The sequence below is a fragment of the Pseudodonghicola flavimaris genome, from assembly GCF_030164425.1.
In the GTDB taxonomy this organism is placed as follows: domain Bacteria; phylum Pseudomonadota; class Alphaproteobacteria; order Rhodobacterales; family Rhodobacteraceae; genus Pseudodonghicola; species Pseudodonghicola flavimaris.
Genome location: NZ_JASNJD010000006.1, coordinates 1 through 56720, shown reverse-complemented (window position 1 = coordinate 56720; position 56720 = coordinate 1). Strand labels below are relative to the sequence as shown.

The 56720-nt window shown below is 65.6% G+C and carries 52 protein-coding genes and 1 tRNA gene (1 of these 53 running past the window's edge); 27 read left to right on the top strand and 26 right to left on the bottom strand.

Annotation, left to right across the window (positions count from 1 at the left end):
* Positions 1-329, top strand: partial view of a DNA repair protein RecN gene (gene recN / locus QO033_RS09795; RefSeq protein WP_284480786.1) — the end only. It extends 1315 nt beyond the left edge of the window; 329 of the gene's 1644 nt are visible here — the last part of the coding sequence; the start codon falls outside the window, past its left edge; the stop codon is at positions 327-329.
* 178 nt (positions 330-507) lie between these two features.
* On the opposite strand, the gene QO033_RS09790 is transcribed toward recN, so the two are convergent.
* Positions 508-1068: a hypothetical protein gene (locus QO033_RS09790; RefSeq protein ID WP_284480785.1), complete on the bottom strand. Its 561-nt coding sequence runs from the start codon at positions 1066-1068 to the stop codon at positions 508-510.
* A gap of 175 nt (positions 1069-1243) precedes the next feature.
* On the opposite strand from QO033_RS09790, the gene QO033_RS09785 reads away from it, so the two are divergent.
* The 3 genes from QO033_RS09785 (at position 1244) to QO033_RS09775 (ending at position 6224) form a co-directional block, all read left to right on the top strand.
* Positions 1244-3019 carry a chloride channel protein gene (locus QO033_RS09785; RefSeq protein ID WP_284480784.1) on the top strand — a complete coding sequence of 592 codons (1776 nt, stop codon included), beginning with the start codon at positions 1244-1246 and terminating at the stop codon, positions 3017-3019.
* 323 nt (positions 3020-3342) lie between these two features.
* The gene (locus tag QO033_RS09780; protein ID WP_284480990.1) at positions 3343-4878 is read left to right on the top strand and encodes a chloride channel protein; all 1536 of its coding nucleotides are present in this window, start codon (positions 3343-3345) and stop codon (positions 4876-4878) included.
* A gap of 176 nt (positions 4879-5054) precedes the next feature.
* Positions 5055-6224, top strand: a complete 1170-nt coding sequence (locus QO033_RS09775; protein WP_284480783.1) for a calcium-binding protein — start codon at positions 5055-5057, stop codon at positions 6222-6224.
* A gap of 85 nt (positions 6225-6309) precedes the next feature.
* Here QO033_RS09775 and QO033_RS09770 read toward each other — a convergent pair whose 3' ends face one another.
* Both QO033_RS09770 and QO033_RS09765 read right to left on the bottom strand, forming a co-directional pair.
* Entirely contained in the window at positions 6310-6654 is a 345-nt protein-coding gene (locus tag QO033_RS09770; protein WP_284480782.1) for a DUF427 domain-containing protein, read from the bottom strand.
* Positions 6655-6784: 130 nt separating this feature from the next.
* On the bottom strand, positions 6785-8578 hold the full coding sequence (locus QO033_RS09765; protein WP_284480781.1) for an aminopeptidase P family protein: 1794 nt from the start codon (positions 8576-8578) through the stop codon (positions 6785-6787).
* Positions 8579-8741: 163 nt separating this feature from the next.
* On the opposite strand from QO033_RS09765, the gene QO033_RS09760 reads away from it, so the two are divergent.
* Positions 8742-9533 carry a class I SAM-dependent methyltransferase gene (locus QO033_RS09760; RefSeq protein ID WP_284480780.1) on the top strand — a complete coding sequence of 264 codons (792 nt, stop codon included), beginning with the start codon at positions 8742-8744 and terminating at the stop codon, positions 9531-9533.
* Positions 9534-9560: 27 nt separating this feature from the next.
* Here the strand turns inward: QO033_RS09760 and cobT are convergent, their stop codons facing one another.
* From cobT to QO033_RS09740, 4 genes are all read right to left on the bottom strand, one after another.
* The gene (gene cobT, locus QO033_RS09755) at positions 9561-11438 is read right to left on the bottom strand and encodes a cobaltochelatase subunit CobT (protein WP_284480779.1); all 1878 of its coding nucleotides are present in this window, start codon (positions 11436-11438) and stop codon (positions 9561-9563) included.
* 104 nt (positions 11439-11542) lie between these two features.
* Positions 11543-12211, bottom strand: a complete 669-nt coding sequence (locus QO033_RS09750) for an aspartate/glutamate racemase family protein (protein ID WP_284480778.1) — start codon at positions 12209-12211, stop codon at positions 11543-11545.
* Positions 12212-12414: 203 nt separating this feature from the next.
* Complete coding sequence (gene cobS / locus QO033_RS09745; protein ID WP_284480777.1) at positions 12415-13401, bottom strand: cobaltochelatase subunit CobS; 987 nt, start codon at positions 13399-13401, stop codon at positions 12415-12417.
* A 563-nt stretch (positions 13402-13964) separates the two neighbouring features.
* Positions 13965-14597, bottom strand: a complete 633-nt coding sequence (locus tag QO033_RS09740; protein WP_284480776.1) for a DnaJ domain-containing protein — start codon at positions 14595-14597, stop codon at positions 13965-13967.
* 108 nt (positions 14598-14705) lie between these two features.
* Here QO033_RS09740 and QO033_RS09735 point away from each other — a divergent pair, with 108 nt between their 5' ends.
* Positions 14706-14972 carry a BolA family protein gene (locus tag QO033_RS09735; protein WP_284480775.1) on the top strand — a complete coding sequence of 89 codons (267 nt, stop codon included), beginning with the start codon at positions 14706-14708 and terminating at the stop codon, positions 14970-14972.
* A 13-nt stretch (positions 14973-14985) separates the two neighbouring features.
* On the opposite strand, the gene QO033_RS09730 is transcribed toward QO033_RS09735, so the two are convergent.
* Positions 14986-15483, bottom strand: a complete 498-nt coding sequence (locus tag QO033_RS09730; protein WP_284480774.1) for a DUF4177 domain-containing protein — start codon at positions 15481-15483, stop codon at positions 14986-14988.
* 171 nt (positions 15484-15654) lie between these two features.
* Entirely contained in the window at positions 15655-17415 is a 1761-nt protein-coding gene (locus QO033_RS09725) for a serine protease (RefSeq protein ID WP_284480773.1), read from the bottom strand.
* A gap of 169 nt (positions 17416-17584) precedes the next feature.
* On the opposite strand from QO033_RS09725, the gene QO033_RS09720 reads away from it, so the two are divergent.
* Entirely contained in the window at positions 17585-18517 is a 933-nt protein-coding gene (locus QO033_RS09720) for a glycine--tRNA ligase subunit alpha (protein WP_284480772.1), read from the top strand.
* 17 nt (positions 18518-18534) lie between these two features.
* Here the strand turns inward: QO033_RS09720 and QO033_RS09715 are convergent, their stop codons facing one another.
* Positions 18535-19167, bottom strand: a complete 633-nt coding sequence (locus QO033_RS09715) for a MarC family protein (RefSeq protein WP_284480771.1) — start codon at positions 19165-19167, stop codon at positions 18535-18537.
* Positions 19168-19250: 83 nt separating this feature from the next.
* On the opposite strand from QO033_RS09715, the gene QO033_RS09710 reads away from it, so the two are divergent.
* From QO033_RS09710 to glmM, 7 genes are all read left to right on the top strand, one after another.
* Entirely contained in the window at positions 19251-19784 is a 534-nt protein-coding gene (locus tag QO033_RS09710) for a DUF6446 family protein (protein WP_284480770.1), read from the top strand.
* Entirely contained in the window at positions 19726-21963 is a 2238-nt protein-coding gene (gene glyS / locus QO033_RS09705; protein ID WP_407682107.1) for a glycine--tRNA ligase subunit beta, read from the top strand. Before QO033_RS09710 ends, glyS begins: the two co-directional genes overlap by 59 nt.
* Positions 21964-22152: 189 nt before the next feature.
* On the top strand, positions 22153-24711 hold the full coding sequence (locus QO033_RS09700; RefSeq protein ID WP_321170044.1) for a putative PEP-binding protein: 2559 nt from the start codon (positions 22153-22155) through the stop codon (positions 24709-24711).
* Positions 24712-24887: 176 nt separating this feature from the next.
* Positions 24888-25535, top strand: a complete 648-nt coding sequence (locus tag QO033_RS09695) for a cell wall hydrolase (RefSeq protein ID WP_284480768.1) — start codon at positions 24888-24890, stop codon at positions 25533-25535.
* Positions 25536-25641: 106 nt separating this feature from the next.
* Positions 25642-26568: a dihydroneopterin aldolase gene (locus QO033_RS09690; RefSeq protein ID WP_284480767.1), complete on the top strand. Its 927-nt coding sequence runs from the start codon at positions 25642-25644 to the stop codon at positions 26566-26568.
* Positions 26565-27566, top strand: a complete 1002-nt coding sequence (folP, locus tag QO033_RS09685; RefSeq protein WP_284480766.1) for a dihydropteroate synthase — start codon at positions 26565-26567, stop codon at positions 27564-27566. The genes QO033_RS09690 and folP overlap by 4 nt, the downstream gene beginning before the upstream one ends.
* Before the next feature lie 23 nt (positions 27567-27589).
* Positions 27590-28936: a phosphoglucosamine mutase gene (gene glmM, locus QO033_RS09680; protein WP_284480765.1), complete on the top strand. Its 1347-nt coding sequence runs from the start codon at positions 27590-27592 to the stop codon at positions 28934-28936.
* A gap of 106 nt (positions 28937-29042) precedes the next feature.
* On the opposite strand, the gene QO033_RS09675 is transcribed toward glmM, so the two are convergent.
* Positions 29043-29564, bottom strand: coding sequence for a hemerythrin domain-containing protein (locus QO033_RS09675; protein WP_284480764.1), 522 nt, complete (start codon positions 29562-29564; stop codon positions 29043-29045).
* A 169-nt stretch (positions 29565-29733) separates the two neighbouring features.
* On the bottom strand, positions 29734-31035 hold the full coding sequence (locus tag QO033_RS09670; protein ID WP_284480763.1) for an MFS transporter: 1302 nt from the start codon (positions 31033-31035) through the stop codon (positions 29734-29736).
* A 287-nt stretch (positions 31036-31322) separates the two neighbouring features.
* Between QO033_RS09670 and QO033_RS09665 the strand changes: the two genes are divergently transcribed.
* A complete protein-coding gene (locus QO033_RS09665) occupies positions 31323-31817 on the top strand; it encodes a YbhB/YbcL family Raf kinase inhibitor-like protein (protein ID WP_284480762.1) in 495 nt (164 codons plus the stop codon).
* A 75-nt stretch (positions 31818-31892) separates the two neighbouring features.
* Here QO033_RS09665 and QO033_RS09660 read toward each other — a convergent pair whose 3' ends face one another.
* Positions 31893-32816 carry an NADP-dependent oxidoreductase gene (locus QO033_RS09660; RefSeq protein ID WP_284480761.1) on the bottom strand — a complete coding sequence of 308 codons (924 nt, stop codon included), beginning with the start codon at positions 32814-32816 and terminating at the stop codon, positions 31893-31895.
* A 127-nt stretch (positions 32817-32943) separates the two neighbouring features.
* On the opposite strand from QO033_RS09660, the gene QO033_RS09655 reads away from it, so the two are divergent.
* Positions 32944-33321: a winged helix-turn-helix transcriptional regulator gene (locus tag QO033_RS09655; protein WP_284480760.1), complete on the top strand. Its 378-nt coding sequence runs from the start codon at positions 32944-32946 to the stop codon at positions 33319-33321.
* A gap of 57 nt (positions 33322-33378) precedes the next feature.
* Here the strand turns inward: QO033_RS09655 and ilvC are convergent, their stop codons facing one another.
* A complete protein-coding gene (gene ilvC, locus QO033_RS09650) occupies positions 33379-34401 on the bottom strand; it encodes a ketol-acid reductoisomerase (protein ID WP_284480759.1) in 1023 nt (340 codons plus the stop codon).
* Between the two features lie 132 nt (positions 34402-34533).
* Here ilvC and QO033_RS09645 point away from each other — a divergent pair, with 132 nt between their 5' ends.
* Positions 34534-34989: an Lrp/AsnC family transcriptional regulator gene (locus tag QO033_RS09645; RefSeq protein ID WP_284480758.1), complete on the top strand. Its 456-nt coding sequence runs from the start codon at positions 34534-34536 to the stop codon at positions 34987-34989.
* Positions 34986-35444, top strand: coding sequence for an Lrp/AsnC family transcriptional regulator (locus QO033_RS09640; protein ID WP_284480757.1), 459 nt, complete (start codon positions 34986-34988; stop codon positions 35442-35444). The genes QO033_RS09645 and QO033_RS09640 overlap by 4 nt, the downstream gene beginning before the upstream one ends.
* Before the next feature lie 10 nt (positions 35445-35454).
* Here QO033_RS09640 and QO033_RS09635 read toward each other — a convergent pair whose 3' ends face one another.
* The 3 genes from QO033_RS09635 to QO033_RS09625 form a co-directional block, all read right to left on the bottom strand.
* Positions 35455-36651 carry a UbiH/UbiF family hydroxylase gene (locus tag QO033_RS09635; RefSeq protein ID WP_284480756.1) on the bottom strand — a complete coding sequence of 399 codons (1197 nt, stop codon included), beginning with the start codon at positions 36649-36651 and terminating at the stop codon, positions 35455-35457.
* A 104-nt stretch (positions 36652-36755) separates the two neighbouring features.
* Complete coding sequence (locus QO033_RS09630; RefSeq protein WP_284480755.1) at positions 36756-36950, bottom strand: hypothetical protein; 195 nt, start codon at positions 36948-36950, stop codon at positions 36756-36758.
* 107 nt (positions 36951-37057) lie between these two features.
* Positions 37058-37702: a pyrimidine 5'-nucleotidase gene (locus tag QO033_RS09625; protein WP_284480754.1), complete on the bottom strand. Its 645-nt coding sequence runs from the start codon at positions 37700-37702 to the stop codon at positions 37058-37060.
* 127 nt (positions 37703-37829) lie between these two features.
* Between QO033_RS09625 and QO033_RS09620 the strand changes: the two genes are divergently transcribed.
* Positions 37830-38489 carry a GntR family transcriptional regulator gene (locus QO033_RS09620; protein WP_284480753.1) on the top strand — a complete coding sequence of 220 codons (660 nt, stop codon included), beginning with the start codon at positions 37830-37832 and terminating at the stop codon, positions 38487-38489.
* Here QO033_RS09620 and QO033_RS09615 read toward each other — a convergent pair.
* On the bottom strand, positions 38434-40377 hold the full coding sequence (locus tag QO033_RS09615; protein WP_284480752.1) for a glycosyltransferase: 1944 nt from the start codon (positions 40375-40377) through the stop codon (positions 38434-38436). The genes QO033_RS09620 and QO033_RS09615 overlap by 56 nt on opposite strands.
* Positions 40378-40525: 148 nt before the next feature.
* Complete coding sequence (gene carA, locus QO033_RS09610; RefSeq protein WP_284480751.1) at positions 40526-41692, bottom strand: glutamine-hydrolyzing carbamoyl-phosphate synthase small subunit; 1167 nt, start codon at positions 41690-41692, stop codon at positions 40526-40528.
* A 192-nt stretch (positions 41693-41884) separates the two neighbouring features.
* Here carA and QO033_RS09605 point away from each other — a divergent pair, with 192 nt between their 5' ends.
* A complete protein-coding gene (locus QO033_RS09605) occupies positions 41885-42364 on the top strand; it encodes a GatB/YqeY domain-containing protein (protein WP_284480988.1) in 480 nt (159 codons plus the stop codon).
* A gap of 42 nt (positions 42365-42406) precedes the next feature.
* Here the strand turns inward: QO033_RS09605 and QO033_RS09600 are convergent, their stop codons facing one another.
* The 3 genes from QO033_RS09600 to ctaD form a co-directional block, all read right to left on the bottom strand.
* The gene (locus tag QO033_RS09600) at positions 42407-42886 is read right to left on the bottom strand and encodes a DUF2244 domain-containing protein (RefSeq protein WP_284480750.1); all 480 of its coding nucleotides are present in this window, start codon (positions 42884-42886) and stop codon (positions 42407-42409) included.
* 133 nt (positions 42887-43019) lie between these two features.
* Positions 43020-44942, bottom strand: a complete 1923-nt coding sequence (locus tag QO033_RS09595) for a choice-of-anchor I family protein (protein ID WP_284480749.1) — start codon at positions 44940-44942, stop codon at positions 43020-43022.
* Between the two features lie 223 nt (positions 44943-45165).
* Positions 45166-46836, bottom strand: a complete 1671-nt coding sequence (gene ctaD / locus QO033_RS09590) for a cytochrome c oxidase subunit I (RefSeq protein ID WP_284480748.1) — start codon at positions 46834-46836, stop codon at positions 45166-45168.
* A 594-nt stretch (positions 46837-47430) separates the two neighbouring features.
* Between ctaD and QO033_RS09585 the strand changes: the two genes are divergently transcribed.
* On the top strand, positions 47431-47853 hold the full coding sequence (locus tag QO033_RS09585; RefSeq protein WP_284480747.1) for an HIT family protein: 423 nt from the start codon (positions 47431-47433) through the stop codon (positions 47851-47853).
* A gap of 96 nt (positions 47854-47949) precedes the next feature.
* Here the strand turns inward: QO033_RS09585 and QO033_RS09580 are convergent, their stop codons facing one another.
* Entirely contained in the window at positions 47950-48363 is a 414-nt protein-coding gene (locus tag QO033_RS09580) for a MerR family transcriptional regulator (RefSeq protein ID WP_284480746.1), read from the bottom strand.
* 72 nt (positions 48364-48435) lie between these two features.
* On the opposite strand from QO033_RS09580, the gene QO033_RS09575 reads away from it, so the two are divergent.
* Positions 48436-49371 carry a cation diffusion facilitator family transporter gene (locus QO033_RS09575; RefSeq protein WP_284480745.1) on the top strand — a complete coding sequence of 312 codons (936 nt, stop codon included), beginning with the start codon at positions 48436-48438 and terminating at the stop codon, positions 49369-49371.
* A 10-nt stretch (positions 49372-49381) separates the two neighbouring features.
* Here the strand turns inward: QO033_RS09575 and QO033_RS09570 are convergent, their stop codons facing one another.
* From QO033_RS09570 to lipB, 3 genes are all read right to left on the bottom strand, one after another.
* Positions 49382-50725 carry a TrkH family potassium uptake protein gene (locus QO033_RS09570; protein WP_284480744.1) on the bottom strand — a complete coding sequence of 448 codons (1344 nt, stop codon included), beginning with the start codon at positions 50723-50725 and terminating at the stop codon, positions 49382-49384.
* Between the two features lie 12 nt (positions 50726-50737).
* On the bottom strand, positions 50738-51400 hold the full coding sequence (locus tag QO033_RS09565) for a potassium channel family protein (RefSeq protein ID WP_284480743.1): 663 nt from the start codon (positions 51398-51400) through the stop codon (positions 50738-50740).
* 207 nt (positions 51401-51607) lie between these two features.
* The gene (gene lipB / locus QO033_RS09560; RefSeq protein ID WP_284480742.1) at positions 51608-52261 is read right to left on the bottom strand and encodes a lipoyl(octanoyl) transferase LipB; all 654 of its coding nucleotides are present in this window, start codon (positions 52259-52261) and stop codon (positions 51608-51610) included.
* A gap of 329 nt (positions 52262-52590) precedes the next feature.
* Between lipB and QO033_RS09555 the strand changes: the two genes are divergently transcribed.
* From QO033_RS09555 to QO033_RS09535, 5 genes are all read left to right on the top strand, one after another.
* Positions 52591-52677: transfer RNA gene (locus tag QO033_RS09555), tRNA-Leu, on the top strand.
* 56 nt (positions 52678-52733) lie between these two features.
* Positions 52734-53861, top strand: a complete 1128-nt coding sequence (locus QO033_RS09550) for a tyrosine-type recombinase/integrase (RefSeq protein ID WP_284480741.1) — start codon at positions 52734-52736, stop codon at positions 53859-53861.
* Between the two features lie 507 nt (positions 53862-54368).
* Positions 54369-54758, top strand: a complete 390-nt coding sequence (locus QO033_RS09545) for a hypothetical protein (RefSeq protein ID WP_284480740.1) — start codon at positions 54369-54371, stop codon at positions 54756-54758.
* Positions 54759-55193: 435 nt separating this feature from the next.
* Positions 55194-55601 (top strand): hypothetical protein, encoded by a 408-nt coding sequence (locus QO033_RS09540; protein WP_284480739.1) that lies wholly within the window; start codon positions 55194-55196, stop codon positions 55599-55601.
* Between the two features lie 650 nt (positions 55602-56251).
* Entirely contained in the window at positions 56252-56605 is a 354-nt protein-coding gene (locus QO033_RS09535; RefSeq protein ID WP_284480738.1) for a hypothetical protein, read from the top strand.
* Positions 56606-56720 lie beyond the last annotated feature (115 nt).

Sequence of the window (56720 nt, the reverse complement as noted above, 5' to 3'; positions counted from 1 at the left end):
TTTGCCTGCATGGCGCAGATGGTGGCGTCACCATGATCTTCGACGAGATCGACCGCGGCGTCGGTGGCGCCACCGCCGATGCGGTGGGGCGCCGACTGGAGGCGCTGGCCGAGGGCAGTCAGGTGCTGGTGGTGACCCATTCGCCGCAGGTGGCGGCGCGCGGGTCGCATCACTGGCAGGTGTCGAAACGGGTGGAGGACGGCGTGACGCTGTCGACGGTGGCACCGCTGCCGGAACCCGCCCGCATAGATGAGATCGCCCGGATGATTTCCGGCGACAGCATCACCGACGAGGCACGCGCCGCCGCCCGGGCCCTGCTGGCAGGGTAACCCCCCAGGGCCTCGCTCAGGCCGATGGTTCTGGCGTCGGGGTGGGCAGACGCGCGACCGCTACGATCACAAACACGCGAGCACGCGGCAATGAGCCCAGGAACCGGGCAGGGGCGGCGCCGATCCGGTGCCTGGCGCCGTCACTTGTCTTAGAATTGCGTGATCCCCGTCGGCCCGATCAGCGGGCGCATTCGTAGGCGTAGGCCTTTTCCGTCGATCCCGGAGGGGTGAATTCGAGGTGATCGAGACGGGCGCCATAGCTGATCAGGTCGATCGGGAAGGTGCCGATCCCGGCCTCTTTCACCATCACCTGCTGACCTTCGATGCTGTAGGAGACGCGCAGCGCCTCGCCTCCCGACTCGAGCATCAGCAGAATGCCATAATCGAAGGTGACCGGATCGCTGCAGTGGGTCGGGGCGGTGCCGGGGTTCAGGCGCAGCGGCTCGGATTGCAGCGTCCAGCGGCCGACCAGAAAGCTGGGGGCGGCGGGCTTGAAGCTGTCATAGCCCTGCATGGTTCTGTATTCGTCGAGATAGGCCTGAAAACTGCGGCTTTCCCGGAGCTGCGTCAGATAGAGCTCGGGATCCGAGTCGCGCAGATCCTTGAAGTAATCCGCCGCTCGACCGTCCATATCGTGCAGAACCGCGAAGTAGAGTCCGATCGCCGCGAGCGACACTCCGAAGACCAGAACCTCCCCCCGGCCGGGCCGGTAGTTCCGCCAATGTCTCGAGGTCGCCATTTTCAAGTCCTTTCCGCAAAAAAAGCGTTGTCGCTGGTGTTTTTTTCCCCGGAACCGCTTTGCAATATCCGTCGCAGAGGCGTAGCTGAGGGGTATCCGAGCCGTCCCGGGACCGGGTGGCTGCGCCGACTCTATAGTCCCCGCCGCCGGACTCCACAATTGCCGCACATCAAAGATGACAGATACAACACCCAGCGACCTCGCAGAACCGCCCGCAGACAACCGCAACGTCTCGATCATCGCCCTGAGCATGATTGCAATTGGCATAGGCATCGTCACCGGACTTGGTGCGATCGCGCTGCGCTATCTGATCTCCATCATCCACAACTTCTTTTTCCTCGGCATCCTGTCTTTTGACTATGATGCCAACATCCCGACGCCGCCGGCGCCCTATGGGCCGCTGGTCATCCTGGCGCCGGTGGTGGGCGGGGCCATCGTGCTCTGGCTGGTGCGCAGCTTCGCGCCCGAGGCCAAGGGGCATGGCGTGCCAGAGGTGATGAACGCGATCTATTACCGGGGCGGACATATCCGGCCGCAGGTGGTGCTGGTCAAATCTCTCGCCTCCGCCTTGTCGATCGGCTCGGGCGCCTCTGTCGGACGCGAAGGGCCGATCATCCAGATCGGGTCGGGCATCGGCTCGGTGCTGGGGCGGATGTTCCGGCTGCGCAGCTGGCAGGTGATCACCATGGTCGCCGCCGGGGCAGGGGCCGGGATCGCCGCCACCTTCAACACGCCTCTGGGGGCGGTTCTCTTTGCGGTGGAACTGATGCTGCCGGAATTCAGCGCGCGGACACTGCTGCCGGTGGTGCTGGCGACCGGAACCGCGACTTATGTCGGCCGGCTGGCCTTCGGGATCGAGCCCGCCTTCCTCGTCGCCGCGCACAATCGCCCCGACCTGTTCGTGCCGCTCTCCGTCGACATGCTGCCGCTCTATGTCATCTTCGGGCTGCTCGCCGGCGTCGCCTCGTGGCTTTTCGTCAAGGTTCTCTACCGGACCGAGGACCTGTTCGACGCCTGGAAGATCAATCCCTATCTGAAGAATGCCATCGGGATGCTGTCGCTGGGCGTCCTGTTCTACGTGCTGCTGCTGACCACCGGCCAGTACCACACCGAGAGCGTCGGCTATGCCACCATCGAGGCGGTGCTGACCGGCACGCTGGCGGCACCGGGCTTCCTGCTGCTGTTGTTCGTGCTGAAAATGATCGCCACGTCGGTGTCGCTGGGCGCCGGCGCCTCGGGCGGCGTGTTCTCGCCATCGCTGTTTCTCGGCGCCATGCTGGGCGGGGCCTTCGGGGCGCTTCTCGACATGATGTTCCCGCATCTCGGGTTCCATTCGGTCACTTTCGCGCTGATCGGCATGGCCGGCATCGTCGGGGCCTCCACCGGCGCCGCGATCACCTCGATCATGATGCTGTTCGAGATGACCGGCGATTACACCATCACCGTCGCCGCCATTGTCGCTGTGGTCTGCGCCGTCGGGGTCCGTCGCCGTCTGTCCGAGGACGATATCTATACCACCAAGCTCAGCCGCCGCGGCCACCACATCCCGCGGGAGAGCCGCTCGCACAGCTTCTCGATCCGGCGGATCCGCGATCTGATGGCACCGGCCGTCGGCATCCTGGAGAAATCCGAACTGGGCACCAGCGGCGTCGTCGACACCGAACTCGGCGAAGAGCGGGTCTATGCCGTGGTGACCGAGGGGCGCCATGTGGTCGGCATCGTCCGGGTCCACCCCGAGGACCCGACCAAGCGTCACGGCCCGATCATCGGCCCGGTGGGCTACGCCCAGGAAACCAACTTCCTGCGGAGTGCGATGACACAGATGGCGGATCGCAATCACGCCGCGCTGCTGGTGCTGCCCGAAAAGGCCATTCCGCGGGCGGAGAACGTGATCGGTGTCCTGACACGCGACGCGATCGCGACCTCCGTGTTGCGCGATTATCGGAGCTGATCCTCACCGTCCTGCGCGGTGCCATGCGATTTGGGTGGACAAGGCGCCTGCCGTAGATTGTATCCTGTTTCAACGTCAAGGACGCCGAGCCAGGGAGACATGATGCGGCAGGTGACAGCCCGGATCAGCGGTGGCGGGCAAACCGGAATTGCGGTTGCCGCCTGCCGGGGGCGACCGGCGTGACCGGTCCCGGCAACAGGCCCCATCGCCCCTCTTGGGCGGCCCTGCGCCAATCGTGTGGCGAGATCCTCAAGAGCGACCGGGTACGCCTGCGCTTCTGGCTGGTCGCCTTGCTGATCGGAACCTGCGCCGGCGCGGCCGCCATGGGCTTCCGGATGGCGATCGACCATCTGCAGACGATGCTCTACGGCACCGACGACCTGCAACACCTGCACAGCTTCGCCCAGACGATGCCCTGGTATCTGCTGTTGCTGATTCCGGTCACCGGCGGGCTGGTGGTCGGGTTGATCCTGAACCGGTTCACCGATGACGGCCGGGTCTGCTCGGTTGCCGATGTGATCGAGGGGGCGGCGCTCAACGACGGGCGGGTCGGCCTGCGCGCCGGCATCGCCTCGGCCATCGCCTCGATGATCACGCTCAGCTCCGGCGGATCGTCGGGCCGGGAGGGGCCGGTGGTCCACCTGGCGGCGGTGATCGCCAGCAAGGTCTCCGACTGGCTGAAATACGATGGGGTGACGGCGCGCGATCTGCTCGGCTGTGCCGTGGCGGCGGCGGTTTCGGCGTCGTTCAATGCGCCGATTGCCGGTTCGCTGTTCGCGATGGAGGTGATCCTTCGGCATTTCGCCATCGCCACCTATGCGCCGATCGTGATCGCGGCGGTGGCGGGAACCGTCGTCAACCGGCTCGCCTTCGGCAATATCGCCGAATTCACGCTGCCCCAGGCCAGCGTTCTGGATTTCTACGAGGAGCTTCCCGCCTATCTGTTGCTGGGGCTGGTCTGCGGGCTGGTCGCGGTGGTGCTGATGCGGTCGATCTTCTGGGCCGAAAGCGTGGCGGACCGGCTGCAGCAGCGGACCGGCCTGCCGGCGGCACTGCGTCCGGCGGTGGCGGGGTTGCTGCTGGGCGTACTTGCCATCGGCTTCCCCCATGTCATCGGCGTCGGCTATGAGACGACCGCGGCGGCGCTGACCGGGCAGCTGCTGCTGTTCGAGGCCCTGGGCTTTGCCTTCGTGAAGGCGGCGGCGGTTTCGATCACCATCGGTGGGCGCATGGGCGGCGGGGTGTTCTCGCCGTCGCTGATGATGGGGGCGCTGACCGGGCTGGTCTTCGGTATCCTCGCCACCGCAGTCTTTCCCGAGGTCTCCGGCTCCGAGACGCTCTATGCGCTGGCGGGTATGGGGGCGGTGGCGGCGGCGGTGCTGGGCGCACCCATTTCCACCACACTGATCGTCTTTGAGTTGACGGGGGACTGGCAGACCGGGATCGCCGTGACCACCTCTGTCAGCCTGTCGACGGCGCTGGCTTCTCGGTTGGTCGACCGCAGCTTTTTCCTCACCCAGCTGGAGCGGCGCGGTATCCATCTGGCGGCCGGGCCGCAGGCCTATCTGCTGGCGATGCTGCGCGCCGGGGCGGTGATGCGGCCGGCCGCGGATCCCAAATGCGCGGCCGAGTCCGCTTGCCGCGACATGGTCGCCCAGGGGCTGTGTGTCGAGGCCAGCGCGACGCTGGAGGCGGCGATGCCGATCTTCGACCGGGCAGGGGTCGATTACGTGCCGGTGATCCTGCGTCGGCCTGACAAGGACGGTGAGGCGGAGATTCTCGGGGCGCTGTTCCAGGTTGATGCGCTCAAGGCCTATAACCGGGCGCTGGCGGCGACGGCGGCGGAAGAACACTCCTGAACCGGAAACAATAAAAGAGTGGAATTGAAACTGTTCCCTGAATTTTGATAAAAATGTCTTTTTTCCGCCAACCCCTTGCCTCCGATCCGCCATTGGTTTCTGAATAAAGATAAATCGACAAAAATCTTCTCAGCATTGGGTGGTATTTCGCCCGTTTCCGGAAAGTGGAGGACGCCATGGCGACCGTTAATGATGACAGCGATCTGGTCACCGCCAGCGCAGAAGCCGCGCTGCGCAAGTTTGTCGGCACGGATGAGGATGATCTGATCATCGGCACCGGCGACGACGATCAGATGAATGCGCGTGATGGCGATGATGAGCTGCGCGGCTATGGCGGCAACGACATCATGCGCGGCGGTTCCGGAGACGATTACATCAACGGTGCCGGCGGCGACGACATCCTGATCGGGCATCTGGGCGACGATACCCTGTCAGCCGGCCCGGGCGACGACTATGCCGAAGGCGGCTATGGCGACGACATCATCTGGGGCCACGACGGCAACGACGAGCTCGACGGTGGCGGCGGTGCGGATGAGATCTGGGGCCACGATGGCGACGATCTGATCCTGGGCGGCGACGGTAACGACCGTCTGGCCGGTGGCGATGGTAACGATATCGTCAAAGGCAATGCCGGTAACGATCGGATGTTCGGCGGTGAAGGTGACGACACCCTGCTGGGGCAGGCCGGCAACGACATCATCGACGGCAACGACGGCAATGATACCATCGACGGTGGCGCCGGGGTCGACATCATCGACGGCGGCGCCGGCGATGACGTGATCTATGGCGGCAAAGGGATCGATACGCTGATCGGCGGTGCCGGCGACGATATCATCTATGGCGGTGCCCGGGGCGACACCATGCAGGGCGGCACCGGTGACGACAAGCTCTATGGCAATGGCGGCGACGACGCGCTGCACGGTGGCGACGGCTCCGATGTGCTGCGCGGCGGTCTGGGCGATGACCTGATCAACGCCGAGGACAGCACCGCGGGCAGCGTCGACATGGCCTATGGCGGCGCCGGCGACGATACCCTGATCGGCGATTATTCCGATATCCTGAGCGGCGGCACCGGCACCGATGAGTTCTTCGTGTTCAACTCCTCGACGACGGATATGGTGGAGATCACCGATTTCGATCTCGCCGCCGGCGAGACGCTGAAGCTGCTGCGGGCCGATGGCAGCGGTTACACCGCCTCCGATCTGGCCGATCATGTGACGCTGGCCGCCAGTGCCGATGGCACCGCGGTCGTGCTGTCCTATGGCGGCGCGGCGGTGGTCTCGCTTGACGGGCTGAGCGTGAGCGATCTCGACAGCAGCTCCGACTGGCTGATCGCCACCGCCTGACCGGGCGGCCGCAGACTGATGGCAAAACGCCCCGGACCTCAGGTCCGGGGCGTTCGCATGTCTGGGGCAGGGCGCCGTCGCGGGCTCAGATCTGCTCCACCGTCACCCCTTCGACCGGGTAGAAGGCGATATAGTCTTTGACCGCCGCCACCGCCTCGATCGGCGTCTCATAGCTCCAGGCGGCATCTTCCAGTACCACCGATTTGGTGATGATCGAATAATGCGTCGCATCGCCCTTTTTCGGGCAATGCGTCACCTTTTCGCTGCGGTCGAGAAAGGCCATGGCGATATCGTCGCGCGGGAAATAGATGACCGGCGCCAGATCGCCTTCGCTCAGTTCCAGGGCGTTGCTGCTTTCGCCCAGCACCGCACCGCCCGACCGCACCGACCACAGGCCTGGCGCTCGGCGAATTCTGATTTGGTCTGTCATCTCTCGTCCTTCCCGTAATCTCTCGTTCCATGCTTCCTTGGCGGCGCAGTGTAACAATCCGGTGTCAGCACCGGAGAGCCGCGGCGTCAGCCCTGCGCCGTTGTCAAGGGACCTGAACCGGTCGGCCCGCCTAGATCGGGGCCGTCGCCTGTTCCAGCCAGCGGCGGGCCGTGTCGCTGACCCGGGGGCCGATCAACTCGGCCACCTGTGCATGATATGCGTTCAGCCATGCACGCTCCGCATGGGTCAACATATCCACGACGATCAGTCGCCGGTCAATCGGAACATAGGTCAGGGTGCGCCAGTCGAACATGTGACGTTCCGGATCGCCGCCGGCCATCGGCGCCGCCTCCTGCACCGCCAGCAGGTTTTCGATGCGGATGCCGAAGGCCCCCTCGCGGTAGTAGCCAGGCTCGTTCGACAGGATCATGCCCGGCTCCAGAGGGATTTCACTCAGCCGGCTCAGCCGCTGTGGTCCCTCGTGGACGCTGAGATATGCGCCGACGCCATGGCCCAGCCCGTGGTTGAAATCCTTGTTCTCCAGCCAGAGCGGCAGCCGCCCGAAGGCCTCGATATCGCGGCCGGCAAGGCCGCGCGGCCAGCGCAGCCGCGACACCGCGATCATCGCCTGCAGCACCAGGGTGAAACAGTGCCGCTCTTCCTCGCCGACGGCGCCGATGCCGACGGTGCGGGTGATGTCCGTTGTCCCGTCCAGATACTGGCCGCCGCTGTCGATGACGATCATATGGCCGTCCTGCAGCCGGCTGTCGGTTTCTTCCGTGACGCGGTAATGCATGATGGCGCCATTGGGGCCGGTGCCGGCGATAGTCTCGAAAGAGATATCCTGCAGCGCGTTGTCCCGGCGCCGACAGGCCTCCAGATAGGTGACCACATCGGTCTCCATCAGGCTGCCGGCAGGCTGGTCATCCAGCCAGCACAGCATCTCGACCATGGCGGCGCCGTCGCGCAGATGGGCGGTGGCGGCGCCGGCGATCTCGGCGGCGTTCTTGCGGGCCTTGGGCAGGGCGCAGGGCTCTTCGCCATAGACCGCCTTGTCGCCCAGCACATCGGCGAGGATCTGCGGCGCAGTGATCCGGTCCAGCCGCACCGGCCCCTCCTGCGCCGCCAGCGTCTCAAGGAAGTCTTCGGGCGCATGGAGGGTGACACCGGCACCCAGATGATCGCCGATCCCGGTCAGCTTCTCAGCCGCCATGAACAGATCGACCCGACCATCGTCGTGCAGGATGGCGAAACCATGCGCCACCGGGTTGCGCGGGATATCGGCGCCGCGAATGTTTAGCAGCCACATGATCGAATCCGGCAGGGTGATGGCGGCGGCACGATGGCCGGCCGCCTTCAGGCCCGTCGCCAGCCGGGTGCATTTCGCCTCTGCCGTCTCGCCGGCGAAGTCCAGCGGATGCGGCTTGACCGGCAGCATCGGCGGCGCCGGCTGATCGTCCCAGATGCGGTCCACCAGATTGGCGCTGCGGGTCAGCACGATGCCCGTCCCCTCCAGCGCCGCCATGGTCCGCTCGATCTCGGCCACCGAATGCAGCCAGGGGTCGAAACCGACCTTGCCGCCTTGCGGTAGCTGTTCCCTCAGCCAGTCGGAGAGCTGGATATCGGGCCAGGGCACCGGGGTGAAATCGCTGAGCGCCACCTGCGCCTTGACCTGGGTGCGATAGCGCCCGTCGATGAACACCCCGGCACAGTCGCGGAGCGCCGCACAGAAGCCGGCGGAGCCGGTAAAGCCGGTCAGCCAGGCCAGCCGTTCGTCATGGGCGGCGACATATTCACCCTGATGGGCATCCGCGCGGGGCACCAGGAACCCCGCCAGCCCCTCGGCCTCCAGCTCGGCGCGCAGCAAGGCCAGGCGCGGGGGTCCCTGTTCCGGGCGTGCGGTCACGTTGAAGGTCTGGAACATGTTGATTTCCCCTGAAGTTGTCTGCCGCGGTCCGTGGCGGCCCGCGCGCCGCGCGAGCAGACCCGATACCGGCCCGAGGTTCAACCGTGATTTTCCGGCCGTTTCGGCGCAGGATGTGCGCCGTTTCAGCCAGGTATCACGCCGAATTCAGGGATTTGATCCGATGACCGAGACCTTTGCCGATCTGGAACTCAGGGAATGGTCGACGGCGGCGGTGGCGGCAGCCCATGCGTGGGATTTCGGCACCGCGTCTGAGCACTGCGTCCCGGTTCTGGCACGGGGAACGGCGTCGGGGCAGGCGGTTCTGGATCTTTGCTGCGGGCATGGCATCGTCGCGGCGGCACTCTGCGCGGCGGGGGCCGAGGTGACGGCGGTCGATTTCTCGGCCACGATGCTGGAACTTGCGGCGGAACGGGCGCCGGCGGCGCGGTTCCTGCGGGCCGATGCGATGGCATTGCCCTTCGGGGCGGCGGAATTCGACGCGGTGACGATCGGCTTCGGCATCCCGCATGTGCCGGATCCGGGCCGGGTCTTTGCCGAATGCGCCCGGGTGCTGCGGCCCGGCGGGCGGCTGGCCTATTCGGTCTGGCACGGGGCAGAGAGGGTGACGGTGCTGGCCTCTGTCTTCGACGCGATCCGCCGTCATGGAGATCCCGCCGTCGTGCTGCCGCCGGGGCCGGGGGCCAATGATTATGCCCAACCGGAGATCGCCTTTGCGGCGCTGGAGGCCGCCGGCTTCGCCGATTGCGCGCTGACCACTGTCGACTGCCACAGGATCAGCAGCGACGCCGGCGCACCGGTGCGGTTCTTCCTGGAGGGGACGGCGCGCGGCGGCTATCTGCTGCGCGCGCAGACCGAGGCTGTGGTGAAGGCGATCAGCGCCGATGTGGCCGATTGGGTCCGCGCCACCTGGGCGCGACCCCGCCCTGGACAATCCCGATCCCGGCTGCCGTGATCACCGCCCGCCGGGACTGAGGCCGCTTCAGCTCGCCCGCAGGATGCCCATCACCCGGGCGCGGGCGCGCGGGTCGGGATCGAACAGGCTGGCCAGCTGCTCGGTCATGGCACCGGCCAGCTGATCGACGTCGGTGATGGTCACCGCCCGATCGTAATAGCGGGTCACATCGTGGCCGATGCCGATGGCCAGCAGCTCGACCTGCTTGCGTTTCTCCACCATGGCGATCACGTCGCGCAGGTGTTTCTCCAGATAGTTCGCGGGGTTCACGCTGAGGGTCGAATCGTCGACCGGGGCGCCATCGGAGATCACCATCAGGATCTTGCGCTGCTCGCGCCGCGCCACCATCCGGCGGTGCGCCCATTCCAGCGCCTCACCGTCGATATTCTCCTTCAGCAGGCCCTCTTTCATCATCAGCCCGAGGTTGTCGCGCACCCGCCGCCAGGGGGCATCTGCGGATTTATAGATGATGTGGCGCAGATCGTTCAGCCGTCCGGGCTGTTGCGGCCGGCCATCGTTCAGCCAGGCCTCGCGCGCCTGACCGCCTTTCCACGCCCGGGTGGTGAAGCCCAGGATCTCGACCTTGACGTCGCAGCGTTCCAGCGTGCGCGCCAGCACATCGGCGCAGATCGCGGCGATGGAGATCGGCCGCCCGCGCATCGAGCCGGAGTTGTCCAGAAGCAGCGTCACCACGGTGTCGCGGAACTCGGTATCCTTCTCGCGCTTGAAGCTCAGCGGTGTGGTCGGGTTGGCGACCACGCGGGCCAGGCGGCCGGCGTCGAGCACGCCTTCCTCCAGATCGAACTCCCAGCTGCGGTTCTGCTGCGCCTGCAGCCGGCGCTGCAGCTTGTTGGCCAGCCGCGACACGGCGCCCTTCAGCGGGTCCAGCTGCTGGTCCAGATAGGCGCGCAGCCGTTCCAGCTCCTGCGGTTCGGCCAAATCCTCGGCGCGGATCTCCTCGTCGTGCTGGGTCAGGTAGACCTTGTAATTCGGGTCTGCCTCTGACGCAGGCGGCGGCGCGGGGGGCTCCAGCGGTGCCTCGCCATCGGGCATCTCGGTCTCTTCGCCCATTTCCTCATCGGCCAGCTCGTCCATGCTGACCTGCGCCTCGGAGGAGTCCTGCTGCTCGTCCTGCGACTGTTCCGGATCGGCCTCGGCGGTCTGGTCGTCCTGATCCTCCTCGCCGCTGCTGTCGGGGTCGGGCTGTTCCTCGGCGTCGTCCTCGGCCTGGTCTTCCTGATCCTCGTCGACATTGTCGGGATCTTCGCCCAGCTGATCGCCATAGCCCAGATCCTCGATCATCTGGCGGGCGAATTTGGCGAATTCGGTCTGGTTGGAGAGTTTCTCCTGCAGGTCGTCCAGCGTGCCGCCGGCCTGCTCCTCGATGAAGCCGCGCCACAGCTCCATCACGTTCTGCGCACCCTTGGGCATCGGTCGGCCGGTGGCGAGGTGGCGGATCAGATAGCCGGCGGCCACTGCCAGCGGCGCCTCCGAGGCATCGGTCATGCTCTCATAGCCGCGCCGCATGGCGTCATTCTCGATCTTTACGTCGATGTTGCTGGCGGTGCCAGGCATGTCGCGGGCGCCCATCGCCTCGCAGCGGGCGGTTTCCATCGCCTCGTAGAGATCGCGGGCCATATCGCCCGGCGGGGCATAGCGCGAATGCACCGAGGCATCGTGATACCGCCGGTGCAGCGCCAGCGCATCCGCCGTTCCGCGTGCCAGCAGAACCTCCTGGCGGGTCATCCGCCGCGACACCTGCGGCAGCCGCATGCTTTCGCCGGACAGACCCGAGGGGTCGACCGAATAGCTCACCGTCAGTTCGGAGTCATGGGCCATCACCTTGGTGGCTTCGGCCAGCGCCTTCTTGAACGGGTCGGCGGGGTTGTCGGTGGGTTTGCTCATCGCGGGTCACGTCCGGTCATCTGTCTTGCGGCCAGCCTAGAGGCATTCCCCCGGCTTGACCATAGGGGGGCGGCGCATTCCGGCGCCGTCGGTGGGGGCCGGACCTAGGCAGGCTGCATGGCCAGCGCGACCAGATGGTCGACATGAACATCCAGCGCGTCGATCACCGGGAAGCCGGGCGCGTGGCCGTAAAAGGCCAGCCCCAGATCGGTGCCGGCCAGCACGATGGCCTCGGCGCCACGGGCGATCATCTCCTGCCCGGCGGCGAAGATCAGCGCCCGCGTCTCGGCGTCGCAGTGCCCGGCGAGGGCGCTGGCGAGATAGGCCTCATGCACCGCGTCGGGATCGGCCGGGGCCAGTGTCCGGGTGCACGGCATCTGGCCGTAGACACCGCTGGTGGTGACCTGCCGGGTGCCGAGGAGCCCGACCGCTCCCAGCCCGCGCGCGACGCAATAGCTGTCGAGCGGGGTCACGGCACTGACCAGCGGCAGCGGCGTGATCGCCTCGGTTTCGGCGTAGCAGAAATGTCCGCCCAGAGAGGTTATGCTGCCGACATCCGCCCCCGCGCCCTTCAGCTGGGCCAGGTGGCGGGCATAGATCTGCGCCTGCGTGTCACGGGCATCGGCGGCGGCATTGGTCGTCAGCGTGGTGACGTCGGCATGGACGATGGTCAGCTCCAGGGGCCGCTCCAGCCTGCGAAAGGCGCCGACCAGTCGGGTGTAATATTCCACCGTCGCCGCCGGTCCGATGCCGCCGATCAATCCGATATGCATCTGCGTCCCTCCTGTCGTCAGGTCCCTGACCGAACCAGAAAGGCGCGGGCCAGTCAGCCCGCGCCCTGTGTTCTTCTCTGCCGAAATACTCCGGGGGAGGGGCCGCAGGCACCGGGGGCGGAGCCCCCTGATGTGCTGGGTAGGCGGAGCCCCCGGAACGATCCGGCGGACGGGGCTCCGTCCCTTCCGGTTGGCCGCGGACCTTATACCAAGCTGGCGCTGGCGGCGCTTTCGGGCAGTTCCTCGTCGAAGCAGCGCTGGTAGAACTCGGCCACGGTCTGGCGCTCCAGCTCGTCGCATTTGTTCAGGAAGGACAGCCGGAAGGCATAGCCTATGTCGCGGAAGATCTCGGCGTTCTGCGCCCAGTTGATCACCGTGCGCGGCGACATGACGGTGGACAGTTCGCCGCTCATGAAGGCGGTGCGGGTCATGTCCGCCACGGTCACCATCTGGCCCACCTTCTTGCGGCCGGCCTCGGTGTTGTAATGCGGCGCCTTCGACAGCACGATCATGGTCTCTGCGTCATGGCTGAGATAGTTCAGCGTCGCGACCAGCGACCAGCGGTCCATCTGGGCCTGGTTGATCTGCTGGGTGCCGTGATAGAGCCCGGTGGTATCGCCGAGACCGACGGTGTTCGCCGTGGCGAAGAGCCGGAAGTAGGGGTTGGGGGTGATGATCTCGTTCTGGTCGAGCAGGGTCAGCTTGCCGTCCGATTCCAGCACCCGCTGGATCACGAACATCACGTCGGCGCGGCCGGCGTCATATTCGTCAAAGACGATGGCGGTGGGGTTGCGCAGCGCCCAGGGCAGGATGCCTTCGTGGAACACGGTAACCTGCTTGCCGTCGACCAGCTTGATCGCGTCCTTGCCGATCAGGTCGATCCGGCTGACGTGGCTGTCGAGGTTGACGCGCACGCAGGGCCAGTTCAGGCGGCTGGCCACCTGTTCGATATGGGTCGATTTACCGGTGCCGTGATAGCCTTGGATCATCACCCGGCGGTTATGGGCAAAGCCGGCCAGGATCGCCAGGGTGGTGTCCGGATCGAACTTATAGGTCGGGTCGGCGGCGGGGACGCGATCGCTGCCTTCGGCAAACCCCTTCACCTTCATATCCGTGTCGATGCCGAATACGTCGCGCACCGAAATTTCTTCGCTGGGTTTTGCGTTGATGTCGAGCGCGCCGTCAGCCATGCATATCGTCCCTTAAATTCAAGTCTGCCGGCCGTATTGCCGGACAGCACCGTGGTGCAACATATCGCGGGCGGTGGCAAGGGGAAGGCGTTCGCTGCGGAACCCTGCGTCACCTTGGCCCCCTCGACACGGTCGCGCCTTGGGCAGCGGGGCCGGGTCGCGGCGGCACCGCAGTTCTCGGGGCAGGGATCGTTCGGCGCGCAGCGCGCCCTCCGGTGACGACAGGTCAGGCCGATCCTTGCCGGAACGCGTCGGCCGGGACAGCCGGTCGGCGCGACATCCGGTCCGCTCATCCGGCCGGGGGGAGAGCGACCGCCGACGGCATGCCGCCTTTTGCCCACCGGACATCGGAGCGGCCGGATCAAGAGCGAAGACGACCGAATCGTTGACCGCGCCGACGGGGCCTTTGTCGAGGCGTCTCCGTTCCGGTCACGGCACCGCATGATCCCGGGCGGTCAGCGACCGCCGGCGGCGGAAACAAGACCGGTCGAAGACAAACAACCAAAGAAAAACGGCCCGGGCCGGGGGGCCGGGGCCGCTGTTGCGACAGATCCCGCCGCGGATCAGTCCTTGAAGTTGCGGCTTTCCTTGATCTGCTCCCAGGCCCAGACGACTTCCTGCAGCTGTTCTTCCTGGCTGCGGTCGCCGCCGTTCATGTCGGGGTGCAGCACCTTGATCAGCTTCTTGTAGGCGCGGCGCACCTCGGCCTTGGTCCAGGTGTCCTTGGCTTCCAGGATTTCGACCGCGCGGCGCTCGGTCGGGGGCAGGCGGCGGCCGCTGCCGCTGCCGGCGTTGCGCCCGGGGTTCTTGGTGGCGTTGGAGCCCAGGACCTGATGCGGGTCCTCGATGCCCAGCCGGGCCCAGGCCCGCGCTTCGGGGTCACCCAGCGGCCGGGTGGTGCGTTCCCAGACCTTGTCTTTGGACTGCTGCGCATTCAGCTCGGCCTCGGTGGTGCCTTCGAAGAAGTTCCACTGCTGGTTGTATTCGCGGACGTGCTGCTGGCAGAACCAGTAGAAATCGTCCAGCACATCGGGGGCCTTCGGGGCGCGGAATTTCCCTGCCTCCTTGCAGCCAGGGTGATCGCAGACTCGGGTCGAGGTCTCAGACGCCCCCGACATGCCGCGGCGGCCGCGCGGGTTGCGTTTCTTGGCCGACGACACCGACATATCGAAGCCGAAAGGATCCGGTTTTGACATCGCGCTGTTCCTTTTCGAGGGAGCATTCTGGACTCGGACGCCAGAGTTTAATCTAAGTGGCGCCAGATTGAAGAGGGGGCGGCGAATTTTTTGCCGCATGAGCGAAATATGGGCAAGACAGGCAAGAAGGACGAGATCGAGCGGCGGCTCTCGGAGGCATTCGCGCCCGAGCTGCTGGAGGTCGTCGACGAGAGCGAACAGCACCGTGGCCACGCCGGTTACGCCGAGGGCGGTGAAAGCCATTTCCGGGTCCGGATCCGGGCGGCACCGCTGTCGGCGATGGGGCGGCTGGCCCGGCACCGGGCTGTGCACGCGGCGCTCGGGGCCGATCTGCTGGGGCGGATTCACGCCCTGGCGCTGGAGATCGGAGACTGAGCCGGTCGGCGGATCAGTCCCCCTTCGGTTTCTGCGCCCCGTCGTCGCGGCGGACCCCGGCCAGACGGGCCCGGGCCTTCAGCGCGGCGCCGATGCCGCCGGGCTCTTCGGCGGTGTCGGTTTCCTCCGCCTCATCCTCCGTATCCGCGGGCTCGGCGACATGCAGCGGCGGATCGGCGATTGGGGCCGAGGTCGGCGCCGGCGCGGCGGGGCCCCGGATCTCGCTGGTTTCGGCGGGCAGGTCGAGCACGCGCGGCGCGAAGTCCTCGGCGCCGGCCTCAACCGCGCGGCGGAACACCAGGACGTTGCGCCAGTTGACGGTGGAGCCGGTCAGCCCGCTGCGCTCGTCGCTGGGCAGCAGCTCGGCCCGGAGATATTCCCAGCCCTCCGCGCCCATCTGGTTCAGAGTGGTTTCGATCGACAGCGCGAAACGCGATTCCGGCGTTTTCACACCCTTGGCCTTGGTGCCTTTGGAGGGGGCGGGGACGACCTTGTATTCGTAGCGGGGCATTGACCTACCTTCGGTAACCGCGGGCAATGTATCAGCTTGCGGCGCGGGGAAAAGGGGCGGCGGGCGGCTCAGCGGCAGCCTGCCGGAAAACTGCGACGGGAAGATGAATCGCTGAACATGAAAACGCCCGGACCGATGTCCGGGCGCAATCACTTCGCGGGGATGGCGGGGTCAGTCCCAGCAGCCGACCAGGACGGTCATCCCCAGGGCCAGACGGCTCAGGTCGTCGGGCGGCAGCGGCGCGCCGGCGATGGCGTTCTGGCGCATCTCGACCCCGGCCTCGGTCAGAACCGATGCGACGGTGCCGGCATTGGCGGCGAAGCTCACCCCGTCGGGCAGGCGCTGAGCGCCGTCGGTGGCCGGCAGCAGCACCCCCAGTACCGCACCGGTCTGATCCAGCAGCGGGCCGCCGGCGTCGCCGGCAAGGGGGGAGAGCGCCAGCCGGGTCAGTCCGGCCTCGCCGTTCAGCCCCTTGAGGTCGGCGACGGTGCCGAAGGTCAGCGTCGCCGCGCCCAGTACGCCGCCATAGGAATAGCCGGAAACCGCCACCTCATCGCCGAGGCGGGGAGCGCCGGGGCGCAGCTGGGCGACGGTCATCGGCGCCAGCATCTGCGTCGGGCGCAGCAGGGCCAGCCCAGTGGCGCTGTCGGTGGTCATCACCTGCGCCTCGTAATCGTGGTCCAGGGTGATACGCCCGCAGCCGGCGACATTCGCCGCCGCCGTCAGCACCGTGCCCCTGGCATCGACATAGAAGCCCGAGCGCGACAGCCGCGGTTTGCGCACCGCCAGCCCGGAGACCAGATCGACATCCTGCGGCGCATCGGCGCCGGCGGCGGGGTCGAGCACACCGTCGAGCCGTTCGAAGCTCTGGCGCATGGCGGTCAGCACCCGGTCGCGGCGGGCCTCGTCGCCCTCCGGCCAGACCAGGGTGAAGCCCTTGATCTCGCCGCCCTGCAAGCTGGCCTGGGTGTAGGAGACGATGCCCTGGCCGCGGCCCTCGATGGTGAAGCTGTCGCGGTCCTTGGCGCGCGGCCCGGTGGTCGGCACGATCTCCAGCGTCTGCAGGATATCGTAAAGACCGAACAGCGTGGCCTGATCGCCCGGCTGGCTGATCAGCAGCAGCCGGATACCGTCGGGGGTGGTGGCGTCGTAATGGGCGAAGGGCGATTCATAGCGGGAGAATTTCACCGCACCCAGCGGCATCTGCATGGCGATGCCGGCGCTGTCGTCGCGGTGATAGCGCATGCCGACACTGATCAGCGGGGCATTGTATTCGTCCATCAGTGCGCGGCGCTGCAGGGTGGTCAACACCCCCGTCGCCTCATAGCCGCGGGCGGCCTGCCAGTCGGCCATGGAGGCGCGGGTGCCGCGCCCGAAGGCGCCGTCGATGGCGGCGTTGTAAAAGCCTGCCGCGGCCAGCGCGGTCTGCAGGTCGCGGCGGTCCTGCGCGGTCAGCAGCTGTTCGCTGCGCCGGGCCTGAGCCGGGGTCTCGTCCGCCGGTGCCTGCGTCCGGGCGGGGGCGGCGGGTTCCGCAACGGCGGTGTTGGTCTCGGGGGTGGGGGCCGGCGCCGCCAGCGTGCCCTGGCGCAGCACATCGGCGTCCGGCGGCCAGAACTGCTGGCTGTAGCTGTCGCTGCCGACGATATAGCTGTCGCGGGGGATATCGCCCCGCAGCCGGTAGACCCGCAGCACCTGCTCGGCATCGGCGGGGGCATAGGGGCCGAGCGCGATCCCGTACCAGCCACCGCCGAGCGCGAAGCCGTTGACGTCCTCCAGCCGGGCGGCAAAGGCCTCGGCGCGGTCGCGGGCGACGCTCAGGCTCGGGTGGGCTTCGATCTGGACCCAGGCGACCTCGGGGACCGCCTGCTGCGCCGCCGCGGGCCGGATCAGGCTGAACAAAACAAGCAGGATGGCGGCAAACACTCTGGGCATCAGGACTCTCGTGCTGGATCAAATGTACAGTTTTGCCGCACATAATCAGGAAACGGACGCAAAGACCATGGGCTAAAGGGTCCCGGTTTCCCCCTGTTGCGCGTTGACCCTGCCGGGCAGGGGGCATAGGAAAGGCGCGCCTTCACCCAGGTTCAGGACAGAGCGGCAGATGACCGAAAAACCCACGCCCCCACGTTCCTTCCAGGAAATCATCCTGCGGCTGCAGAGCTATTGGGCCGCGCGCGGCTGCGCGGTGCTGCAGCCCTACGACATGGAGGTCGGTGCCGGCACCTTCCATCCGGGCACGACGCTGCGCTCGCTCGGCTCGCGGCCTTGGGCGGCGGCCTATGTGCAGCCCTCGCGCCGTCCCACCGATGGCCGCTATGGCGAGAATCCCAACCGGTTGCAGCATTATTACCAGTATCAGGTGCTGATCAAACCCAGCCCGCCGGATCTGCAGGAGCTGTATCTGGGCAGTCTCGAAGCCATCGGCATCGACATGGAACTGCATGACATCCGCTTCGTCGAAGACGACTGGGAAAGCCCGACGCTCGGCGCCTGGGGGCTGGGCTGGGAGGTCTGGTGCGATGGCATGGAAGTCAGCCAGTTCACCTATTTCCAGCAGGTCGGCGGCCATGACTGTCACCCGGTCTCGGGCGAGCTGACCTACGGGCTGGAGCGTCTGGCGATGTATGTTCTGGGCATCGACCATGTGATGGACATGCCGTTCAACGATCCGCAGGCGCCGATCGCGCTGAAATACGGCGATGTCTTCCGCCAGACCGAGCAGGAATACAGCCGCTGGAACTTCGACGTGGCCGATACCGCGATGCTGCTGAAGCATTTCGAGGAAGCCGAGGCGGAATGCGAGGCGATCCTGTCGCAGCCAGCGATGGATCCGAAGACCGGCAAGCGCATCGTCATGGCACATCCCGCCTATGACCAGTGCATCAAGGCCAGCCATCTGTTCAACCTGCTCGACGCTCGCGGGGTGATCTCGGTCACCGAACGCCAGGCTTATATCGGCCGGGTGCGGGCGCTGGCGAAGAAATGCGCCGATGCCTTCGTGCAGACCGAGGCCGGAGGGTACGAGGCGGCATGACCCCGGCCCGCGCCGCCCTATGCCAGACCCGGCAGCAACGTCCTGAGCCCGCCCGCGATCATGTCGACCGCGATGGCGGCCAGGATCATGCCCATCAGCCGGATCATCACCGTGCGCAGGGTCTGGGACATCAGATGGCCGATATTGGCGGCGAAGTAGAACACGATGGCCAGCGCCAGCAGCGCGCCGGTCAGCACCAGGCCGATGGCGAGGTAATCGCCGCTGCCCTTGGCCTGGCCGGTGAACATGATGATCGTGGCGATGGTGCCAGGGCCCACCAGCATCGGGAAGGCCATCGGGTAGAAGGCGACGGTTTCGCGATCCTCGTTGGCGGCTTTCTCCGCCTCCGTCCCGTGATGCGCGGCGCCGGCGCGGCCGTTCAGCATGCCGAGCGCGATCATCAGCAGCACGACGCCACCGGCGGTTCGGAAATCCGCCACGCTGATGCCGAAGAAGGTCAGGATCTCGGTGCCGGCCAGCGCCACCACGGCGCAGAGGACGGCGCTGTAGCCCACAGTCATCAGCGCCGCGCGGCGTTGCGGCCCCGGCGCCATGTCGGAGGTGAGGCCGAGGAACATCGGCAGGTTCACGAAGGGGTTCATGATCGCGAAGATCGCCCCTGCGAATTTGATGAGAAATGCGCTGTCCACGCTCGGGTCCTCCGCCTGGATGTGCCGTGCCTAGCATCTGCCGCCGGCGGCGCCAAGCGGCAGCCCGGATCGGAGGTGTGGGCATGAACGGCAAGTTCGTGGCGTCGCTGATCGTTCTCTGCGCGCTGGTGGCGGGCGGGGCGATCTACTATCTGCAGGTCTACGGCTATTACTACCGGGTGGAGCCGCAGCCGGGCCGCGACGTGCAGCTGGTGGTGGCCGCCGACGGGCATGCAGAGGTCATTCCCTACGCCGATTTCCAGGCGATCGACGCCGACAGCTCGCCGATCCGCTATCGCGCCTGTTTCACCACGCCGCTCCGCGATGCCGATCTGGCCGCCCGCTATGCCCCGGTCGCCGGGGGCGAGCCGCTGGTCGCGCCGGGCTGGTTCGATTGCTTCGATGCCGAGGAGATCGGCGCGGGGCTCGAAGCCGGCCGCATCCATATCTACCTCTCGGCCAAGAACATCGCCTATGGCGTCGACCGGGTCGTCGCCGTCGCCCCCGACGGGCGGGGCTGGGCCTGGCACGAGCTGAACCATTGCGGTCGCAAGGCCTATGACGGCACCCCGGTGGGCGAGGATTGCCCGCCGCCGCCGAAAGAGGGCGGATCATGACACCGCCGGGCCGCGACCGCCGCAAGACCGATTTGACTGCAACACCCCACGGGCGCCGCCGCCCGAACCGCCCCGAGGACATCCGATGCCCGACCTTCTGATCGAACTCTTCTCCGAAGAAATCCCGGCCCGCATGCAGGCGCGCGCCGCCGAGGATCTGAAAAAGCGCGTCACCGACGGTCTGGTCGAGGCCGGTCTGACCTATGCCGGGGCGGCTGCCTTTCACACCCCGCGCCGGCTGACGCTGGCGCTGGAGGGGCTGCTGGCGCATTCGCCGACCCTGACCGAAGAGCGCAAGGGCCCCAAGGTCGGTGCGCCGGAGAAGGCGATCGAAGGCTTTCTGCGCGGCGCCGGGCTGACCCGCGATCAGCTGGAGGAGCGCGACACGCCGAAGGGCGCGGTCTATTTCGCCACGCTGACCAAGCCCGGCCGCCCGGCGGCCGAGATCGTGGCCGAGGTGCTGGAAGACACCATCCGCACCTTCCCCTGGCCGAAGTCGATGCGCTGGGGCGCGGGATCGCTGCGCTGGGTGCGGCCGCTGCATTCGATCCTCTGCATCCTGTCGGATGAGGCGGGGGCCAGCGTGGTACCGATGGAGGTGGACGGCATCGTCGCCGGCAACATCACCCGCGGTCACCGCTTCATGGCGCCGGCTGCCTTTACCGTCAGCGGGTTCGAGGATTACGCCGCCAAGCTGAAACGCGCCTGTGTGCTGCTGTCGGCCGAGGAGCGCGCCGAGCATATCTGGCAGGAAGCCACCAACATGGCCTTTGCCGCCGGGCTGGAGGTAGTCGAGGACAAGGGGCTGCTGGCCGAGGTCGCCGGCCTGGTGGAATGGCCGGTGGTGCTGATGGGCGAGATCGGCGCCGATTTCCTGGCGCTGCCGCCCGAGGTGCTGCAGACCTCGATGAAAGAGCATCAGAAGTTCTTCTCGGTCCGCGATCCCAAGACCGGCCGCATCGTGCGCTTCGTCACCGTCGCCAACCGCGAGACCGCCGATAACGGCAAGACCGTGCTGGCGGGCAATCAGAAGGTGCTGTCGGCGCGGCTGTCCGATGCCAAGTTCTTCTGGGAAAACGACCTGCGGGTGGCGCAGCATCAGGGGCTCACCGCCTGGACCGACCGGCTGGAAAACGTGACCTTCCACAACCAGCTGGGCAGCCAGAAGGCGCGGATCGCGCGGATTGCCCTGCTGGCGCGGGAACTGGCCCCGGTGGTCGGCACGGATGCGGATATGGCCGCCCAGGCGGCCGAGGTCGCCAAGGCCGATCTGTCGTCCGAGATGGTCTATGAATTCCCCGAACTGCAGGGGCTGATGGGGCGCTATTACGCCGAGGCTGCCGGCCTGCCGGCCGCGGTCGCCGCCGCCTGCGAAGAGCATTATTCGCCGCTCGGCCCCTCGGACGCGGTGCCGACCGCGCCGGTCTCAGTCACCGTGGCGCTGGCAGACAAGCTCGACACGCTGACCGGCTTCTGGGCCATCGACGAGAAACCCACGGGGTCGAAGGACCCCTTCGCGCTGCGCCGTGCCGCGCTGGGGGTGATCCGGCTGATCCTCGACAACGGGCTGCGGCTGCCGCTGACCGGGCTGTTCGAGGCCGGCATGGTCAATCAGACGGTCGATCCGCAGGCCACCGATTACCCGGAGATCGCCGCCGATCTGCTGGCCTTCTTCCACGACCGGCTGAAGGTGCACCTGCGTAAGGAAGGCATCCGTCACGATGTGATCGACGCCTGCCTGGCGATGCCGGGCAACGACGATCTGCTGCTGCTGGTGACCCGGGCCCGGGCGCTGTCGGAGGTGCTGGCCACTGACGAGGGCGAGAACCTGCTTCAGGGCTTCAAGCGGGCCAACAACATCCTCAGCCAGGCAGAGGAAAAGGACGGGGTCGAATATGCCTTCGGCGCCGATCCGAAATTCGCCGAGGACGACAGCGAACGCGCGCTCTTCGCGGCGCTCGATGCGGCCGAGGCGAAGATCGCGCCGGCGATGGCGGCCGAGGATTTCCCGGCGGCGATGGCGGCGATGGCGGCCCTGCGTGGCCCGATCGACGCTTTCTTCGAGGCGGTGCAGATCAACGCCGAGAACGAGATCCTGCGGCGCAACCGGCTGAATCTGCTGAACCAGATCCGCCGGGTCTGCGCCCAGGTGGCCGATCTGACCCGCGTTGGCGGCTGATCCGGCCCGGTCTTTGCCGATCCCTCCCCGGTGCGATGCGTGGGGGAGGGCGCCGCTGCCCGCCCGTGCCCGTCAGTACAGTGCCGGGAGGGGGCCGGGGTGGGGCTTTGACCGGGGCAGATCGGCTCAGAGACCCCTTGCGCCTGCGCATACCGGGTCTATGCTGCCTGCATAGCGATAGGTGCTGCAGTGCAGAATAATCCCGACATCCTTCTCATCACCTCCGATGCGGCGCTCGCGGCCAACCGGCATGGCGGGCGGGCGAAATGCCTGCAGCGTCTGGTCCGGCTGGATCTGCCGGTGCCGCGCACGGTGGCGCTGTCCTTTCAGGCGGTCAAACGGATCGCGGCGGGGCAGATGCCGGATATCGCCCAGGTGGATGCGCAGTTCGGCGAGGAGGCGCTGCTCTGTGTGCGGCCGTCGTCGGAGGATCCCGACTGGGGCGGGCCGGGGGCGGTTCTGAACATCGGCATGAACGACGCGCAATACCGTTGCCTGTCGGAGCGTCTGGGGCCGGGGGCGGCGGCGGCGCTCTATTCCCGCTTCGTGCAGGCCTACGCCACCCATGTGGCGCGGCTCGATCCGGATGTCTTCGACGGCGACCCGGTAGAAAGCCCCAAGGGGCTGCAGCGGATGCTGCGGGCCTATGAGGACGAGGCCGACGAACCCTTTCCGCAGTCGCGCAGCGACCAGCTGCGCGGTGTATTGCGGTCGATGGCGCGGGCCTGGGAGGGAACTTCGGCCCGGTTGCTGCGTCAGGCCAAGGGGGCGCCGGCGGATGCCGGCCTGGGGCTGGTGGTGCAGGAGATGATCCCGGGGCTCGGCCAGGGCGAATGCGGCTCCGGCGTGTTGCAGCTGGCCGATCCGGTCACCGGGCTGCCGCAGATCACCGGCCGTTACCTGAGCCAGAGCCAGGGCCGCGAGGCGCTGGGGGCCGGGGCGGCGGCGATCTATCTGGAGAAGGACCCGCGCGGCCCTTCGCTGGAGGAGCTGGCGCCGGAGGCCTTTGAGGCGCTCAAACGCGACGCGGCGCTGATGCGGCGCCGGCTGCGCGAAGAGATGCAGGTGGAATTCGTCATCCAGAACGGCGAGGTGCATATCCTCGACGGGGTGCGGGTGCCGCGCAGCCCGCGGGCGGCTGTGCGGATCGCCGTGCGGCTGGCCGAGGACGGCATCATCCCGCCGGAGGAGGCGGTGATGCGGGTCGACGCCCATTCGGTGAGCGAGCTGCTGCACCGTCAGGTGGCGCCGGACGCCGCGCGAGAGGTGCTGGCAACCGGCATCGGCGCCAGCCCGGGGGCGGCGACCGGCCGTATCGTCTTTTCCGCCGCCGCCGCACAGGCCAGCGCCGCGCGGGGCGAGGCCTGCATCCTGGTGCGCCGGGAAACCGCGCCGGAGGATGTGCGCGGCATGCATGCCGCCGCCGGGGTGCTGACCGAAAAGGGCGGCATGACCAGCCATGCGGCGGTGATCGGTCGCGGTCTGGGCCTGCCCTGCATCGTCGGCGCATCGGAGCTGACCTTCAACACCCGCGACAAGATGCTGCGCACCCCGGCGGGGCGGATCCTGCGCGAAAGCGACGTGATCACTATCGACGGCAGCACCGGGGAAATCCTCGCCGGAGAGCCGGAGATGCTGGAGGCGGCGCTGGACGATGCGTTCCAGACCCTGATGGGCTGGGCCGATACCTGCCGCGACATCGGGGTGCGGGCCAATGCCGATACCCCGGCCGATGCGCGCACCGCCCACAACTTCGACGCTGAGGGGATCGGGCTCTGCCGGACCGAACATATGTTCTTCGAACCCGGTCGGCTGACGGTGATGCGCGAGATGATCTTCGCCGACAGCAGCTCCGGCCGGGCCGAGGTGCTGGCTCGGCTACTGCCGATGCAGCGCGACGATTTCATTCAGCTTTTCAAGATCATGGAAGGCCGTCCGGTCTGTATCCGCCTGTTCGACCCGCCGCTGCACGAATTCCTGCCGGCGACCCGCTCGGGCCAGAGGGAACTGGCCGAGGCGCTGGACCTGCCGGTGTCGGACGTGACCCGGCGGATCGAGGCGATGGCCGAATACAACCCCATGCTGGGCCTGCGCGGCGTGCGGCTGGGGGTGACTGTGCCCGAGATCTACGAGATGCAGGCGCGCGCCATTTTCGAAGCGACGCTGGAAAGCGGCGCCGCCGGCGCTCCGATCGTGCCGGAGATCATGATCCCGCTGGTCAGCGCCAAGCGCGAGGTGGAGCTGATCAAGGGGCGGATCGATTCCGTCGCCGCGACGGTTCGGGCGCAGCGCGGCCGGGACTTTACCTATCGCCTGGGAGTGATGGTGGAGACGCCGCGCGCCGCTCTGCGCGCCGCCGAGATCGCGCCGAACGTGGCCTTTCTCAGCTTCGGCACCAACGACCTGACCCAGATGACCTACGGGCTGTCGCGCGACGACGCCGGCCGCTTCATGTCGGATTATGTCAACAAGGGCGTCTTCGCCGAAGACCCGTTCCATGTGCTCGATATCGACGGGGTGGGGGAGCTTCTGAAACTTGGCGCGGAACGGGGGCGGGCGGCACATCCGGGCTTGACTGTGTCGATCTGCGGTGAACACGGCGGTAACCCCGAATCAATCGCTTTTTGCCGCGAGGCTGGCTTCGATTACGTCTCCTGCTCGCCGTTCCGGGTTCCGGTCGCTCGGCTGGCTGCCGCTCAGTTGGCGATTGCCGAGAAAATTGGGGTGGGTCCGGCGAAAATCCCCTGAAATAAGGGGGTTACAGCCCCTCGCTTGAGAGGGGATAGGCACCGGAACGGGCGTTGTGACGTTCGTAAACTGCCCGTGATTTGGGCAGAACTGGACCTTTTGATCAATCTGGTCTAAGGGACCCCCTGCGCTTACCTGGGGAGGTTTGGCGCCAAACCAGTGTAGTGGGGTTTAAGATGAAAACTGTTTTGGCTGCTGCCGCAGTGTTTTGTACGGTGCTCCTGCCGTGTACCGTGTCCGCCGATACCGGCCTGAAGAACCTCTTCAAGCGCGAGCAGTCCGCTCTGGGCGCGATGCCCGATCAGCATCTGAAGTCGTTGCTGACCGCCGCGCATCCGAAACGCTCCAAGGGCAAGACGCCGGACTTCAGCTTCTCCAAGGCCTGGCTCGATGCCCAGCCGGAGGCCGAGGGCGGTGACAACTGGCGCTGCCTGTCCGAGGCGCTCTACTTCGAGGCCCGCGGCGAAACCGTGAAGGGCCAGTTCGCCGTCGCCGAAGTGATCATGAACCGGGTCCGCAGCGCGCGCTATCCCGATACGCTCTGTGGTGTGATCCGCCAGGGTACCGGCAAACGGTATCAGTGCCAGTTCACCTATACCTGCGACGGCCGGGCCGAGGTGATCCGCGAACCCCAGGCGTTTGAGCGCGTCTCGAAAGTGGCCCGTGCCATCATGGACGGCTTCGCCGGCAATCTGACCGACGGGGCCACCCACTACCACACGCTGGCGGTGAAACCGCGTTGGGCCAATGTCTATACCCGGACCGCGAAGATCGGTGACCACCTGTTCTATCGCCACAATTACCGGACCGCGTCCAGCAACTGAGCCAGGGCGCCGTTTTCCGGCGCTGGTGCGCCGCCCTTGGGCCTGTTAGAAGGGCGGCGACAGCGTAATCCTCCGCTGATCCAAGACCGACCAGAGGCCCCAGCCCATGAGCACCGAAACCCGTCTCGCCTTCGCCCATCCCATCGAACGGGCGCAGGCCACTGCGCCGCGTGGTCCGCTGGACCGGATTTCCCTGCGCGATCATGTGGTCGAGGTCGAGATCGGCGCTTTTCAGGCCGAGCGCGGCACCACCCAGCGGGTCGCCTTCAACGTGGTGGTCGAGGTGCAGCCGCTGACCGGCCCGATCGACGACGATGTCGACCGCATCCTCTCCTATGACAAGGTGACCGAGGCGATCCAGCATGAGCTGGCGGCCGAGCGGCTCAATCTTCTGGAAACCCTGGCGGAGCGGATCGCGGAACGCATCCTGCTTGAACCTCAGGCGGTAAGGGTTTTCGTTCGTATCGAAAAACTGGATCGCGGCCCCGGCGCGCTGGGGGTGGAGATCGTCCGTGCCCGCGACCAGGTCGCGCATGGGGCGCTGCAGCCGGCGGATGACGACCGGCCGCATCCGCGTCTGGTGTTCCTGTCGAACGCGGCGATCGCCTCGGACAATCTCTCCGGCTGGCTCGATCAGCTGGGCGCAGGGGGACGTCCGCCGATCCTCTGTGTCGGGGCGCCTTCGGTGCCGGCGCCGCAGACCCATCATCGCATGACCCAGCGCCGGATCGATCTGCTGGCGATTGAGCAGAACGCCTGGGTGCTGGCCGCCCGCGATCCGCGCTGTGTGGTGGTGGCCACCCGGACCGAGCTCGACTGGGCGATGCGGCACGGGCAGATCTGCGTCTGGGCGCCGTCGAAAATCGTGCTCGACGCGGTGGACGGGCCATCGGACCCGCATGATCCGGTGGCGCTGGCGGCCTGGTTCGCCACCACCTTCGCGGCCGAGGAGCTTCTGGTGATCGGCGCGGCACTGCCGGCGGATACCGGCGTCACCCTGCGCGCCCTGCCGGTGACGGAGGCACGGCTGTGACCTTCTACTACCGGCCGCTGGTGCAGCATGGTGCCGCCCGTCCCGAAGACGCCGTGCCGCTGGCCGGTGGGCCGCTCTGGTTCACCCATGTCGAGGCGCTGGCCCGGGGGCAGGCGCCCAGCGTCATTCCCGTCTGGGAGGTCCCGGAGCATGAGCTGGAGCCGCTGACCGCGCCGCGGGCGCCGGTGGCGGGGCTGGCGATGGATCGGCCGCAGATCATGGGCATTCTCAACACCACGCCGGACAGTTTTTCCGATGGCGGCCGCCACAACGCGCCGGAGGCGGCGCTGATCCATGCCCGCGCGATGATCGCGGCGGGGGCGTCGATCCTCGATATTGGCGGCGAATCCACCCGGCCCGGCGCCGCCGAAGTGCCGGTGGAGGAGGAAATCGCCCGCACCGCGCCGGTGATCGCGGCGCTGCGGGTGGAAAGCGATATCCCGATCTCGGTCGACACCCGCAAGGCGGCAGTGGCCCGGGCGGCGCTGGAGGCCGGGGGCGATCTGATCAACGATGTGTCCGGCTTCACCTTCGATCCGGAGCTGGTGCCGCTCTGCGCCGCGCAACAGGCGCCGGTCTGCGTGATGCATTCGCAGGGCGATCCGGAGACGATGCAGCAGGACCCGCAGTATGACGACGTTCTGCTCGACGTTTACGATTTCCTGGCGGCGCAGATCGCCCGGGCCGAGGCCGCAGGTATCCCGCGCGCGCGCATCGTCACCGATCCGGGCATCGGCTTTGGCAAGACCCGGGCGCATAACCTGACGCTGCTGCAGGGGATGGCGCTGTTTCACGGGCTGGGATGCCCGATCCTGCTGGGGGTGTCGCGCAAGGGGTTCATCGGCCATATCGGTCAGGCGCCCGATCCGGCGGCGCGGGCGCCGGGATCCATCGCGGTCGGGCTTGCGGGATTCGCCCAGGGCGTGCAAATTCTGCGTGTGCACGATGTGGCGGATACAACTCAGGCGGTGCGCCTGTGGCAGGCGGCACGCGGCTAGCACGAAGCTCTTTGGGGGATCGTATGCGGAAACTTTTCGGAACCGACGGTGTACGGGGCAGGGCCAATACCGCCCCGATGACGGCGGATATGGCGCTCAGGATCGGGGCGGCGGCGGGTCGGTATTTCCGCCGTGATCGTGGCAGCGCCCATCGGGTGGTGATCGGCAAGGACACGCGCCTGTCGGGCTACATGTTCGAAAACGCGCTGACCGCCGGGCTGACCTCGACCGGCATGAACGTGCTGTTGCTGGGGCCGGTGCCGACGCCCTGCGTCGGGCTGATGACCCGCTCGATGCGCGCCGATCTGGGGGTGATGATCTCCGCCAGCCACAACCCGGCCGAGGATAACGGCATCAAGTTCTTCGGCCCCGACGGATTCAAGCTGTCGGATCAGGCGGAGATCGAGATCGAGGCGCTGATCGAGGCCGGGGTGGAGCCGGCGCAGGCCGGCAATATCGGCCGCGCCAAGCGGATCGACGATGCGCGGTTCCGCTATGGCGAGCGGGTCAAATCCTCGCTGCCGCGCGATCTCAGGCTCGACGGGCTGAAGGTGGTGGTGGATTGCGCCAACGGGGCCGCCTATCGCGCCGCGCCGGAGATCCTGTGGGAACTGGGCGCCGATGTGGTGCCGGTGGGGGTCAGCCCGGACGGTCACAATATCAACGCCGGCTGCGGATCGACCCAGCCGCGCATCGCGGCCGAAACCGTGGTGGCCCATGGCGCCGATGTGGGTATCTGCCTGGACGGCGATGCCGACCGGGTGATCCTGATCGACGAAACCGGCCGGGTTGCCGATGGCGACCAGCTGATGGCGCTGCTGGCGGCCCGCTGGGCCGAGGACGGCGTGCTGTCCGGCGGCGCCCTGGTGGCGACGGTGATGTCGAACCTGGGGCTGGAAAGGTTCCTGGCCGGTCGTGGCATCGGACTGGAGCGCACCGGGGTCGGCGACCGCTATGTGGTGGAACGGATGCGCGCCGGCGGCTTCAACCTCGGCGGCGAACAGTCGGGCCATATCGTGATGACCGATCATGCCACCACCGGCGACGGGCTGATGGCCGGGCTGCATTTCCTGGCGGAGATGCTGCGCTCAGGCCAGAAGGCCAGCGTGCTGGCGCAGCAGTTCGAGCCGGTGCCGCAGCTGCTGAAGAACGTGCGCTTCGGCGCGGGGCAGGCCCCGCTGGAGCTTGGCAGCGTTCAGGCCGCGATCTCCGCCGCCGAACAGGCGCTGGAGGGGCAGGGGCGTCTGCTGATCCGCAAATCGGGAACCGAGCCGCTGATCCGGGTCATGGCGGAATGCGAGAATGAGGCGCTGCTGACGCAGACCGTTGACAGCGTGGTCGATGCGGTGAGCGAGGCGGTCTCGGCCTGAGCGCGGGTATCGCCAACAGTTTTACTAAAATCAATGTGGCCCCCGGGATTTTGCGTGAATCCCGGGGGTTGTGCTGTGGATTATATGTGGATGGTTTGCGTGGCGCTTAGCCGCGCAGCCGGTGATGCAGCAGGATCGGCACCGCCAGATCCTCCTCATCCGCCAGGTGGCGGTCGAGGAACCGGCGGATGGTCCGCGCCTCGCCCAGCACCTTGCCAGCCTCGTCACGCAGCTGCGTGGGGTCGAGCACCTCCAGCTGGATCATCCGGTTGCCGGCACGGGTGAAGCTGTCCAGCACCCCGTCGAGGCCCAGGTGATCGCCTTCCAGCATCTCCAGCCCGGCGGTGAACCGGGGATCGGCGGCCTCCAGTTCGGGAAAGAACTTGCGGTCTTCCCAGGTGTGGTGACCGTGCAGGCTGTGGACCAGCGCGTTGCCGTGCCGGCCGATGCGATGCAGATACAGATCCTGCTCCATCTCTTTCTCCAGAAAGCGCTCCGTATCCTCGACGATCACCTCGCCGAGGGCGCGGAAGGTTGCATGGGCCCCCATCCACTTGGCGATGGAGGCGGCGAAATTCGGGTGATCCGGCCATGTATCGCGCGGATACTCCCGAAGGAGGGCCGTCATGTCCTGCGGCAGGCCCCCTCTGGTGTCGATGCTCTGGGTCATCATGGGCGAGGAGATGGGGGAGGTGTTATGATATTGCAATGTGCGGCGCCGCAGTCCCGTCTGTGCGATGGGCAAACAAAAGGGGCGCCCGCCGGGGCGCCCCTCGATCCATCGGACAAGAGAGGGATCAGACCTTTTCACGCCCCATGGCCAGGATGCAGAACAGCGTGATCGCCGCGGCCGCCAGCAGGTAGTAGCCGACATAGGCCATGCCGTAGTTGGTCTGCAGCCAGGTCGCCGCATAGGGCGCCAGCGAGGCGCCGAAGATGCCGGCGAAGTTGAAGGTCAGCGACGAGCCGGTATAGCGCACCCGGGTCGGGAAGGGGGCGGCCAGTGCCGCGCCGATCACGCCATAGGTCAGCCCCATCAGGAACATGCCGATGGTGACGAAGCCATAGATCCCGCCCTCGCCGCCGGTCGACATCAGCGGCGCCAGGGTGAAGGAGAACAGGCCGATCAGCAGGGTGACCACGATCAGGAACTTGAACCGGCCGGTCATGTCGGCGACCTTGCCGGCCACCACGATCGAAATCCCGAAGATGACCGAGCCGTAGATCTGGATCTTCAGCGCGTCGAGGAAGGGGATCTTGATGACCTTGACGTTATAGGACAGCAGCCATGCCGAGCAGATGTAGAACAGCACGAAGGTCACCAGCGCCACGAAGGTCCCCAGCGCCAGGCTGCGCTTGTGCGACCGGAACACCTCGGCCACCGGCACCGAAACGCGCTCTTCCTTCTCTATGGCCTTGGCGAATTCCGGCGTTTCCGAAATCGTCAGCCGCACCCAGAGACCCAGCGCGATCAGCAGGATCGAGGCGATGAACGGCAGCCGCCAGCCCCAGGTGAGGAAATCGTCCTCGCTGATCACATGCAGCATGATCCAGTAGAAGCCCGACGAGATGAACAGCCCGACCGGCGCGCCCAGTTGCGGGAACATGCCGTACCAGCTGCGCTTGCCCTCCGGCGCGTTCTCGGTCGCCATCAGCACGGCGCCGCCCCATTCGCCACCGAGGCCGAAGCCCTGGCCGAACCGGCAGAGCGCCAGCAGCAGCGGCGCATAGACACCGATCTGGGCATAGGTCGGCAGGATGCCGATGATCACGGTGGAAATGCCCATGGTCAGAAGCGCCGCGACCAGCGTTGCCTTGCGGCCGATGCGGTCGCCGAAATGGCCGAAGATCACGGCACCGAAGGGGCGCGCGAAGAAGGCGATGGAGAAGGTCGCGAAGGAGGCCAGCAGCGCGGTCATCGGGTCCTGTCCGGGGAAGAACAGGGCCGGGAACACCAGCACGGCGGCGATGGCATAGGAGTAGAAGTCGAAGAATTCGATCGTGGTGCCGATCAGGCTGGCCAGCAGCACCTTGTGGGGGGCATTCGGCGGGACGCTCACGACCGAAGTATCGGCGGAGGCGAGAGAGGTGTCAGACATGGTTCCGATTTTGTAATTTTGTTTCGTTTTTTGGCGCGTTCCTCGGGCCAATCTTGCGTTTGAGCGCGTTACGCCTTTGGCAAGGGGGAGAAAACCCCGTCACCTCATGTGGTTAGCGGCAATGCGAATTCTGCATGCCTTGGCGCGCCGCCTGCCGGAGCGGTTGCTGAGGCCGCGGAACCGATCCGGGCCGGGTATCTGGGGGAGGCGATAAGAATTGATCCATGCGCGCGGCTGTGTATCGCTTGAGATCTTGGTGATCATTGCATGTTCAGAAAGGTTTATTGATGAAATGGATTCTGTCCGCAGCTCTCGCGCTGCTTTTGTCGACGCCGGCGATGGCCGGCGATTTTACCGCCGGGCTGGCGGCGCCCTGGAACGGCAAGACAATTCCGAAAGGCGCGCAATGTGGTCAGCAGGGCGGGTCTGGCCTGACGCCGCCGATCGTGTTGAGTGGTCTGCCAAAGGGCACGGTGGCGGTTCTGGTCGAATATGACGATCGGGATTACCGCCCGCTGAGCAGCGGCGGCGGGCACGGTATTCTGCTCTACCCGGTCAAGGGCAGCAGCGCCACCCTGCCGCAGGTGCCGGAGATGACCGCGAAATTGCCGCATGGCGTCCGCGTCTACAAACCCAGCCGCGCCTCCGGCAAGTTCAAGACGCCCGGGTTTATCGGCCCCTGCTCTGGCGGGCGCCACAATATGTATACTGCGACGATCAAACCGATCGATGGCCAGGGGCAGGTTCTGGGCAAGGTGAAGATCAAGCTGGGTCGGTACTGACCGATCCGGGCTTGCCGATCTAAGAGGCCCCCGATGGCGTGTCGGGGGCCGTCTGATGCTCCGGTCCGCGCGATCTCAGGGCGTCAGAACGATTTTCCCCACCGGGCGGGCGGCAAGCGCGGCATGCGCTTCCGCAGCCGCCCGCAGAGGGAAGCTCGCGGCGACATGGACGGTGAGCTTGCCGGCTTCGGCGAGACCGGCAAGCGCCTGCAGGCCGGCGGGATCGGGCCGGACCGTGATTCGGCTTGCGGTCTTGCCTTCGGCCTGCGCCCGGGCTTCGGTCGCGGGCTCCAGCGGCATCAGTGAGATCAGCCGCCCGCCCTCTGCCAGCGCGTTGAGCGAGGCGTCGGCATGGGCGCCGCCGATGGGATCGAGGATCACGTCGAACGGACCGGCCGCAGCGGCGTCTTCGCTGTTATAGTCGATGGCGCGATCCGCGCCGAACTGCCGAAGCGCCGCGCTCTTGCCGGCGCTGGAGGTCGCGACGACCTCGGCGCCGCATGCGTGCGCGATCTGCACGGCCAGATGGCCGACTCCGCCGGCGCCGCCATGGATCAGAATGCGCTCCCCCGCCTGGAGCGCCGCATGGTCGGTCAGCGCCTGCCAAGCGGTGAGCCCGGCCAGCGGCAGCGCACCGGCCTGAAGATCGCTCAGCGCGGCCGGGGTCCTGACCAGCTCGGCCGCCGGGGCGATCACCTTGTCGGCATAGGCGCCGGCCTCTGCCGGGAACCGGATCAGCCCCATCACCCGGTCGCCCGCGGCGAGGTCGGAGACCTCAGACCCCAGGGCATCGACCCGCCCGGCGATATCCCAGCCCAGGCGGAACGGCGGCTGCCCCAACAGTGGCAGCGCCCCGGCACGGATGAAACTGTCGACCGGGTTGATCCCGGCCGCTGCCATGGCGATGCGCAGTTCTCCCGGGCCCGGGACGGGGTCGGGGGCGGTGCTCAGGCGCAGCACGTCAGGCCCGCCGAAAGCGGTTTGCGAAATCAGGTTCATGATGTGGTCTCCTGTCGGATGTCCGGTTGCGGACCTCTGGAACCCGGACCTGTCCGGGCCCGACACTATACATGAGATAGTGGCTATGGATTGTGAAGAACGCACTTTGAGGGTATAGACTTACCGCATGGAAAGCAGAGATTTCGTCACCTACGATGTGTTCCGTCGGAGCTGCCCCTCGCACACGGTGCTGGAGGTCCTGAGCAACAAGTGGCTCTACCTGGCGATGATGGCGCTGCGCAGCGGGCGGCATCGCTTCACCGACCTGCAGCGGCGGCTTGAGGGGGTTTCTCCCAAGATGCTGACCCAGACGCTACGGGGGCTGGAGCGCGACGGGCTGATCGTGCGAGAGGTTTTTCCGGTGGTGCCGCCGCGGGTGGAATACGAGCTGACACCGCTGGGCCGGGAATTCGCGCGGCTTCTGGGGCAGATCTGCGACTGGGCGATCGCCAATGTGCCGGAGATTCTGGAGGCGCGCGAACGCTATGCCGGGCGCGAGAAATAGCGGCAAACAAAAAGGGGCCCGCAAGGGCCCCTTTCGCGATCCGGGATGCCGGACCGATCAGTTCTTGGCTTTGTCGACCAGCTTGCCAGCGGTGATCCAGGGCATCATCTCGCGCAGCTTGCTGCCAACCTGCTCGACCAGGTGCTCGTCGTTGATCCGGCGGGTCGCCTTGAAGAACGGCTGGTTGACCGAGTTTTCCAGCATGAAGTCGCGCACGAACTTGCCGTTCTGGATGTCGGTCAGAACGCCCTTCATGCGGGCCTTGGTTTCCTCGTAGGGCAGAACCCGCGGGCCGGACACGTATTCGCCGTATTCGGCGGTGTTCGAGATCGAGTAGTTCATGTTGGCGATGCCGCCTTCATAGATCAGGTCGACGATCAGCTTCATCTCGTGCAGGCACTCGAAATAGGCCATTTCCGGTGCGTAGCCGGCTTCGACCAGGGTTTCGAAGCCCATGCGCATCAGTTCGACCACACCGCCGCACAGAACCGCCTGTTCGCCGAAGAGGTCGGTTTCGCATTCTTCGCGGAAGTTGGTTTCGATGATGCCCGAGCGGCCGCCACCGATGGCGGAGCAATAGGACAGGCCGATTTCCAGCGCGCGGCCGGAGGCGTCGTTGGCCACGGCGACCAGGCAGGGCACGCCGCCGCCCTTGACGTATTCGCCACGCACGGTGTGGCCCGGGCCTTTGGGGGCCATCATGATCACGTCGACGCCGGCTTTCGGCTCGATCAGGCCGAAGTGCACGTTCAGACCGTGGGCGAAGGCGATCGCGGCACCTTCCTTCAGGTTGTCGTGGACGTATTTCTTGTAGGTGTCGGCCTGCAGTTCATCGGGCATGGTGAACATGATCAGGTCGCACCAGGCGGCGGCCTCGGCGATGCCCATCACGGTCAGGCCTTCGGCTTCGGCCTTCTTGGCGCTGGCGGAGCCTTCGCGCAGGGCGACGACCAGGTTCTTGGCTCCCGAATCGCGCAGGTTCAGCGCGTGGGCATGGCCTTGGCTGCCATAGCCGAGGATGGCCACTTTCATGTCCTTGATCAGGTTGATGTCGCAATCGCGATCGTAATAAACGCGCATGGATTTGCTCCGGTTCTTGGGTTGACCAGCGCAAGATGCGCCTGTCGGTTGCGATAATCAGCATGGAAATTGGAATATTCCCGACAGTCTGTTAGAGGATCATTCTAGAACTGGCTTTAGTTTGGAAAAATCATGCTCGACGATACCGATCGGCGCCTGTTGCGCCATCTGCAGGCGGACCCGCGGCAATCGGTGGCCGATCTGGCGCGCAGCTCGGGGGTGGCGGCCTCCAAGGCCTATAAGCGGCTGGAACGGATGGAGGCCTTGGGGGTGCTCAAGGGCCAGCGCGCGGTGATCGACTGGCATGCCCTGGGCTACGCGGTGGAGGTGTCGCTGCGCGTCAGCCTCGACAAGACAGAACCGCAGGCCTTCGACCGCTTCATCGCTGCCGCCCGCGAGGTGCCGGAAGTGTCCGAAATCCAGACCTTTCTGGGCCGCGTCGATGTGCGGTTGACCGTCCTGGCCCGCGACATGCCGCATTACCAGGAGCTATATCGCAGCCGCATCCTGACCCTGCCGCATATCACCGAGATCGAAGCGCTGATGCATGTGGCGACGATCAAGGATGTGGAGACATTGCCGATATGATCGATCTCGACGATATCGACCGGGCGCTGCTGCGGGCGCTGCAGGAGGATGCGACGCTGAACGCCGCCGAACTGGGGCGGCGGCAGGGCATCAGCCAGCCGGTGGCCTGGCGCCGGGTGAAGCGGCTGGAAGACGCCGGGGTGATCCGCGGGCGCCGGCTGGATCTGGACCGCGAGGCGCTCGGCTTCGGTGTGACGGTGTTTCTCGGCATCAAGCTGGCCAATCACGGCCGGGTCAGCCTGGCCGATTTCGAACGCGCGGTCACCGCCATCCCGGAGGTTCTGACGGTCCAGCACGTGCTGGGACGCTACGATTACCGGTTGCGGGTGGTGGCGCGCGATCTGGCCGATTTCGAACGGGTGCTGCGGCGCCGGATCATGACCCTGCCGGGGGCCGGAGAGGTCGAGGCCAATGTGGTGCTGAGCGAGGAACGCCGGCCCGGGCCGATCGGCTAGGCGCGCGGCGTCAGCGCACGCCCAGCCCCATCTGCATCAGCGTCCGCCGCACCGGCGGCAGCGAATAGAGCGTGTTGAGCCCGGCGGCGCGCAGGTCGCGCAGCGGCTGCGCCTCGGCCATGGAGGCGCGGTTCAGCAGGTCGATGCCGCGCACCCGCACCATCATCTCGGTATGGCGGGCCTTGTGATAGGCGTCCAGCATCTGGGCATCGCCCAGCCCGTCGCGGCGGGCCAGCGCCAGATCGTAGAGCGCCCGCAGATCGCCGAGCGAGGTGTTCAGCCCCTGGGCGCCGATCGGCGGCACCACATGGGCGGCCTCGGCCATCAGCGCCACGCGCTCGCCCGCCATCCGTTCGGCCCATTGGCTGATGATCGGCCAGACCGTGCGGCGGGAGGCGAGCTTGAGCGGCCCGTAGAGCCCGCAGGAGCGTTCGGTCATCGCCGCCTCGAACGTGGCGGGGGCCATCTCCAGCAGCTCCTGAATGCGCGGCCCGCGCTCCATCCAGACCAGCGCGGAGGAGGGACTGCCCTGATAATCCGGCAGTGGCACCAGGGTGAAGGGCCCGCCGGAGCGGTGGATCTCGGTCGATACGTTGTCATGCGGTATCGGATGGGTGGTCGCCAGCGCCAGCGCCTTCTGCCCGTAACGGCTGGTGTGCACCCGGATGCCGGCGGCCTCCCGCATCGGAGAGTTGCGGCCATCTGCCGCCACCACCAGACGGGCGCTGACCCGGCTGCCGTCGCTGAGGCCGACGCGTGCCTCTGCCGTGCGGGTGAACAGGCTGGTGGTGCCGGTGCCGGGGCGGTAATCGACATTGGCGAGCCCGGCCAGATGGGCCGAGAGCTCACGCCGGAGCAGCCAGTTCGGCAGGTTCCAGCCAAACGGCTGGTCCGAGATATCGGCGGCGTTGAAATCGCGCACGACGCGCGGGGTCGGCGTTTCGCCTCCGGCATCGACGATGCGCATGATCTGCAGCGCCGCCGCCTCGGGGGCGAGGCGATCCCACAGGCCGGCCTCGGCCATCAGCGCCTGACCGGGTTGCAGGATGGCCGTGGTCCTGAGGTCTGAGCCCTCGGCGTCGCGGTCGGTGATCGGTGGCGCCGGATCAACGCAGATCACGTCGAACCCGGCATGGCCGAAGACCGCCGCGGCGGTCAGCCCGGCGATGCCGCCACCGGAAATCAGGATATCGCAGCTGTCGGTCATGGTCTTTCTCCGGCCGGGATCGGGGGCAGGTTAATCCGCCCCCGCGGCAGAGACCAGATGCCAATCTGTCCGGGGAGGCGGACAGCGGGCGCTGGTTGCGCCGGCTAGCCGCGCGAGATCAGCACCAGGATGATATACATCACCGGCACCAGCGCCAGCGCCGGGATATAGAGCCCGGGCACGCCGAACAGGAAGATCGAGGTCCCCCAGAGGGCCAGAAAGATCGCCACGGCGACGAAGATCCAGACCGTAACCTTGGTGCTGGGAAGATCGGAGGCGTGATGGTCGGAAGTGGTCATGAGTTGCCTATGCGGTTTGAGCTATCGCGCCTAGGTAGGACATGCTGACGCAGATTGAAGGCGCGAATTGTCGCACTTGCCGTTTCCGCCGCCGGACCCGCGCCGGGTCAGATCAACCGGGACAGGAATTCTGCCAGATCGTCGGTGTGATGATGGATGTGATCGGCTTCGTGCCGCTCGGGCGCGACATGAACGGTGCGCATCCCCATCTCATGCGGGGCGGCCAGGTTGCGCGGATCGTCCTCGAACATCGCCGCGCGGTCCGGCACCACCCCGTCGCGGGCGAAGATCGTCTCGAAGGCGGCGCGTTCCGGTTTCGGGACATAGTCCGCATGCTCGACGCCATAGATCGCGTCGAACAGGCCCGACAGCCCGCGCGCTTCAAGGACCCGCTCGGCATAGGGGGCGGAGCCGTTGGTATAGACGATCCGCCGCCCCGGCAGGGCGCGGATGCCCTCGGCCAGCGCCGCGTCGCGGTCCAGGTGATCGAGAGAGATGTCGTGCACCGCTTCCAGATAGGGGATCGGGTCCAGATCGTGTTCGCGCATCAGCCCGGCCAGCGTGGTGCCGTATTGCTGCCAGTAGGTGCGGCGCAGCCGGTCGGCTTCTGCCCGCTCCACTCGCAGGGTCTCCATGACGAATTGCGTCATCCGCACCTCGATCTGATCGAACAGCCGCGCCTGCGGCGGATAGAGCGTGTTGTCGAGGTCGAAGACCCAGTGGCTGATGTGAGAGAATGCGTGTTTGACCATGTCCCAGCTCTATGCCTCTCGCGGGGCGGAGGCAATGCGCCGCTCGGGGCTTGTGACAAGGCTGCGCTTGATTGCGGCGGCGCCCAGCCTGTATGCACGAGGGCGAAGCAATCGGAACCGAGCCCGCATGAGCCTGATCAAACCCGCCCAGAAAGACGCCTATTCGATGATTCTCGACGCGATCGATATCGGCATCTACAAGCCGGGCGACCGGCTGGTCGAAAGCGAGCTGGCGGAACGTTTCGGCATGTCGCGCACCCCGATCCGCGAGGCGTTGCAACGGCTTGAGACGCAATCGCTGCTGGAACGCGATGGCCGGTCGCTGATCGTCGCCTCGCTCGATCACAACCAGATGGCGGAGCTTTACGTGGTGCGGCGCGAGCTGGAGGGGCTGGCGGCACGGCTGGCGGCCCGCCACGCGACGGAGGAGGAAATCCGCGTGCTGCGCGAGATGGTGCGTGCCGACGATGCGCTGGTCGGCGACCCGGCGGCGCTGTCGCGGGCGAACCGGCGGTTCCACGAACAGATCCACCTGGCCTCGCACAACCGCTATCTGGTGCAGCAACTCGATCTGGTGCACCGGACCATGGCGCTGATGGCCAACACCTCTCTGGCGGCGGAGGGGCGGGGCGAGATTGCCCAGAACGAACATTCCGGCATCGTCGATGCGATCGAGGCGCGGGACGAGGATGCGGCGGAAAAGGCGCTGAAAGATCACATCTCCATCGCCTTCATGACCCGCCTGCAGCAGGACGCCGGCGCGCGCGAGCGGTCGCGGAACCGCTGATCTCCGCTTCCTGCTCCAGCGCCGCCTGCGGGTCGTCGGGGCGGGATTGGCCGTGGCGGGTCTTGTCCCAGTAGAAGGGATTGAGCCCGAGTTCCCAAAGCGCCTTGTAGGCGGCGAGGATACCGAGCGGGAAATAGAGCGGCATCGCCAGTGCCCAGGGCGACAGCGCGGCGCGGCCGCTGCGTGCCGCCGCGATCATGGCGAGGAGGATGCCCGTCGCCTCGGTTCCCAGCATCAGACCGATCAGCAACCGGGTGGTCTCCGGCGTCAGCAGGGGCGCCAGCGGATGCGGCAGCCGCAGCGCCAGGGCCCACATCCACCACAGCAGCGGCGCCAGCAGGAACTGCCCCAGCGTGCCGAGAAAGAACGCCTGCACCCCCAGAAACCGGCGCGGCCCCAGATCGGACCACAGCCGTCGCGGCGCCCGCATATGGACCAGATAGGTCACCATGAAGCCCTTCAGCCAGCGGGAGCGTTGCTTGACCCAGGACCAGGGGCGGCAGGTGGCCTCCTCATAGGTGGTGGTGCCGACCATCTCCGCCCGGTAACCGGCGCGGTAGAGCCGCACCCCCAGGTCGGCGTCCTCGGTGACGTTATGGGCGTCCCAGCCGCCCAGGGCCTCCAGCGCGGCGCGGCGGAAGTAATGGGTGGTGCCCCCCAGCGGCAGAACCAGGTTCAGCCGCGCCAGCCCGGGCAGGACGATGCGGAACCAGCTGGCATATTCCAGGGTGAAGCAGCGCGCCCGCCAATTGGTGCGTGGGTTGTAGAAATCCAGTGCGCCCTGCAGGCAGATCACCCGCGCCGGTGCGCGGGCGAAGCGGGTCGCGATCCGTTCGATCTGATCGGGCTGCGGCGCGTCCTCGGCATCCCAGACGCCGACGATCTCGCCGCGGCAGAAATCCAGCGCGTAGTTCAGCGCCCGCGGCTTGGTGGTCAGCCCGCCATGGGCCGGCACCTCGACGATCCGGATCCAGGGTGGCAGCCGGGTGCGGGTCAGGGCGGCGCGGGTGGTATCGTCGTGTTCCTCCAGCACCAGCAGCACCTCCAGCAGCGCCTTGGGATAGGTCAGCTGCGACAGCCGGTGCAGCAGCGCGCCGGCGATCTCGGTCTCGCGGAAGAGCGCGACCATGACCGACACCTTCGGCCGGGTGTCTCCCCAGGCGGGCAGGCGCGGCGTCGGCGGGCGGTGCAGCAGATGCGCCAGTGCTGCCGTGCTGCGCAGGATCAGAAACAGGCCGAGGCTGACGAAGGCCGCGCCATAGGCCAGCAGCAGCGCCGCCCGGGGCGCCAGCAGCAGCAGGGCGAGGGCGATCAGCAGCAGCAGCCCGACGGTGCTGCGGCGCATCGGTGCCCAGTTGCGGCAGGAGTGATCGGCGGCGACCCGTTGACTGGCGCGCGCCGCCAGCGGTCCGGCGAAGCGGCGGGCGATGGCGCGTTCCAGCAGCGCGGCATCGGCCAGTGCCGGGCGCACCGATCCCAGGGCGGCCTCCAGCCGGGGACGGTGGCGGGCGAAGACCTCCGGATCGCTGCAGGCGATCAGCGTTTCCGTCCCGATCCGACGCCAGGGCAGCAGGTTGGCGCGCAGCCAGAATGGCGGCGGCAGTGGGCTGGGCAGGCGCGGGTCGGGCGGCTGGCGCAGCAGATCGGCCTGCGGCATCCCCAGTTGCTGGGCCAGGGCGGCGCGGATATCGGCCGGCCGCGCCCAGCCTTCGGCGATCAGCACGTCGCCCAGCCGCAGCCGGTGCCGGCGCTGCAGGTGCAGGGCGGCGGCCAGATGGCCGGGGGTGATGATGCCGAGGTCGATCAGAAACCGGCCGAGCGGCCGGCGCGGCCCCCGCGCGGGCCAGGGCCCGAAGAGGAAGGGATCGGAAAACTCCTGTCTGCTCACAACCGCCTGCCGCATCTGCTGGGATGGCAACAGGCTGCCCTGCGACGGTTAACGCTAGGTTAATGGGGGCGGGCGCCCTCTGGCACGTGCCGGGAGGAGGAGCAGATTTTTGATGAGGGGGCATCCAAGCCCCCTGCACGTCGTCGGGTCAGGCGGTTTCCTTGCGCGCCGCCATGGCGGTTGCGAAGCGTTCGAACAGATAGAAGCTGTCCTGCGGGCCGGGGCTGGCCTCGGGGTGGTATTGCACCGAATAGACCGGCCGATCAGCCATGCGGATGCCGCAGTTCGACCCGTCGAACAGCGACCGGTGGGTTTCGATCACCCCGGCGGGCAGCGACTGCGCATCGACGGCGAAACCGTGGTTCATCGAGGTGATCTCGACCTTGCCGGTTTCCAGGTCCTTCACCGGGTGGTTGGCGCCATGGTGACCGTGGTTCATCTTCACGGTCTTCGCCCCCAGCGCCAGCGCCAGCATCTGGTGGCCGAGGCAGATGCCGAAGACCGGCAGATCGGTGCTGTCGAGGATTTCCTTGATCATCGGCACCGCATAGCCGCCGGTTGCGGCCGGATCGCCCGGGCCGTTCGACAGGAAGACGCCATCGGGATTATGCGCCAGAACCTCCGCCGCGGTGGCGGTGGCGGGCAGCACGGTGACATCGCAGCCGGCGCTGGCCAGGCAGCGCAGGATATTGCGCTTGGCGCCGTAGTCGATCGCCACGACCTTATGCTCCGGCGCGGTCTGCGGCGCATAGCCTTCGGGCCAGGCCCACCGCATTTCGTCCCAGCGATAGGATTGGGCGCAGGTGACGTCCTTGGCCAGGTCCAGCCCCTCAAGGCCGCAGAATCCACGGGCGGCGGCGACCAGGGCGGCGATGTCGAAATTGCCCTCGGGATCATGGGCCAAGGCGACATGCGGCGCTCCCTGCTGGCGGATCGCCCGGGTCAGCCGGCGGGTATCGATGCCGCCGATGGCGATGCGGCCGCGCCGCGCCAGCCAGTCGGTCAGCCGTTCGGCGCTGCGCCAGCTGCTGGGCTCGGTCGGGTCCCATTTCACCACCATGCCGGCAGCGACCGGATCGGCGGTTTCGTCATCCTCGGGGTTCACGCCGACGTTGCCGATATGGGGGAAGGTGAAGGTCACCACCTGCCCGGCATAAGAGGGGTCGGTCATGATTTCCTGATAGCCGGTCATCGCGGTGTTGAAGCAGAGCTCTGCCACGGTCTGGCCGGTGGCGCCGAAGCCGGTGCCGTAGAAAATCGTTCCATCGGCAAGAACCAGGCAGGCGGTGGGCTTGGTCTGGGCGGTCTGGGCCATGGCACGACTCTCCTTCGGGGGGCTGGCGACAAATTGCACGATAGGTAAGGGGCGGCGCGCTTGGGGTCAAGTCCGCCCGAATTTTAGGAGATTAATATAAATCAACATGTTAGCTGATTTTCCCCGGGTTGTCGCGCGCTTTTTACTTCTGTAATGTCGGTGGTTCGATTCCATGGGGATGGACGGAACATGATGGATATGCGTACCCAGGTAAACACCGCGCTGAAGCAGGCGATGAAGGACAAGGCCGCGTCGCGGCTGTCCACGCTGCGCCTGATCAATGCGGCGATCAAGGACAAGGATATCGCGGCCCGCGGCTCCGGCGACGGAGAAGAGGGCGGCGTCAGCGATGCCGATGTCCTCGATATCCTTGGGCGGATGACCAAGCAGCGCAAGGAAAGCGCCCGGGCCTACGAAGAGGGCGGCCGGTTGGATCTGGCGGAGCGGGAGCGCGAGGAAATCGCGGTGATCGAGGAATTCCTGCCGCGCCAGCTGAACGAATCTGAAGTCGAGGTCGCCATCGGCAAGGCGATCAATGAGACTGGCGCCAGCTCGATTCGCGACATGGGCAAGGTGATGGGGGCGCTGAAGGCGCGTTACACCGGCCAGATCGATTTCGGCAAGGTCGGCCCCAAGGTCAAGGACCGGCTCTGCACCTCTGGCAACTGCTGAGGGCAGCTACCACGGCTGGGGCGCCCATGGCGGCGGCCCGGCTCAGCGCCGGAAGGCGGCCAGCAGTTCCAGATACAGCGCTTCGCGTTCTTCCTCGGATAGGAAGGCGCCGATCTCCACTTCGCGGCCCGCGCCCTTGAGGGTGACGTAATGCTCCACCGGGCCACCGTGGGGATGCATCTCCACCGTGGCCCAGTAACGATTGCATTCCCAGGCCAGTTCCTGCCCGTCGGGATTGCGCCGGGTCAGCCGCGCCATGGTCTCGTCCAGCGTCAGGGTTTCCAGGATGCGGCGGTCGCGATAGCTGCGGCCGAGCGCATACCAGACGCCGCCCACCGCCAGCAGGATGAAGGGCAGCAGCCCCCAGAGCAGCACCGACCCCAGCACCGACAGCAGTGGCACCATCAGCAGCGCGAAGGTCGCCAGCACGAAGATCGCCAGCCCGCGCGGGGGCAGCGAGTTGTGCGGCCAGAGCTGGAGCTGCCGCCTGTCGGGGTCCGGATCGGTCCAGTGATAGGGCATGGTGCAGCCCTTCTAGCACAGCCAGCCCCCCGGCAGGGAGCCCCGGCCGCACGGGCCAGGGCGGAAAAAACGACAGCCGCGGCAGGACCCGCGGCTGTCCGGTCGAAACCCTGCGGTCCCGGTTGTCGTTCGATCAGAACAGGAAGTCGTCGGCGTCCAGAACGGTGTTGCCGGCGTTCAGCGTCAGGCTGATCACATCGCCCTCGTCGCCATAGGCAACGGTGTAATCGTTGCCGCCGGTCGCGGTGATGGTCAGATCGGCGAAGTCCAGCCCGGTGGCGCTCAGGTCGATGACGTCGCGCTTGCCGAGGCTGACGATGGTGTCTTCGCCATCGCCCAGATCGAAGACGAAGGTATCGGCGCCGGCGCCGCCCTTCATCACGTCGTTGCCGGTGCCGCCGATCAGCGTGTCGGTGCCCTTCTGGCCCTTCAGCAGATCGTCGCCGGCGCCGCCGTCCAGCACATCGGCGCCCCTGTGACCGACCAGGGTGTCGTCGCCGACGGTGCCAGTGATTTCATCGGCGTCGTTGGTGCCGTTGAACCGGTGACCGAAGGCCAGATCATAGAGCGCCGTGGTGCCCGAGATCTCGTAGCTGACGGCGATCTGCGCCACGCCGGTTTCGCTGTCTTCGGCGGCGATGAACTTGATCACCTCGGGGCTGGCGTCGCCGGTGACGGAGCTGTCGATGTAATCGACGAAGCTGGCCTTTTTCGGGTTCGAGATGTCATAGATCATGACCCCGCCGTCCCGCTCCAGCCCGATGAAGGCCAGCATCTTGCCGTCGACTTCGCCCACGGCGATGGCCTCGGGCTCCGGCCCTTTGTTGTCGGAGCGGTTCTCGTCCACCACATCGGGATCGTCCGAGGGGTAATCGTCGTTGTTGAAGGCGTTGGCCGGGCGCAGCTCGGCGATCAGGGTTTCGAAGTCGTCGCCGGAGTCGAAGACCACGTTGCCGTCGGTGTCGTAGATGGTGAAGGAGCGCGAGCCGTAGGAATGCAGCACGTCGATGTCGCCGTCGCCATCGGTGTCCCCATCGATGATGGAGACGGTCAGACGCGCCAGATCTTCCAGTTCCGCCGCGGTATAGGCATCGGGGTCGATCGAGACACCGGGCACGTCGCCGGCCAGGATATCCTCGACCCGCGCTGCATCGCCGCCCTCGTCGAAGTCGCCGCGATCGTCGCCTTCATTGGCGGTGAGGAAATAGGTCTTGCCGCCGATCTCGGCGGTGGCGATGGCATCGGGCATGCGCAGCCCTTCGACATCGACGGTGTGGATATTGATCGCATCGTCCTTGTCGTTGGGGTCGATGCCATGGCCCTTCTCGCTGTGATCGGCGGTGCCCAGCGGCAGGATTTCGGTGAAGCTCATGGTCTCCAGATCGAAGACGGCGACCGCATTGGCTTCCTGCAGCGTGACATAGAGCGTGCCGTCGGGCCCCTCGGCGATGTACTCGGGCTCGAAATCGGTGGAGGGCAGAACGCCGGGGAAGATCCGGACGCCGGCGGCCTCCAGCGTGGCGATCTGGCTGTCGAAGGCTTCAAAACCGACGGTAGTGGCGGTCATCGTCGCCACCTCGATCACCGAGATCGAGCCGGCGGGATCGCCGTCCGCCTTCGGCTCGCCTTCGTTGGCCACGAAGATATAGGCGCCGTCCTTGGAGAAGGTGACCATGTCGGGCAGGTTGCCGACCTCGATGGTGGCGGCGGGCAGGTCGCCGGAGACCGCGTCGAGCGGATAGACCGCGACGACGCCGGTCATGGTCTCGCCACCTGCGCCTTCGCGCTCGACCGCGACGGCAACCCCGGCGGCGGAAACGGCGACCGAGTTCACGCCCGCGTAATCCGCGATCAGCGTCAGGTCGAGCGAGGTGATCAGCGACTGGCTCTCGGCGTCGAACAGGTCGATCCGGTCCTCGGCGCCATTGGTGACATAGAGCGTCCCGTCGAGATAGGCGACGACTTCCGAGCCGCCTTCACCGGCGCCGCTGTCGAAGCTGCCGGTCTTGTCGTAGCCCAGGGAATTTTTCAGAAGTTTGCTGGTGATCTCGGTCATGTTGCCCCCCGATAAATCAAATCGAACTGTCTCAATTCATGGCCTGGCGCTGTGCCGGAGGCCGGTGCCGGCCCGCGATAGAGGCGGAAGATCACGCCCGTGTGACAGGCCGGGGGGCGGGGTGGAAAAACCTGCGGATTGTGCGGGGGAGGCGCGGGCCCCAAATGAAAAAAGGCCCCGGCGCGATGCCGGGGCCTTTCTGTTTCGGGATGGCAGCCTGCGCTTAATGCGCGTGGCCCTTGTCCCAGTCCTCGCGCTTGGGCAGTTGCTCGAACGTATGTTCGGGCGGCGGCGACGGCAGGGTCCATTCCAGCGTGTCGGCATATTCGTTCCAGTAGTTCTTCTCTGTCACGCGGGCGCCGCGGAACAGGGAATAGAACATGATGCCGAAGAACAGCAGGAAGGAGGCGAAGGAGATCAGCGCGCCGGTCGACGAGATCTTGTTCCAGAAGGCGAAGGCCTCCGGATAGTCGATATAGCGGCGCGGCATCCCCTGACGGCCCAGGAAGTGCTGCGGGAAGAAGGTCAGGTTGACGCCGATGAAGAACAGCCAGAAGTGCAGCTTGGCCAGCCCTTCGGGGTATTGCCGCCCGGTCATCTTGCCGAAGTAGAAGTACACCCCGGCGAAGATGCAGAAGGCCGCGCCCATCGACATCGTGTAGTGGAAATGCGCCACCACGTAATAGGTGTCGTGATAGGCCCGGTCGACGCCGGCCTGGCTGAGCACGATGCCGGTGACGCCGCCGATGGTGAAGAGCACCAGGAAGCCGAAGGCGAAGAGCATCGGCGCCTTGAACTCGATCGAGCCGCCCCACATCGTCGCGATCCAGGAGAAGATCTTCACCCCCGTCGGCACCGCGATCACCATTGTGGCCATCATGAAATAGGCCTGCTGGTTGAGGCTGAGGCCGACGGTGTACATGTGGTGGGCCCAGACGACGAAGCCCAGCACGCCGATGGCGATCAGCGCCCAGACCATCGGCAGATAGCCGAAGACCGGTTTGCGCGAGAAGGTGGCGATCACGTGGCTGATCAGGCCGAAGCCCGGCAGGATCACGATGTAGACCTCGGGATGGCCGAAGAACCACAGGATATGCTGATAGAGCACCGGATCGCCGCCACCGGCGGGATCGAAGAAGGTGAAGCCGAAGTTACGGTCCATCAGCAGCATGGTGATCGCGCCCGCCAGCACCGGCAGCGACAGCAGGATCAGCCAGGAGGTGACGAAGATCGACCAGGCGAAGAGCGGCACCTTGAACAACGTCATGCCCGGGGCGCGCATGTTCAGGAAGGTGGTGATCATGTTGATCGCGCCGAGGATCGAGGAGGCGCCGGAGACGTGGACCGCGAAGATCGCGAGATCCATCGACATGCCGCCCTCTTTCACCGACAGCGGCGGATAGAGCACCCAGCCGACGCCGGAGCCGAGTTGATCGTTGCCCCCCGGGGTCAGCATCGAGGCGACGCCGAGCGAGGTGCCGGCGACATAGAGCCAGAAGCTGAGGTTGTTCATCCGCGGGAAGGCCATATCCGGCGCGCCGATCTGCAGCGGCATGAAATAGTTGCCGAACCCGCCGAACAGCGCCGGGATCACCACGAAGAACATCATCAGGACGCCGTGGTAGGTGATCAGCACGTTCCAGAGGTGACCGTTGGGCGTGCATTCTCCTCCGCCGCCGAACAGCCGGAACCCTTCCAGACACATGTATTGAACGCCGGGCTCCATCAGCTCCAGGCGCATGAAAACGGTAAAGGTCACGGAGATCAGGCCGGTAAAGGCGGCGAAGATCAGATAGAGGATGCCGATGTCCTTGTGGTTCGTCGACATGAACCAGCGCGTGAAAAAGCCACGCTGGTCCTCGTGTTCGTGGCCGTGAATGGCTGCGTCCGCCATTTAGTCCCTCCCTGTTGCGTGTGACAGTGTGCCGCGCTTGCAGGCACATGCCCTTGTGCAGGTTTTAGAATGCCTCGGTGAGTGCATCAATGAAAGACTTTGATCTGGATCAAGATAAATTGCCTTCGCGGCAGCCGCGCTTGCGGTCTGGCCGGCGCCGCGCGGGACAGGGCCGGGGCAGAACCGGGGGCGATCGATCCGCACCCTGGCCCCGGGGGAGCCGGCCGCGGTCGGTGGGCGGCAGCGGATCGGCTTGGGGAAACGGATCAGGGGGCGCGTCGGGAGGGAATGCCCGCCCCGCGAACAACGGGGTCTAGGACGGTCGCTGGGCCATAATGTGGCGGCGGGGCGGGAAATGAAATCAGATTTGTTTCAAAATACACTCACTCGGAACAGGATCTTCTATGCGCGTGCCGCAGCCCGGCCGCATGATCCAAATGGAGTAGAGATGCATTTTTCCCGTCGAAAGCTGCCGGGCGCCCTCCGGTCCGGCGCGGTGATCGGGGCAGGGGGCGGGGTTGACGGCCACGGCCGGCCCCCGCATGACTGCGGGCGCAGAACCGGTCTGCACCACAACAACGGGATTTCAGGGCGATGACTTACGATCCGGAGAATATCTTTGCGAAGATCCTGCGCGGCGACCTGCCGTGTCACAAGGTCTATGAGGATGAGGCGACCTTCGTCTTCATGGATATCATGCCCCGGGCCGATGGTCATTGCCTGGTGATTCCCAAGACCCCCTGCCGCAACCTGCTGGACGCCAGCGCCGATCAGCTGGCGGCAGTGATCGCGACGACGCAGAAGATGGCCCAGGCGGTGATGGCGGCCTTCGGCGCCGGCGGCGTCACCGTGCAGCAGTTCAACGAGGCGGTGGGCGGCCAGGAAGTGTTTCACCTGCATTTTCACGTGTTGCCGCGGCACGAGGGCGACCGGCTGCGTCCGCCGGGGCAGATGGCCGATCAGGCTGTTCTGGCCGAGCAGGCGGAGAAGATCCGCGCTGCCCTGGCGGCGGTGTAAGTTGGCGGCAACCTGAGGGGAGGGGGCTGTCCGCCCCCTCTTGGCCTGCGGCCAATTCACCCCCGAGGATATTTGAGCCAGATCGAAGGGGGCCGGTCAGTGCGGGCCGGCGCAGGGGCCGTGATCGCTGAAGGCATGCAGGACGGCGCAGCTCTGATCGTGCTGGCCGTCGCAGGCCCCGGCGATGCGGTCGAGTTCGCGTTCCAGCCGTTCCAGCCGGGCGATCCGGTCGCGCAGCCGGGCCTGCTGGCGCCGGGCGATGTCATGGGCGCGGTCGAGGGCGGTGCCCTCGGCGCGCTCCAGCGAAATCAGCGCCGCGATATCCTCGAGCGGCAGGCCGAGATCGCGGGCGTGACGGATGAAGCTGAGCCGGGTCAGGGCGGCCTGATCGTAGCGGCGCTGATTGCCCTCGGTGCGGGCGGCGGGGCTGAGCAGCCCCTTGCCTTCGTAAAAGCGGATGGTCGGCACCTTGACCCCGGTACGCCGCGACATTTCGCCGATCGACAGCATGATTTGCCCTCTTGAAGCTCTAGTCGCTAGAGAGATTAGGGTCGCAGGCGACTCAGGACAAGGACGATCGCGATGCCGCAGGACCATGCGTCTCACCACCATCATCATCACCATCACCACCTCTCGGCCGGGGCGGGGGATGCCCGGGTGGCCTGGGCGGTAGCGGTCAACATGGCGCTGACGCTGGCGCAGATCGTCGGTGGCATCCTGTCGGGGTCGCTGGCGCTGATCGCCGATGCGCTGCACAATTTCTCAGACGCGATCGCGCTGATCATCGCCTTCGGCGCCCGCAGGATCGCCCGGCGGCCGGCGACCGCGCAGATGAGCTTCGGCTATGGCCGGGCGGAGGCGGTGGCCGCGCTCGTCAATTACACCACGCTGGTGGTTCTGGCGATCTACCTGATCTACGAGGGGGTGATGCGGGTTCTGGAGCCGGAGCCGGTGAACGGTTGGCTGGTGGTCTGGATCGCGATCCTGGCGCTGGTGGTGGATCTGGCCACCGCGGCGCTGACCTATGCGCTGTCCAAGGACAGCATGAACATCCGGGCGGCGTTTCTGCACAATGTCGCCGATGCCATGGGCTCGGTCGCGGTGATCGTGGCGGGGACGGCGGTGATCCTGTGGGACTGGACCTGGGTCGATCCGCTGGTGACGCTGATGATCGCCGCCTATATCCTGTGGCATGTCTGGTCCGATGTCGGCGAGGTCTTCGGCGTGCTGATGCTGGCCGGTCCCGCCGATCTGCGCGCCGAGAGTGTGGCCGATGCGGTGGAGGCGGTGGAGGGCGTCGCAGAGGTGCATCACGTGCATCTGTGGATCATGCAGGAACATCAGCCCTCGCTCGAGGCGCATCTGGTCATTGCCGAGGCCGACTGGTCGCGGGCGGACGCGGTGAAGGCGGCGGTCAAGCAGCGGCTGCATGCGGATTTCGGTATCGGCCACAGCACGCTGGAGCTGGAATGCGCCCCCTTCGCCTGTGCCGGCGCCGCCAGGTTCGGCCATGGCTAGGCCCGGGGGGTCAGCCCAGGTGGATGGTGCCGGCGGGGTAGCGGACCCGCGGCGTTGTCCGGGTGGCGAGGAAGAAGCCCAGCGTCAGCGGGCCGACCCGGCCCAGGAACATCACCACGATGATCACCGCCCGGCCGAAGCCGGACAGATCGCCGGTGAAGCCGCGCGACAGGCCGGCGGTACCGAAGGCGCTGGCGACCTCGAAGCTGATGTCGAGGAAATGCCCTTCATGCGTCATCGTCAGCAGGAAGACGGCGATGAAGATCAGCATCACCGAGATCGCCGTCAGCGCCATGACCTTCAGCACCTCTTCCAGGGCGATGCTGCGGCCAAAGGCGTGAATCTGGCTCTGTCGGCGGAAGAAGGCACCGGTGGCCAGCAGCATCACCACGAAGGTGGTGACCTTGATGCCGCCGGCGGTGGAGGTGGGGCCGCCGCCGATCAGCATCAGCGAGATGAAGAGCATCGCGGTGCTGTCGTGCAGGGCGCCGATATCGGTGGTGTTGAACCCGGCGGTGCGGGGCGTCACCCCCTGAAACCAGCTGACGATCAGCCGGGCAGTGACGCTGTCGAACTGGCCAAGCGTGCCGGGATTGTGCCATTCCAGCAGTGCGAACAGGCCCACCGACCAGGGCACCAGGATGGCGGTGCCCAGCAGCATGATCTTGCTGTGCATCGACCATAGCCGCGGGCTCTTGCCGCTGAAGATATCGTGCAGCACCACATAGCCGATGCCGCCGATCATGAAGAGCGCCGGGATCACGAGGTTGACCAGCGGATCGGTCGCGAAGGGCACGAGCCCGTCGGGAAAGGTGGAGAAGCCGGCGTTGTTGAAGGCGGATATGGCGTGAAACAGCGCCTCCCACAGGCCGCGCAGCACCCCGGAATGCGGAATGAAACTGGCCGAGAGCAGCAGGGCACCGGCCAGCTCGCAGACCAGCACAACCTTGAGGATGGTCTTCACCAGTTTCATCAGCTGGTGCATCGAATTCTGGTTCAGCTCCTCGCGCAGATAGATTTGCCCGGTCAGCCCCACCGGCAGTCCCAGCGCGCCGAGGATCAACACCGCGAAGGTCATCAGCCCCAGGCCGCCCAGCTGGATCAGCAGGGCCAGGACGATTTCACCGAACAGCGTCAGACCCGAGCCGATGTCGAAGACCACCAGCCCGGTGACGGTGACGGCGGAGGTGGCGGTGAAGATCGCATCCGACCAGCTGAGCGGGATGGTCCGCGACACCGGCAGCATCAGCAGCAGGGCACCGGCCAGGATCAGCGCCGCATAGAGCGCGGCGAGAAACAGCGGCGGCGGCGTCCGGGCGATCCGGCGGGAGAATGTGGAGAGCAGGGGCTGCATCGGCGCGCCGGATCAGAGCGAATCGCCGAACCGGCGCAGCTCGGGGCGTTTGCCCAGCAGGATCAGCTTGTCCTCGCAGGCGAGAGCGAAATCGGCCGTCTCCGCCGCCCGGAACTCGGTGCCGCGCATCAGCCCCAGCAACCGGACGTCATGCGGATCGCCGATCCCAAGGGCGGAGAGCGGTGTGCCCTCCAGCCGCTCCGGCATCACGATGGTGACGACGTTGTAGCCGTTGCCGAGGCTGACATAATCCTGCACCACGGGGTTATTCAGCATCTGGGCGATGTGTCGGCCCATCTCCTGTTCCGGCAGAATCACCCGATCGATGCCCAGCTTCGACAGGATCCGGTGATGGGTCCTGCTGGAGGCCTTGGCCCAGATCGTCTCGATCCCCAGCATCTTGAGGTTCATGGTGGTCAGGATGCTGGCCTCGATATCGCGGCCGATGGCGGTGAGCGCGACGTCATAGCGGTCGATGCCGGCCTCGCGCAGTGCCAGCTCGTCGGTGGTGTCGAGGATGACGGCGGCATCGAGGATCGGGGCCACCTGCGCCACCCGGCGATCGTCGAGATCGATGCCGATCACCTTGTTGCCGAAGCGCGCCAGTTCCGAGGCCACGGCCTGACCGAAGGAGCCGAGCCCGATGACGGCAAATGTGCGGATTTCTTTCGCCATGACGACCCTCCCCGGCAGGCGCGGCGATCCTTGGGCGAGGCCGTCGGAATGTCAACCGCCGCGCCGCCGGGCGGCCCGTGCCGCGGCCTGCGTCAGGGGACTGTCCTTGGTCTTTTTCTGGCCCAAAATATCCCCGCCGGAGGCAGGCCGCAAAGCGGCCTTGGCAGCGTCGGGGCCGGGTGGGACGTTGGGCGGTCCGTTTCGGGCTCAGAGCGGGCCGAACACCTCGGCGAAGCTGCGTTGCAGCACCACGTCGAGATCGTCCATCGTCACCAGCAGGCCCAGATCGACCAGGCTGGTCACCCCGTATTCGGTGATGCCGCAGGGCACGATGCCGGTGAAATGCTCCAGATCGGGATCGACGTTGATCGAGATACCGTGGAAGCTGACCCATTTGCGCAGCCGGATGCCGATGGCGGCGATCTTGTCCTCGGCCATCTTGCCGGTGATCGTTCTCGGCTTCTCCGGCCGCTCGACCCAGACGCCGACGCGTCCGTCGCGGATATGTCCGCTGATGTTGAAGTCGGCCAGGGCGGCGATCACCCAGGTTTCCAGCTGCTGGACGAAGGCGCGCACGTCGCGGCCGCGCCTGTTGAGGTCGAGCATCACATAGACCACCCGCTGGCCGGGTCCGTGATAGGTATATTGCCCGCCGCGCCGGGCCTCGTAGACCGGGAAGCGATCGGGATCGGTCAGATCCTCGGGCCGGGCGCTGGTGCCGGCGGTGTAGAGCGGCGGATGCTCCAGCAGCCAGATGCATTCCTCCGCCTCGCCGGCGGCGATCTGCGCCACGCGGGCCTCCATGAAGTCCAGCGCGTCCTGATACGCGGTGAGCCCGTCGGTGATTTTCCATTCGACCATGCGGCGGACCTAGCGCGGAACGCGGCCGGGGGGAAGAGGGGCGGGGCGCAAATCCGCGTTCCCAGTCGGCGCGGTGGCCGCCTTCGCGGCGGCCGCATCGTCCTTCCCAGTCCCGGCCGGATCCTGCGCCGTTTGCCGACCGCGATGCCCGGACAGCCTCCTCCTGAATGATGCGCTCTGGCGGAGGCCACGCCATCCGACGGGGCGGCGGCAAGGCTCCGGTGCAGAGCGGAGCCGCACCGCAACGGGATATTTTGCGCGGCAGGCTTATTTCCTCTTCACATCCTCCTGCGCGTTCGCTAAGAGGCCGCCTACCAAGCTAAGACAGTGCGGTCGTGGCGGAATTGGTAGACGCGCAGCGTTGAGGTCGCTGTTCCTTAACCGGAGTGGAAGTTCGAGTCTTCTCGACCGCACCATACTCTCCAAGAAAACTGTTTGTTGTCCGAGTGTTATTCAAAGCTTGGAGCTTCAGATGGTATACAAATTGCGTCACACGGTTCGACGTGGGGAGACATACTACTACAATCGCCGGGTGCCTAAGGGGGTGGCGGAAGCCTTCGGGTGCACTCTAGTTCGAGTGAACTTAGGGCGGGACGAAGACAAGGCAGAAAAGACAGCCAGTGCTCTAAGTTCCAAACTGGATGCGCTGTGGGCTGCTGACAATGTTCTCCCTGTTGATGTGCAGAGGCTTGCCCATAGCCTGTCACCTAAGTCGATGGACCTTGCCGCTTGTCTCGAACAGTATCTTGCCCTCAGGGATATCTGTGAACGTCCTGTCCGCCTTGCTGTGGCGGCGCTTCTGGATATCTGCGGGAACAAAGATATCGCCCAGTATACGCGGGCGGAGGCAAGACAACTGGTGCAGGCCCTTCTTGAAAAAGGCAACAAGAGTGCAACAGTTAGGCGTAGAATCCAGTCCCTTCATGCCGTTTTCGAGTTCGGTTTCCATGAACAGGAAGAAGACAAGCGAAACCCCTTCGCCCGGTTGAACATCCCGCACGAAGGCAAAGACGCCAGCAGCAGAGCGGTATTCTCAAGTGAGCAATTGGCCGCCTTGTACATCGAGGCTCTGGCGTCTGGGAAAGACACAAGATTGGTTCTGCCGATCCTCGGTGAGACAGGTGCGCGGCTGGCTGAGGTCGTTGGCTTGCGGTGGGAGGACGTTTGTTTGGGTGAAGCGGTAATGCGTATCACTCCCCACCCGCTGAGGAGACTCAAGACACGAAACTCTGAGCGGGAGGTTCCGCTAATCGGGGCTGCCCTTGAGGCGATGCACATGCTTCAAGAGAGGGCTGGAAAAGAGGCTTATGTCTTCCCCCGGTGGAAGAAGGAGACCGGCTTCGTCGCTACTCATGCGAGCAACACGCTTAACAAGTACCTCTCAAAAACCTACGGTGACCTGACCTGCCATTGTTTCCGACATACAATGAGGGACCGCCTGAGGGACGTTGGTGCCCCGTTGGAGCTTATCGACAACATCGGTGGGTGGAGCAGCGTTGGTGGCGTTGGAACACGCTACGGACGTGGCTTTAACTTGGAGCGCAAGAGAGAATACTTGGAGCAAGTGAAGATTTGCCAACCGACCCCTATAGGAATGTAAGAATTCTGCCGATCAACGTCATTGCGCAAGAATGGCATCGGGAGCGCACAGTGGGGCTTCCCCAGAAGGTGATTGAGGCAGAACTACAAAGAGCTCATGTTAATTTAGCACTGGGGAGAGACTGGCGGGCTGAGGGTCTGGTTCCCGTCGAAGACGTCTGTGACTTGGAATCCCTCCCTTCGCCTGAAACGGGGGTTACAAAAGATTGGGTTGAGGAGTTTGCGATTAAGCAGGGCTGGCCCTTGCCGCGCTTCTGGTTCCCTGATCAGGCACCGCCAGTAAGACCGAGGGGCCGACCTTCAAACAAGGAGGCTATCGTTGAGGAGTTGCGTTCAAGGGCGGGGCGCGGTGAACTTGCCGCTACGGTTTCCGAGCAGGCCAGACAGCTCAGGGAATGGATGTTAGAAAACGGGTTGGAAATGATCCAAGTGAAATCAATCGAGAAAATTATCAGGGTGGAGTACAGGCAACTGAGGCGTTCTGGGGAAGAATGAATGATAGTATGTATTGAGCCTGTGTGAGCTTATGTTGGAACTAATCCTTTCCATCCTGATGTGTGAGGAGCCGCCAGATTTTCAGTCGGTTGTGGAAGTTGGAATGCGAGAGCATGTCTTTATGAATGACAGTGCTACCTTGCATTTGGGTGGAAGCGATGGGTGTTTTGTCATACCCGAAGACAAGAGCATTAAGGCCGTTGGGGTGGAGGTTGTCGGAGTATGCGGTTGGGATAATGAGCCAAGGGTCGATCTCTATGTGGCCACCAGCATCAAGGATGCGCAGGCAAAGCTTGAAGGCTACCCCAATGTTGAGATCAAGTCGCTCAACAAAATTCGGGTAAGGGTATCATGCCGCCCAAACAGTATGAATGGATATTTCCTGAATCTCGATAAGGGATGAGTGATGGTAAAAGACGTTTTGAAGAGTGAGTGAGACTGGTTTACAGGTTATTGGGGGCTTGCCAAACTGCGCTTGGGTTGGTCTGCATTTACGGTTGCATCTATTCTAGTTTTATCCAGGTAAGGAGGCGCGTAGTTTGAGTAAGCGAGAGAGTATTGTCTTAGCCGCTATTTCTATCACTGGAGCCTTCGTCTGGCTCTTTGACGAACTTCTGTTCACTGGGGGCTTCTTACTTCCTGGACGTACAGCTCTCGGTTTCTTTCGGGCTGATTGCCCGTTGCCCGCTGGGACGGAACAAGAACAGTTACACCATGCGTTCAATAATTTCGGCAATCTCTGCCAGTGGAAGGCATCCCTTGTCTTCGACGTCGGGGCAGTAGGGGCAATTGTCGCCATTGCGTCGGCTTGGCTTTGGCTTAGACTAAGAAATGGCCGATGGACATGATCCGGAAAAGGAATGAGGACGACGGCAGAGAGGAAGGACTTTGGGCGTCTATCGTAACAGAGGCGAGAAAATCGGAGCAAAATATGCAGGGCAAGGATGAAAGAAATCAGCAGCTTATATTTTTTCCCAGTTTAACCCTCCTGATTGCCATAATAACTGTTATCGTGCCCCCTGAATTCAGTCATGCCCAAGATAACTGGGCGCTAAATGGAGAGCCATGGAGTCGATACGAGCAAGGCGAAGGTATTGGGTTTCTTGATCTAATCTTCGGCTTCATCTTTTTTGCGGCGCTGGCCTACGCATACGATAAATGGAAATTTGCTGGGCTGGCAGTATTCTTCGTTGGTATATTCTCAATCGCTGCACTAGCTGGCGTCGCCTATCGCGCATTGTTCTGAACTGATCTGGGTACCTAGTGCTTCCAGATTGTGCGCACACTTGTGCGACCAAAGACGGATTAAAGGATAAATCCTTCATCATTTCATCTCCGTTTTTGTCTCCTCTGTTTCATGGGATCATTAATGTAGGGGTTGCGATCCTGCTTCCCTTAACATCTTGAATATTGGAGATAAAATTGATTGACGAACTTGAAGAAAGCCTGCGGAAGCATGGCTATATAGGCGATACCAAGCTGCCAGTTCTGGCCTACTTGTCCCTTCTGTCCGCGCTACAAGATAAGCCGGTTTCCCTGTTGATCATGGGGCCAGCCAGTAGCGGTAAATCATATGGTCTCGCATGTGCGCAACGGTATGTCCCGACGGAAGCCTACGAGCAATTCGAGGGTATGTCGGAACGAGCACTGGCCTACATGGGGGGGCAGCTTGATCTTCGGCATAAGACCTTGATCATTCAAGAAGCGGCTGGAATGTCTAATGGGGTTGGACGGGCTTTCCTAAGGCAACTCTTGACCGAAGGGCAGATCAGATACGCCACAGTGCAGAGCACCCGAGACGGGTTACAGGGGATTGAGTTGCCAGTCGTCGAAGGGCCTTGCGGTCTGATCATGACAACCACAGCGACGAGAATCCACCATGAGGATCAGTCTCGGATGCTGACCTACAATATCGAGGAAGGCTCGGAGCAGATCAGAGCGGTGTTGTTGGCCCAGGCATCAGGGGCAGGGACAACGGAGCCAACGCCTGAAGAGTTGGAGCCCTTCCATGACAAGTACCGGGAGATGAGAGAGAACCCCTGTGAAGTGTCCATCCCATTCCTAAGCGAAATTGCGGAGGCGCTTCCCGCATCGCATCCAAGAATCCTGAGGGATTTCCCGAAGGTAATCACCTTGGTCAAAACTGTTGCACTGTTGCACGCAGATTCAAGGGAGAGGGATGAAAGCGGAGCAGTGGTCGCGACTGTTGAGGACTACGAACAGGTAAGGCAGCTGGTCGAAGATACGTAAGCGGTGTCTGAGCGGCACGTTGTCTGCGCCGGCGCGGACTGCGAGGTGATACCCATCTCAAGATGGGAGTGCGTTTCGCAATGGATGCTCAGACTGCGTTTCTCAGATCGCTGGG

Coding starts and splice junctions, on each gene's coding strand:
- QO033_RS09790 (WP_284480785.1), bottom strand. CDS start 1,068: ATGGCGACCTCGAGACATTGGCGGAACTACCGGCCCGGCCGGGGGGAG.
- QO033_RS09785 (WP_284480784.1), top strand. CDS start 1,244: ATGACAGATACAACACCCAGCGACCTCGCAGAACCGCCCGCAGACAAC.
- QO033_RS09780 (WP_284480990.1), top strand. CDS start 3,343: ATGGGCTTCCGGATGGCGATCGACCATCTGCAGACGATGCTCTACGGC.
- QO033_RS09775 (WP_284480783.1), top strand. CDS start 5,055: ATGGCGACCGTTAATGATGACAGCGATCTGGTCACCGCCAGCGCAGAA.
- QO033_RS09770 (WP_284480782.1), bottom strand. CDS start 6,654: ATGACAGACCAAATCAGAATTCGCCGAGCGCCAGGCCTGTGGTCGGTG.
- QO033_RS09765 (WP_284480781.1), bottom strand. CDS start 8,578: ATGTTCCAGACCTTCAACGTGACCGCACGCCCGGAACAGGGACCCCCG.
- QO033_RS09760 (WP_284480780.1), top strand. CDS start 8,742: ATGACCGAGACCTTTGCCGATCTGGAACTCAGGGAATGGTCGACGGCG.
- cobT (WP_284480779.1), bottom strand. CDS start 11,438: ATGAGCAAACCCACCGACAACCCCGCCGACCCGTTCAAGAAGGCGCTG.
- QO033_RS09750 (WP_284480778.1), bottom strand. CDS start 12,211: ATGCATATCGGATTGATCGGCGGCATCGGACCGGCGGCGACGGTGGAA.
- cobS (WP_284480777.1), bottom strand. CDS start 13,401: ATGGCTGACGGCGCGCTCGACATCAACGCAAAACCCAGCGAAGAAATT.
- QO033_RS09740 (WP_284480776.1), bottom strand. CDS start 14,597: ATGTCAAAACCGGATCCTTTCGGCTTCGATATGTCGGTGTCGTCGGCC.
- QO033_RS09735 (WP_284480775.1), top strand. CDS start 14,706: ATGGGCAAGACAGGCAAGAAGGACGAGATCGAGCGGCGGCTCTCGGAG.
- QO033_RS09730 (WP_284480774.1), bottom strand. CDS start 15,483: ATGCCCCGCTACGAATACAAGGTCGTCCCCGCCCCCTCCAAAGGCACC.
- QO033_RS09725 (WP_284480773.1), bottom strand. CDS start 17,415: ATGCCCAGAGTGTTTGCCGCCATCCTGCTTGTTTTGTTCAGCCTGATC.
- QO033_RS09720 (WP_284480772.1), top strand. CDS start 17,585: ATGACCGAAAAACCCACGCCCCCACGTTCCTTCCAGGAAATCATCCTG.
- QO033_RS09710 (WP_284480770.1), top strand. CDS start 19,251: ATGAACGGCAAGTTCGTGGCGTCGCTGATCGTTCTCTGCGCGCTGGTG.
- glyS (WP_407682107.1), top strand. CDS start 19,726: ATGACGGCACCCCGGTGGGCGAGGATTGCCCGCCGCCGCCGAAAGAGG.
- QO033_RS09695 (WP_284480768.1), top strand. CDS start 24,888: ATGAAAACTGTTTTGGCTGCTGCCGCAGTGTTTTGTACGGTGCTCCTG.
- QO033_RS09690 (WP_284480767.1), top strand. CDS start 25,642: ATGAGCACCGAAACCCGTCTCGCCTTCGCCCATCCCATCGAACGGGCG.
- glmM (WP_284480765.1), top strand. CDS start 27,590: ATGCGGAAACTTTTCGGAACCGACGGTGTACGGGGCAGGGCCAATACC.
- QO033_RS09675 (WP_284480764.1), bottom strand. CDS start 29,564: ATGACGGCCCTCCTTCGGGAGTATCCGCGCGATACATGGCCGGATCAC.
- QO033_RS09670 (WP_284480763.1), bottom strand. CDS start 31,035: ATGTCTGACACCTCTCTCGCCTCCGCCGATACTTCGGTCGTGAGCGTC.
- QO033_RS09665 (WP_284480762.1), top strand. CDS start 31,323: ATGAAATGGATTCTGTCCGCAGCTCTCGCGCTGCTTTTGTCGACGCCG.
- QO033_RS09660 (WP_284480761.1), bottom strand. CDS start 32,816: ATGAACCTGATTTCGCAAACCGCTTTCGGCGGGCCTGACGTGCTGCGC.
- QO033_RS09655 (WP_284480760.1), top strand. CDS start 32,944: ATGGAAAGCAGAGATTTCGTCACCTACGATGTGTTCCGTCGGAGCTGC.
- ilvC (WP_284480759.1), bottom strand. CDS start 34,401: ATGCGCGTTTATTACGATCGCGATTGCGACATCAACCTGATCAAGGAC.
- QO033_RS09645 (WP_284480758.1), top strand. CDS start 34,534: ATGCTCGACGATACCGATCGGCGCCTGTTGCGCCATCTGCAGGCGGAC.
- QO033_RS09640 (WP_284480757.1), top strand. CDS start 34,986: ATGATCGATCTCGACGATATCGACCGGGCGCTGCTGCGGGCGCTGCAG.
- QO033_RS09635 (WP_284480756.1), bottom strand. CDS start 36,651: ATGACCGACAGCTGCGATATCCTGATTTCCGGTGGCGGCATCGCCGGG.
- QO033_RS09630 (WP_284480755.1), bottom strand. CDS start 36,950: ATGACCACTTCCGACCATCACGCCTCCGATCTTCCCAGCACCAAGGTT.
- QO033_RS09625 (WP_284480754.1), bottom strand. CDS start 37,702: ATGGTCAAACACGCATTCTCTCACATCAGCCACTGGGTCTTCGACCTC.
- QO033_RS09620 (WP_284480753.1), top strand. CDS start 37,830: ATGAGCCTGATCAAACCCGCCCAGAAAGACGCCTATTCGATGATTCTC.
- carA (WP_284480751.1), bottom strand. CDS start 41,692: ATGGCCCAGACCGCCCAGACCAAGCCCACCGCCTGCCTGGTTCTTGCC.
- QO033_RS09605 (WP_284480988.1), top strand. CDS start 41,885: ATGGATATGCGTACCCAGGTAAACACCGCGCTGAAGCAGGCGATGAAG.
- QO033_RS09600 (WP_284480750.1), bottom strand. CDS start 42,886: ATGCCCTATCACTGGACCGATCCGGACCCCGACAGGCGGCAGCTCCAG.
- QO033_RS09595 (WP_284480749.1), bottom strand. CDS start 44,942: ATGACCGAGATCACCAGCAAACTTCTGAAAAATTCCCTGGGCTACGAC.
- ctaD (WP_284480748.1), bottom strand. CDS start 46,836: ATGGCGGACGCAGCCATTCACGGCCACGAACACGAGGACCAGCGTGGC.
- QO033_RS09585 (WP_284480747.1), top strand. CDS start 47,431: ATGACTTACGATCCGGAGAATATCTTTGCGAAGATCCTGCGCGGCGAC.
- QO033_RS09580 (WP_284480746.1), bottom strand. CDS start 48,363: ATGCTGTCGATCGGCGAAATGTCGCGGCGTACCGGGGTCAAGGTGCCG.
- QO033_RS09575 (WP_284480745.1), top strand. CDS start 48,436: ATGCCGCAGGACCATGCGTCTCACCACCATCATCATCACCATCACCAC.
- QO033_RS09570 (WP_284480744.1), bottom strand. CDS start 50,725: ATGCAGCCCCTGCTCTCCACATTCTCCCGCCGGATCGCCCGGACGCCG.
- QO033_RS09565 (WP_284480743.1), bottom strand. CDS start 51,400: ATGGCGAAAGAAATCCGCACATTTGCCGTCATCGGGCTCGGCTCCTTC.
- lipB (WP_284480742.1), bottom strand. CDS start 52,261: ATGGTCGAATGGAAAATCACCGACGGGCTCACCGCGTATCAGGACGCG.
- QO033_RS09550 (WP_284480741.1), top strand. CDS start 52,734: ATGGTATACAAATTGCGTCACACGGTTCGACGTGGGGAGACATACTAC.
- QO033_RS09540 (WP_284480739.1), top strand. CDS start 55,194: ATGGACATGATCCGGAAAAGGAATGAGGACGACGGCAGAGAGGAAGGA.
- QO033_RS09535 (WP_284480738.1), top strand. CDS start 56,252: ATGCTGACCTACAATATCGAGGAAGGCTCGGAGCAGATCAGAGCGGTG.